The organism is Streptomyces phaeoluteigriseus, assembly GCF_001896135.2.
GTDB classification, from domain to species: domain Bacteria; phylum Actinomycetota; class Actinomycetes; order Streptomycetales; family Streptomycetaceae; genus Streptomyces; species Streptomyces phaeoluteigriseus.
Window position 1 is genome coordinate 37,938 of sequence record NZ_MPOH02000019.1, and the last position, 57,671, is coordinate 95,608.

Sequence of the window (57,671 nt, forward strand, 5' to 3'; positions counted from 1 at the left end):
CCTGGACGCCGCCGGGCGGGGTCATGGGCGCGACGATCGTCGGCGCGGCGTGCACCGGCGGGGCCGGGGGCGGGGGCGAAGCCCTGTGCCGCGGGCTGCGGCTGCTGCGGGACGGGGGCCGGTGCCGGTGCGGCCGGGGCCCCGAAGGCGGGCGGGGCGAAGCCGGGAGCGGCACCCGACTGCGGCTGCGGCGCCGCGGCGGGGGCTTCCTCCTCGGCGACCTCGCCGCCGAAGTTCCTCAGCAGCGCGTCCAGACCGCCGTCGAAGCCCTGTCCGACGGCCGCGAAGCGCCACACGTCCTTGAAGTAGAAGTCGCCCAGCATCACGGCACGCTCGGTGGAGAACTCCGAGCCGTCGAAGGAGTAGCGGGCCACCTCCTCGCCACCCGCGACGATGCGCAGGTAGCCGGGGGCGATCTGCGACATCTGGCCCGCGCCGTCGAGGGTCGCGGTGAAGGACAGTCTCCGGATCTGCGACGGGATCCGGTCGAGGGTGACGCGGAAGGACTCCGTGTCACCCGCCTGGGCACCCAGGAGCTGGACCGACTCCTCGGGGGTCTTCGGCTGGTTGAAGAAGACGAAGTAACGGTCGTCCGAGAGCCGTTCGTCGGCGTCGAGGCCGAAGCAGCTGATGTCGAAGGTCAGGCCGGGGCCGGAGATCTGCACGCCTACGTACAGATCCGTGCCCGTGGTGAGGTCACTGATCCTGGTCTTGTGGCCGCGTTGGAATTCCCTGGGCATGCGTAACGACCGTCCCCCATCCCGATTGCGAGTGCGTCGCGTCAGGCTAACGGCAAACTCGGACACCGGACGATGTCGGTACAGACCCGGTACACAACCCGCGCGGGACGCCGCCGGACGACCCGCGCGCGGGTCACTCCCCGGGGTCGCCGGGCAGGTGGGGCAGCCGCTCGGCCGCGACCACCCCTTCGAGGTAGCCACGGGCCCGCTCGGTGCGCGGATACGCCTCCAGCAGCCGCCAGAAGTCGGGACCGTGGCCGGGCACGAGCAGGTGCGCCAGCTCGTGGAGGAGTACGTAGTCGATGACGTACTCCGGCATGCCCTTGAGACGGTGCGACAGACGGATGCTGCCCTCGGCGGGGGTGCACGAGCCCCAGCGGGTGTTCTGGTTGGTGACCCAGCGGACCGTCCTGGGCCGGCCGGCCGTCGAAGTACTGCGCCGACAGCCGCTCGGCGTGTGCGGCCAGCTCCGCGTCGCCTGGGACGCGTCGACGGCTCTCCTGCGCTGCGAGCTTGTCGAGCATCACGCTCACCCAGCGTTGCTCCTCGGCCTCGGACATCCGGGCAGGGATGAGCACGACGGTGCGATCGCCCTCGCGGTACGCGGAGACCGTCCGGCGTCGGCGGGCACTCCTGCGGACCTCGATCGCGCTCGCCCGTGAGCCGCTCGGCGGCTGGCTCGTCGTGCTGCGCTGTGGCGTTCCGGCGCGGTGCAGTGGGTCGGCGGGCACGCCCCGACGTTACCCGCTGCGCAGGCGGGAAGTCCCGACTCCGGGACGGTTCGGTTTGGATCTCTCCCCTCGTGCTTGCCTCGTACGACGGATTTGTACGATGAATCCCGGTCCCTGTGGACAACTCTCGGCGTCCTTCGACGCGGCCGGGCATGCTGGCACTCGTCGGCGGAACGCGGCCGCTTCCATGGCCCCACTCCGCCGGCGTACGGGGAGATTCCAGGCTGACGGGGGCCTTCGATGCATCCGATGGTGAAGCCCGCGCTGCGGCGCGGATGGCGTGATCTGAACACCGTGCAGTTCGGGCTCGCCCCGGCGCACGCGCTGACGCTCGGCCCGGTGGACACCGCGACGGGCAGTTTCCTGGACCTGCTGGACGGCACCCGCGGGCTCCCTCTCCTGCGGGAGGAGGGGCGCCGGATGGACCTGCCGGACGGACATGTCGATCAGCTGGTGCGGCGGCTGGCGCGAGCAGGCCTGGTCGACGACGCGCGCGGGGGCGGGCCGGACGGGGCCGCCCTGCGGGAGAAGAAGGACGTCATGGACCGGCTGCGGCCGGACCTCGCGTCGCTGTCGCTGACCACCTCGGAACCAGGTGAGGCGCTCGCGCACCTGGCTGCCAGACGCCGGCTGCGGGTCCAGGTCCGGGGTGCGGGCCGGGTGGGCGCGGTGCTGGCCTCGGTGCTGTCGGGCGCGGGGGTCGGCGAGGTGGACGTGCGGGACGGCGGCGTGGTGGAGGCGGGGGACGTCGCCCCGGGCGGGCTGCCTGCCGAGGCGATCGGTGAGCGCCGGGACGAGACCGCCCGTCGTGCGGTGCGCCGGGCCGCCCCGGACCGGCCACCCCGCCGGAGCACCCGCTCACCGGCCGGGACGGACGTGCCCGGCTTCTCCCTGGTGATCCTCGCCCCACGGGACGACGTGTCCGTGCACGCCCCGCCTCCCTCCGAGGCCGAGCCCTTGATCGCCTCAGGCACACCGCATCTGTACGCCGGGGTCGTGGAGGCGACCGGAGTGGTCGGCCCGCTCGTCCTGCCCGGCGAGACGGCCTGCGCGGGGTGCCTGCACCAGGCGCGCACCGACCGGGACCCGGCGTGGCCCCGGCTGGTGGCGCAGTGGCACTCCGGGACGCGGCGGGCCGTCCGTGCCTGCGATCTGACGCTGGCCACGACGGTCGCGGGGCTGGCGGCGGCCCATGCGCTCGCCTTTCTCGACGGCACGCTCCCGTCCAGCGCGGGCGCGCGCTGGGAGGTGTCCGTACCGGCCCTCCAGTGGCATCCACGACCGGTGTGGGCACACCCCGCGTGCCCGTGCGGGGCAGCCGAGAAAGGTAACGAGGAACACACCCTGGCCGAGGACAGCGCGTCGCGCGCGACAATGACGGAGCAACGGCATTCGAAGGAGTTACGCCGTACGGCAGACGCGGCGCGGCTTTCTGGGACCTGGAGGGCGCATGTCTGATCTTCCCCGGAAGGCGGTCACCCGGACCGCCAAGCTCGCCGCGCTCCCGCTCGGCATCGCCGGCCGGGCCACGTGGGGCCTGGGCAAACGGATCGTGGGCGAGTCGGCGGAGATCGTCAGCCGTGAGCTGCAACAGCGCACGGCGGAGCAGCTCTTCAAAGTCCTCGGCGAGTTGAAGGGGGGCGCGATGAAGTTCGGGCAGGCCCTGTCCGTCTTCGAGTCCGCGCTGCCCGAGGAGGTCGCCGGCCCCTACCGCGCGGCTCTCACCAAGCTCCAGGAGGCGGCGCCGCCCATGCCGACCCGCACGGTGCATTCCGTGCTCGCGGAGCGGCTCGGCGAGGACTGGGCCGAACTGTTCCTCACGTTCGACGACAAACCGGCCGCGGCCGCCTCGATCGGCCAGGTGCACCGGGCGGTGTGGCACGACGGGCGGGAGGTCGCCGTCAAGGTCCAGTACCCGGGTGCGGGCGAGGCCCTTCTGTCCGACCTCAATCAGCTCAGCCGTTTCGCCAGGCTCCTGGGTCCCCTCATTCCCGGCATGGACATCAAGCCGCTGATCATCGAACTCCGGGACCGTGTCTCCGAGGAGCTGGACTACGGGCTCGAGGGCCGGGCCCAGCAGGCCCACGCGGAGGAGTTCGCCGGAGATCCCGACGTCGTGGTCCCGGCGGTGGTGCACCAGTGCGACCAGGTCCTGGTCACCGAGTGGATCGACGGCGTGCCGCTCTCCGAGGTGATCTCCGGCGGCACCCCCGAGCAGCGCGACCGCGCCGGCCAGCTGCTGTCGCGTTTCCTGTTCTCGGGGCCGGCCCGCACCGGCCTGCTGCACGCCGATCCACACCCCGGCAACTTCCGCCTCGTGCCAGGCGGTCCGGACGGCGAGGTCGACTGGCGCCTGGGCGTCCTGGACTTCGGCACCGTCGACCGGCTCCCCGGCGGTCTGCCCGAGCCGATAGGTGCCTCGCTGCGCATGACCCTCGACGGCGAGGCGGACGCGGTCTACGAACTGCTGCGCGCGGAGGGCTTCGTCAAGGAGTCCATCGAGCTGGAGCCCGACGCGGTCCTCGACTACCTTCGCCCGATCATCGAACCGGCACTGGTCGACGAGTTCACGTTCACCCGCGACTGGATGCGCAGCCAGGCGGCCCGGATCGCCGACCCGCGCTCGCCCGCCTACCAGTTGGGCAGGCGGCTCAACCTTCCCCCGGCCTACCTGCTGATACACCGGGTGACGCTGAGCACGATCGGCGTGCTGTGCCAGCTCGGTGCGACGGTCCGGCTGCGGGAGGAACTGGAGGGGTGGCTCCCGGGGTTCGTCCTCGACGAGGGCTTGGAAGAGGAGCGCCTGGAAGACGAAGGCCTGGAAGTGGAGGATTCGGTCGCGGAGGCGTGACCGTCGCCAGGGGCGGCCGGCCATCTGGCCGAGTCCGGCCGGCCCTCGGTCACGTCGCGCCTCGCTCTCCGGTGGCGACAACGCCACCGGCGGTCGGGCCGGTCCGGTTCGGTCGGAGGCCCACGCGGGGAAGGTTTCGCCTCCCTGTCAGGAGGCCACCGCTTCTGGTGGAAGGGGTTACTGCATCACGGCCATGGCGAGCGCCCGGCGGGCACGCAGCGAGGCGCGCTCGGCCCGGCGCTGCATCCGGCGAGCGGTCACCAGGCGCATGGCCCGGCGTTCCCGCTCGGCCTCCTGCAGCCGGTCGTGCATATGCGCACGAGCCAGGGCTTCTGGGATGAGTTGCATCTCGCGGGTCCTGTTCTGACGCGAGTCGTTCGCGCCGGTGGTGGTGACGTCTTGGGTCGCGGAGCCTGCGGGCTCGCTGGTGGACGGCTTCATCGGGGCCTGCTTCTTGGGGTCGTGCGTGACGGGACGGTCGATCGTTCCTGCGATGGTGTTCATGCCGTGACCGGGTTCTTGCGCGGGCGGCCACGCGGCCGCTTCCGGGCGACGACGACACCCTGGACGAACAGCTCGCCACCCCAGACGCCCCAGGGCTCACGCCGCTCCTTGGCACCGGCGAGGCATGCCTCGACCAGCGGGCAGGTACGGCAGAGGGACTTGGCGTACTCCACGTCCGCGGGCGACTCGGCGAAGAAGACCTCCGGGTCGTAGGAGCGGCACGGGACGGGTACGCCGAGGTTCTCGATGGCGTCGTCGAGCGCGGTGAGCGCCGTGAGCGGGGTCAAGGTGGAGTCCTCCGTGAGGCCGGGCGGGGGGATCGTTTCGGAAGGCGGTACGGACGGGGCGTGCGCTTCGAGTTGCACGGGTCGTCTTCCTCGTCTGGTCGTTCCGGCCCTGTTGGGCCGGGTGGCGGCTTGGTACCGGGTCTTTTCTTGTCCCGAGGCCCCTTCGCTCTGTCGTCCCGGGTCGGGACAAACAGAAGGGCCGCGGATCCCGGGTGGGGTTCCGCGGCCCTGAAGGCGCCGGCCTGATCGACGATCAGGCTGGATCACTCCAGGGTTCTGGCCCACGGAAGGCCCACATCAGGTGGTGCTGCGTCGTCTGCTTCCGGGCTCCGGCACCGGTCGCCGTAAAGGCATAGGCCTTCGCCTGTGCCGCTACTGCTGCTTCCAGTGCCTTGGTCGGTCGCTCGCTGCGCTCGCGGACGACAAGACCCGCGGGGGCAACGGAGAGGGACGCCGGCCGATCGGCACGAATGCCGGACAGACCGGTGCCCAGGTTCGAGGCGGCGAGAGTGCACACGGAGACGGTCGAGCGATCGGTCAGTTTGGCGGTGCTGACGGAGTTGTTGTTGATGCTGATCACTGGAATCGCCTCCTCTCGGCGTCTCGAGGGACCGGGAACGAACCCGGTCCGGTGGATGTGCAAGTACAGCACGGAACCTCGGCCCCCGAGAAGGCCTCTGTTCTCGTGCCTAAGAACCTATGGGGATTGCTGGGGCATGCGCAAACTATTTTTCCGACGAGTTCGGATCAGTCGCCCTCGTCCTCGGCTCCCAGGTCCTGGCCTGCGCAGATGGCCAGGACATCGGTTCCGTAGCGGTTCAGCTTGCGCGTGCCGACGCCCGGGATCCGCGCGAGTTCGCCCGGTTCCCCGGGGGCGGCCTCGGCGATCGCGATCAGGGTCTTGTCGGTGAAGACGCAGAACGCGGGCTGCCCGGTCCGCCGTGCCTGGACCGCGCGCCAGGACCGCAGCCGCTCGTACAACCCCTCGTCCATGTCGGAGGGGCAGTCCTCGCAACGCATCAGCTTCATCTCACCCCCGTCGGTCAGGGTGCGCCCGCAGACCCGGCAGCGGGCCGGGCTGCGCTGGGTCCGGCGCGGCGCGGCTGCCACCACGCCCGCCGCCGCGCTCGGGAAACCGCGCTCGACGCCTCCGGCACCGCCGCCGGCACCGCGCCCGGCCGCGTCGCCCGAGCCCGGACGCAGTCCGGCGAGGAACCGGCTGGGGCGGCGGTTCGGCCGCCCGCCCGGTGAACGGCAGAGCGCCCAGGAGACGTGAAGGCGCTCGCGGGCCCGGGTGACGCCGACGTAGAGCAGGCGGCGCTCCTCCTCGATCTGCTCGTCGGTGCGGGCGTAGGAGATCGGCATCATTCCCTCGGCGACGCCGACCAGGAAGACGACGTCCCACTCCAGGCCCTTGGCCGAGTGCAGGGAGGCGAGAGTGACGCCCTGCACCGTCGGGGCGTGCTGGGCACCCGCACGCTCGTCGAGTTCGGCGACCAGGTCGGCGAGCGTGGCACTCGCTCGGGCGGCGGTGAAGTCCTGCGCCAGGTTCACCAGCGCCGCCAGCGACTCCCAGCGCTCCCGGACGGCTCCGGAGCCGGCCGGCGGCTGAGGCGTCCAGTTCTCGCCGGAGAGGACCGCGCGCACCTGGGAGGGCAGGTCGACGGCGTCCGCGAGGAGAGCGTCGTTGCCGCCGAAGCGGGCGGCGGCACGCAGGGCGTTGATCGCCTTGCGCACCTCGGGGCGGTCGAAGAACCGCTCGGCGCCGCGCAGCTGGTAGGGGATGCCGGCGTCGGCGAGGGCCTGTTCGTAGGTCTCGGACTGGGCGTTGGTGCGGAACAGGACGGCGATCTCGGCGGGCTGGACACCGGCGTCGACCAGTTCGCGGATGCGACGGGCCGCGCCCTCGGCCTCGGCGGGCTCGTCGGCGTACTCGGTGTAGACGGGTTCGGGTCCCGGCGCGCGCTGGGAGATCAGCTCCAGGCGGTGGTCGGCGGCCCGGCCGCGGGCCTGGGCCAGCAGACCGTTGGCCAGATGGACGACCTGGGGGGTGGAGCGGTAGTCACGGACCAGCTTGACGACGGTGGCCCCGGGGTGGCGGGTACGGAAGTCGAGGAGGTGGTCGGGGGTGGCTCCGGTGAAGGAGTAGATCGTCTGGCTGGCGTCACCGACCACGCACAGGGTGTCCCGGTCGCCGAGCCACAGCTCCAGCAGACGCTGCTGGAGAGGGCTGACGTCCTGGTACTCGTCGACCACGAAGTGCTGGTACTGGGCGCGCACCTGCTCGGCGATGTCCTGCCGGTCCTGGAGGACGGCGACGGTCAGCAGGAGCACGTCCTCGAAGTCGATGACGCCGCGCTCCCGCTTGAGGTCCTCGTAGGCGGCGTACAGCTGCGCGATCTCGGCGGGCGCGCGGGGGGTCTCGCGGCCGGCCTTGGCGGCGGCCGCCTGGTAGTCGGCGGGGACGGTCTGGGTGACCTTGCACCACTCGATCTCCGCGGTGGTGTCCCGAAGCTCGCCCCGGTCGAGGCGGATGCGGCAGGCGGCTGCCGCGTCGGCGACGAGCTGGACCTTGCGGTCGACGAGCCGGGGCAGGGAGCCACCGATCGCTTTCGGCCAGAAATACTGCAGCTGGCGCAGGGCCGCGGAGTGGAAGGTGCGGGCCTGGACGCCCTGGGCACCGAGCATCCGCAGCCGCCCGCGCATCTCTCCGGCGGCGCGGTTGGTGAAGGTGACGGCGAGGACGCTGGAGGGTTGCAGGATGCCGGCGCGCACGCCGTAGGCGATGCGGTGGGTGATCGCCCGGGTCTTGCCGGTACCGGCTCCGGCCAGCACGCACACCGGTCCGTGCAGGGCGGTGGCCACCTCGCGCTGCTCGGGGTCGAGCCCTTCGAGCACCGCGTCGGCCGAGTCCGGTACCTGCGGGAAAAGGGTGGAGTGCGTTGCTGCTGTCACACAGCCATGCTGCCAGGTCGCCGGAGACAGGTGAGCCGGTTGTCCCCAGGGAGGCACCGGCAGTCGTACTAATGCGGCAGGCGTCACAGCCACCCGCGGGAGGCGTCGCAGCTCCTGGCGGCAGGCGTCGCAGCCACCAGCGGCAGGCGTCACAGGCCATCGCGCCGGGTGCCTGGGCGGTCCGGGGCCGTTCGCGGGAATGGCGGTGCCTCCTCGTGCGTTCCCACTCCGCGACCCCACATCCCCCGAGTCGCCGAAGGAGCGCGAGAGACATGCCGGGCACTGTGACGATGTACAGCACCACGTGGTGCGGCTACTGCCGCAGGTTGAAGAGCCAGATGGACCGCGAGGGCATCACGTACAACGAGATCAACATCGAGCAGGACCCGGAGTCCGCGGCGTTCGTGGAGAAGGCGAATGGCGGAAACCAGACGGTACCGACCGTGCTGTTCCCGGACGGCTCCACGCTGACGAACCCCTCGCTGGCCCAGGTCAAGCAGAAGATCGGCGCGTAACTCGCCGGATGACGCGGCGGTATGACGAAGAGAGGGCGCCCTGGATCCAGGGGCCGCCCTCTCTTCGTGTCATGTCTCAGGTGAAGGTGCGGACGGGCAGTGGCTTGCCGTACCAGAGTTCGATCAGGCGGGCCGCGATGGAGATGCCGTAGGGGGGAAGCACCTCGCCGGACTGGAAGGCCGCACCGAGTTCGTCGCGGGAGAACCAGCGGGCCTCGTGGATCTCGTCGCCGTCGACGTCTATGACGGTGGAGGTGGCACGGGCCATGAATCCGAGCATGAGGCTGGACGGGAAGGGCCACGGCTGGCTGGCGACGTACTCGACCTGGCCGACGGTGATGCCGGCCTCCTCGAAGACCTCCCGGCGCACCGTCTGCTCGATGGACTCGCCGGGCTCGACGAAGCCGGCCAGCGTCGAGAAGCGGCCCTCGGGCCAGTGGACCTGGCGGCCGAGCAGGATGCGGTCCTCGTCGTCCGTGACCGCCATGATCACCGCGGGGTCGGTGCGCGGGTAGTGCTCGGCGCCGCAGGCGGGGCAGCGGCGGATGTGGCCGGCGGCGGCGATGACCGTGCGCTCGCCGCAGCGCGAGCAGAAGCGATGGGTGCGCTGCCAGTTCTCCAGGCCGACCGCGTGCACCATGAGGCCCGTGTCGCGGGGAGACAGCAGCAGTCCGGCCTCACGCAGGCCCGCGGGGCGGGCGGACTGGTCCATACGACCGGGCAGCGCGTCCTTCTGGAGGGCGAAGTAGCTGACGCCGTCGTCGTCGGTGCCCAGGAAGTAGCGGTGGGCCTCGGTGAGGGGGGCCTCGAAGGAGGGCGTCATCACGAGTTCGGTCCGGCCGTCGGACGTCTCGTCGATGAGGACCTGGCCGCCGGAGACGACGAAGCAGCGTGTCGTGGGGTGGCTCCATGCCGCGGCGAGCCAGGCCTCGTCGAGCCGGTGGTGGGCGGCGCGGTCGATGCCGCTCGGGGCGGTGAGCGAGATGGGTCGGTCGGCGTTCTGGTCGGTCCAGGTGGTCACGGGTGCTTCCAACTCCCCCGGTGGAACGGTTGTTTCGGCGGGCGGTTCAGCGGGACGTACGGCAGGGGGCGACCGGGTCCGGTGCGGTGTGGCTGTGCGGGGCGGCCTGTCCACTGTGCCCCGCGCGCTGTGTCGCTCCGGACCGGTCCAGGTCGTCAGGGCGCATGGCGCCAGGTCTCGGCGAGGTCGCCCCAGAGGTACGCGGTGGTCTCGACGCCCTTGAGGAGGAGGTCGAGCTCGACCTTCTCGTTCGGGGCGTGCCATCCGTCGGAAGGGACGGAGATGCCCAGGAAGAGGACCGGGGCGTCGAGGACTTCCTGGAGGTCGGCGGCGGGTCCCGAGCCTCCCTCACGGGTGAAACGGACGGGGCCTTCGAACGCGCGGCCCATGGCGCGTACGACGGATCGCAGGGCGGGGTGGTCCAGCGGGGTCAGACACGGGCGCGTGGCCGGACTGAACGTGATCTCGTGACGGATGCCGGCGGGCACCCGCTCCTCGGCCCAGGCGCGGACCGCCTTCTCCACATGGTCGGGGTCCTGTCCCGCGACCAGCCGGAAGGACAGCTTCACGAAGGCGGAGGACGGCACGATCGTCTTGCTGCCGGGGCCCTGGTAGCCGCCGCCGATGCCGTTGACCTCGGCGGTGGGGCGGGCCCAGACGCGCTCCAGAGTGGTGTGCCCGGCCTCGCCGTGGGTGGCGTGCGACTTGGCGGTGCGCAGCCAGCTCTCCTCGTCGAAGGGCAGTTCGGCGAAGAGTTCGCGGTCGCGGTCGGTGAGTTCGACGATGCCGTCGTAGAAGCCGGGGACCGTCACGCGTGCGTGCTCGTCGTGCAGGGCGGCGACGAGGCGGGCGGCGGCGGTGGCCGGGTTGGGCACGGCCCCGCCGAAGGAGCCGGAGTGGATGTCCTGGTCGGGGCCGTACAGCCGGATCTCGCACTCGGCGAGCCCGCGCATGCCGGTGCACACCGTCGGAGTGTCCTCGGACCACATGCCGGTGTCGGAGACGATCACGGCGTCGGCGGCGAGCCGGTGGGCGTGCTCCTCGACGAGGGCGCGGAAGTTCGGGGAGCTGGACTCCTCCTCACCCTCGATCAGCAGCTTGAGGTTGACGGCCGGGGCGGTCCGGCCGGTGGCGGCGAGGTGGGCGCGCACGCCCAGGGTGTGGAAGAAGACCTGGCCCTTGTCGTCGGCCGCCCCGCGCGCGTAGAGACGCTTTCCGCGGACGACCGGCTCGAAGGGGTCGCTGTCCCAGCCGTCCTCCCGGGCGGCGGGCTGCACGTCGTGGTGGCCGTAGACCAGGACGGTGGGTGCCTGCGGGTCGCCGGACGGCCACTCGGCGAAGACGGCGGGCGCACCGGGCGTCTGCCAGACCTCGGCGGTCGGGAAGCCGGTCGCCTTGAGCTTGGCGGCGAGCCAGTCGGCGCTGCGGCGGACATCGGGCGCGTGGTCGGGCTGGGCCGAGACCGACGGGATGCGCAGCCACTCGACGAGGTCGTCGAGGAACGCCGCACGGTGGCGCTCGATGTACGTGCGGACGGCGCTGTCCGGGGTCTGGCTCATGGTCACGAGCCTATCCGGCCGCACCGACATCCCGGCCGGGTGCTTACGCAGGGTTTACTTGCGCTGCCCGCCGGCCGCCGCCGTCCTCCCGGGCCTCCTCCTGCGTCAACAGGCGCTCCAGGGCGGCCCGGTCCGGCAGATTCTCGGGTCGTACGACCTCGCCGGTGCGCACATAGACGAACGCCGCTGTGACGGATTCCACGGGCACACCCTGCTGCTCGGCCCACGCGAGCCGGTACACGGCGAGCTGGAGCGGGTCGCCGTCGCGGCCCCGGCCGGTCTTCCAGTCGACGATCTCGTACGTCGCGCTGTCACCGTCGTCGTCCTGGTAGACGGCGTCGATACGGCCCCGTACGACGCGGTCGGCGAGGGAGACCTGGACGGGGACCTCGACGCGGTAGGGGGTGCGGCGGGCGTACTCGGTGCGCTCGAAGGCGTCCTTGAGTGCCTCCAGGTCGCGTTCGTCGGCGATCTCCGCGTCCTCGCCGGGCAGTTCCTCCGGTTCCAGGAAGGGCAGGGTCAACTCCTCGAAGCGGGCCTCCACCCACGCGTGGAACCTGGTGCCCCGGCGCGCGGCCGGCTGGGGCGGGCTGGGCATGGGGCGCGCGAGTTCCTGGGCGAGGCCGTCCGGGTCGGCGGCCAGGCGCAGCAGTTGCGACGCGGTCAGCGTCACCGGGAGCGGTACGTCCGTGACGCTCTGCCGGGCGCGCAGCAGCTCCCCGGCGAGCGCGTCCAGGTCCCGGTCCCAGGAGGCGACGGCACGGGCCTCCTCCGGGGTGAGGCGGGGCCGGCGCGGCTCGGGGGGTGATGCCTGGTGCGGGACGGCGGGGCGGGCGGTGGTCCAGCCGTCCTGGTCGTGCGGGTCCTCGTCGAAGGGGTCCGGCTCGCCGTACGGATCGGCCTCGCCGTACGGGTCCGGCTCGTGGCCATCCGCCTCGAAGGGGTCCGCATCGTCGTCGTAGGGGGGCTCCGTCGGGGCGGGCTCGTCCTCGTCCGGCGGTGGAGGCCAGTCGGGATCGTCGTGGGCTCCGGGGTCGTGTGCGGCCGTGGGTGCGCCGGTCCCGGCGGCGAGGTTCTCCAGGTGGGCGAGGACGGTCGCCGCGGCGGCGCGGCGGCGGGCCAGCGAGGCGTCGTCCAGGGGCAGCGGCCAGACCTGGTCGGCGGACGCCCGGTGGAGGACGGGGTTCTCCTCGTCCTCCTCGGGTTCGTCGGCCCAGGCCTCGATCTCGCCGTATCCGGCCGCGCAGTGGTCGTGGAGGGCCTGGAGGAAGTCGGAGGGGCCGCGGGGCTTCTTCTGGGTGGGGCCCCACCAGTGGCCGGAGCCGAGGAGCAGGGAGCGGGGGCGGGTGAAGGTGACGTAGCCGAGGCGGAGTTCCTCGGTGTGCTGGTGGTCCTTCATGGCCTCGTGGAAGGCCTTCATGCCGCGGGAGTCCCAGGCCTCGAGGTCGGGGAGCGTGTCGGCGTCGCCGCGCAGTCCGTGCGGCAGCACCTTGGCCTGGGCGGTCCACTTCTCGCGACCCTGGCCGCTGGGGAAGGTGCCGGTGACCAGGCCGGGGACGGCGACCACGTCCCACTCCAGGCCCTTGGACCTGTGCGCGGTGAGGACCTTGACGGTGTTCTCCCCGCCGGGCAGGGCGTTGTCCAGTCCCTTTTCGTACTGGGCGGCGGTGCGCAGGAAGCCGAGGAAGGCGAGCAGGCTCGCCTCGCTCTCCGCGGCGGCGAAGGAGGCGGCGACGTCGAGGAAGTTCGACAGGGTCTCGCGGCGGCGGGCCGCCAGGGCGTGCGGGGAAGCCGACAGTTCGACTTCGAGGCCGGTGACGGCGAGGACGCGGTGCAGGACGTCCATCAGCGGGTCGGCCAGGGAGCGGCGCAGGTCGCGCAGTTCCGCCGCGAGCCGGGCGAAGCGCACGCGCGCGTCCGCGGAGAAGGGCAGTCCGTCGTCGTCGCCGGTGCCTTCCAGGGGCGACTCGAGGAAGGTGTCGAGCGCGTCCGCGAGCGAGATCACCTCGAAGGGGTCCACGCCCTCGACGGCCGCTGCGAGCCGCTGGTCCGGGTCGTCGCCGTCGCCCCCGCGCGCGTGGGACACGAGCAGCCGCGCGCGTCGCCCCAGGAGGGCGAGGTCACGGGGGCCGATGCGCCAGCGCGGGCCGGTGAGCAGGCGGACCAGGGAGGCATTGGCGCCGGGGTCCTGGAGGACCTCGCAGACGGCGACGAGGTCGGCGACCTCGGGCAGGTGCAGCAGCCCCGAGAGGCCCACCACCTCGACGGGTACGTCCCGGTCGACCAGGGCGCCCTGGATCTCGGCGAAGTCGGTGGCCGTGCGGCACAGCACGGCGATCTCGCCGGGGGCCTTGCCGGTGTTCACCAGGTGGGCGACGGAGTCGGCGATCCAGTCGATCTCCTCCGCGTGGGTGGTCAGGAGCGCGCAGCGGACCATTCCGTCGCGCTCGGCGCCGGGGGCGGGGCGGAGCGCCTCCACGCCCGCGTGCATCGCGCGCAGCGGTTCGGCCAGGCCGTTGGCGAGGTCGAGGAGGCGGCCGCCGCTGCGTCGGTTCTCGCTGAGCGCCTGCCGGGTCGCGGGGCGGCCGTCGGCGTGGGCGAAGTGCTCGGGGAAGTCGTCGAGGTTGGCGACGGAGGCGCCGCGCCAGCCGTAGATCGCCTGGCAGGGGTCGCCGACGGCGGTGACGGGGTGGCCGGTCCCGCCGCCGAAGAGGCCGGCCAGGAGGGTGCGCTGGGCCACGGAGGTGTCCTGGTACTCGTCCAGGAGCACCACGCGGAACTCGTCGCGCAGGACGCGGCCCACTTCGGGGATCCGGGCGAGCTGGGCGGAGAGGGCGATCTGGTCGCCGAAGTCGAGCAGATCGCGCTCGCGTTTGACGGCTCGGTAGCGCAGCACCAGCTCGGCGAGTTCGCGCCGGGCGGCGGCCGTCTCGGGCACCTTGCGCAGATCCGCGTTGCTGAGCTTGGCGCCCTCCAGGGTGCGCAACAGCTCGGCGTCCCACGCGCGCAGGTCCTCGGGGCGGACCAGGTGCTCGGACAGTTCGGAGTCGAGCGCGAGCAGATCGCCCACCAGGTCGGCGAAGGACCGGGTGAGTGCCGGGTAGGGGCCGGGCGCTCGCGCAGGACGCGCGCGGCGAGCTGGTAGCGGGTGGCGTCGGCGAGCAGCCGGGACGTCGGCTCCAGGCCGATGCGCAGGCCGTGGTCGGTCAGCAGCCGGCCCGCGAAGGAGTGGTAGGTGGAGATCACCGGCTCGCCCGGCGGGTTGTCCGGGTCGATGACATCGGGGTCGGTGACGCCGGCCCTGATCAAAGCCTTGCGGACACGCTCGGCGAGTTCGCCCGCGGCCTTGTTGGTGAAGGTCAGGCCGAGGACCTGCTCGGGAGCGACCTGGCCGGTGCCCACCAGCCACAACACGCGCGCGGCCATCACCGTCGTCTTGCCCGACCCGGCTCCGGCCACGATCACCTGCGGGGCCGGCGGCGCGGTGATGCAGGCCGTCTGCTCCGGGGTGAACGGGATCCCGAGGAGCTCCTTGAGCTGCTCGGGATCGGTGATACGGGCGGGCATGGGGAGAGGCTAGCGGCGGGCACTGACAGTCGATGACAAATCGCCTGCCGTCGTGCAGGACACGCAGGTCAGCACATGTGGTGCGGTCCGTCACACCGGCCACCCACGCGGTGCGGCACACCGGACCGCCCACGCCGTGTGCCGGACCGGACCGATCAGGTCCACCGATCAGGTCCACCGATCAGGTCCACCGATCAAGGCCTACGACAGACCGGCAGGCACGCCGGCTGCCACACCGGCAGGACCGGCAGGCAGACCGGCAGGCGCACCAGCGTGCTTACTCGACCACCTGGCGCCCCTCGGGCCGGGCGCTGCACGAGGCGCGGAAGGCGCAGTGCGTGCAGTGCTGGCCGGCGCTGGGTGTGAACCGCTCGTCGAGGACCTTGCCGGCCGCGGTGGCGAGCAGGTCGCCGACCCACTCGCCCTCCAGCGGCTCCTGCGCCTGGACCTTGGGCAGGCTCTCGCCGCCGTCCCGCTTGGCGGCGCCCTGACGCAACTGCACGAGTTCGGCACCGCCCGGCTCGGGGCGTGCGCCGTCGAAGACCTCGTCGACGGCGCCCTCGCTGACGGCGAGCTGGTAGACGGCGAGCTGCGGGTGGCGTTCCACCTCGCGCGCGGTGGGCGCCGCTTTGCCGGTCTTGAAGTCGACGACGTAGGCGCGGCCGTCGCCGTCGGTCTCGACGCGGTCCATCTGGCCGCGGATGCGGACCTCGTACTCGCCCGCTTCGAGGGTGACGTCGAAGTCGTGCTCGCTGGCGACGGGCGTGCGGCCGGTGCGGTCCATGACGTGCCACTTCAGGAACCGTTCGAGCGCCACGCGCGCGTGCTCCTTCTCCTGCGCCGACTTCCAGGGCGCGTCGAAGGCGAGCGCGTTCCACACGGAGTCGAGGCGCTCCATGAGGACGGCGAGGTCGGCCGGGGTGTGTCCGGAGGCGACCTCGTCGGCGAGGACGTGCACCACGTTGCCGAAGCCCTGGGCGACCGTGGCGGGGGCGTCGGCCTTCACCTCGCGGCCCAGGAACCACTGGAGGGCGCAGGTGTTGGCGAGCTGGTCGAGGGCGCTGCCGGAGAGCACGACGGGCCGGTCGCGGTCGCGCAGCGGCACCTTGCTCTCGGTCGGCTCGAACATGCCCCACCAGCGGTACGGGTGCGCCGACGGCACGAGGGGCCGGCCGTCCTCGTCGGCCAGGGCGGCCAGACGGGCGAGGCGGCGCGCCGCGGCTTCCCTGAGCGGTTCCGAGACCCGTGGGTCGACCGTCGTGGCGCGTAGTTCGGCCACCAGCGCGGCGACCGACAGGGGACGGCGCGGGCGGCCCGTGACGTCCTTGGGCTCGACGCCCAGTTCGGTGAGGAAGCGGGAGGGCTGGTCGCCGTCGTCCGCGGGCGCCTTGACCGCCGTGACGACGAGCCGGTCACGCGCGCGCGTGGCGGCCACGTAGAACAGGCGGCGCTCCTCCGCGAGCAGGGCACCCGGTGTGAGCGGTTCGGCGAGCCCGTCGCGGCCGATGCGGTCGGCCTCCAGCAGGGAGCCGCGGCGGCGCAGGTCCGGCCACAGCCCCTCCTGTACGCCCGCGACGACGACCAGGCTCCACTCCAGCCCCTTGGCGCGGTGCGCGGTCATCAGGCGTACGGCGTCGCGGCGCGCGGCGCGCCGGGTGAGGGTGTCGGCGGCGATGTCCTCGGCCTCGATCTCGGCCAGGAAGTTGAGGGCGCCCCGCCCGCCGGTGCGCTCCTCCGCGCGCGCGGCGGTGGCGAACAGCGCGCACACCGCGTCCAGGTCACGGTCGGCGTTGCGGCCGGCCGCGCCGCCGCGGCGGGCGGACCGCTCCAGGCGTGCGGGCCAGGGCGTGCCCTCCCACAGGTCCCAGAGGGCCTCCTCGGCCGTACCGCCGCCCGCGAGACGCTCTCGGGCCTTCCTCAGCAGCGCGCCCAGGCGCTGTGCTCCGCGCGCGTACACCGGGTCGTGCACGGCCAGGCGCTCCGGCTCGGCGAGGGCACGCGCGAGCAGTTCGTCGGACGGTGGCGGCAGGGGGTTGCCCCCGGCCCGCTCCTCGTCGCGGAGGGCCCGCCCGAGGCGGCGCAGATCGGCGGCGTCCATGCTCGCGAGGGGTGAGGCGAGCAGGGTGAGGGCGGTTTCGGTGTCGAGCCAGGACGCTTCGGCTGCCTCCGCCTCGACGGGCCCGCTTCCACTGTCACCTGGTACGTCTCCCTCGCCGAGCCGGTCGGCGCCCGCGTCGGGCCGTACCGCACCCGTGGCCGTCTCCGCGGTGGCCACCGCGCGCAGTGCCGTCAGCAGGGGCGCCACCGCCGGTTCGTGGCGCAGGGGGAGGTCGTCGCCGTCGATGTCGAGGGGGACGCCGGCGGCCGTGAGGGTGCGGCGGACCGTGGGGATCGTGCGGGATCCGGCCCGCACCAGGACGGCCATCTCGCCCCACGGCACGCCGTCCTCCAGGTGCGCCCGGCGCAGGATGTCGGCGATGTTGTCCAGCTCGGTGCCGGACGTCGGGTACGTGTAGACCTCGACCCGGCCGCCCTCACGCACGGGGGCGAGATCGCGGTGGGCGCGGACCTTCTCCGCGGGGAGGCGGGTCAGGGGCATGCGCTGGGTCACCAGCCGGGTGGCGGCCAGCACCCCGGCGCCGGAGCGGCGGGAGGTGCGCAGGACCTCCACAGGGGCCGGGCGCCCGTCGCGGCGGGGGAAGGTCTCCGGGAACTCCAGGATGCCGTTCACGTCCGCGCCCCGGAAGGCGTAGATCGACTGGTCCGGGTCGCCGAACGCGACCAGGGTGCGGCCGCCGCCCGCGAGGGCGCGCAGCAGCCGTACCTGGGCGGGGTCGGTGTCCTGGTACTCGTCGACGTAGACGGCGTCGTACTGCGTGGCGAGCCGCTGGGCGATCGCGGGGCGGTGGGCGAGCAGGACCGCGCGGTGGACGAGTTCCGCGTAGTCGATCACGCCGTGCAGGTCGAGGACGTCGAGGTACTCGGCGAGGAAGGACGCCGCGGCCCGCCAGTCGGGGCGGCCGATGCGGCCGGCGAAGGCGTCCAGGGCGTCGGGGCCGAGGCCCAGTTCACGGCTGCGGGCGAGCACCGCGCGGACCTCGTCGGCGAACCCGCGCGTGGTGAGGCAGGCGCGCAGGTCGTCCGGCCAGCGCACGTGCGCGAGGCCCTGCCGCTGGAGTTCGACCTGGCCGGCGAGCAGTTCGCGGACGGCCACGTCCTGTTCGGGGCCGGAGAGCAGCCGCAGCGGTTCGGCGAACAGGTCACTGTCCTGTTCGGCTCGGACCAAGGCGTAGCAGTACGAGTGGAAGGTGGTGGCGCGTGGCGCGTGGGCGGCACCCATGCGCAGGGCCATGCGGTCGCGCAGCTCGACGGCCGCCTTGCGGCTGAAGGTCAGCACGAGGATGCGCGCGGGGTCGCCGCCACGCGCCACGCGTGCCGCGACCGACTCGACGAGCGTGGTGGTCTTCCCGGTGCCAGGACCCGCGAGGACGAGCAGCGGGCCGGTGGTGTGGTCAACCACGGAGCGCTGTGCGGCGTCCAGACGAGGGGGATCCACCCGGGCCGGGCGGGCACGCACCAGCCGGTACGCGCCACGGCTCCCCTGCCGCCCCTGGGGGTGCGGCAGGCGCCTGGTGGAGGAAGAGGAGCTCACGTGGTTCGCCGGTCCTGGTGGGTGTGCAGATCGTCACGTCCGGCGCGGGGCGCCGTCGGGAGAGGGGCGTGGTGGGACGGGTGCCGCCCGGGGCGGGCGGTGGTCCCGGGATGAGGGCGACGCGTCCAGCCGACGGTACGCCGACGGGCAGGTCGGAAGGACGGCTTCCACTTCTTCCCTCACGGCCCGTGCGGCCCGTAGGCCACGCAGGTCCCTCGCCCCTCGAACGTACGCCATGTCACGGACGTGCCCCGCTTCCCCCGTACGGGCCACAGGCTCCCCCTGGGCGGGGTGGATGGCGGAAGCTGTCAGATGTGACCCTCCGCACGCTCACCGCCGTCCCACCTCGCCCGTCTCATGTCCAGGCGCGGCAGGTGCCCCGCAGCGGCCCGGCTCGCCTCCTTGAGCGGCGTGCCCTCGGCTCGGTAGTGGTCGAGGGCCCGCAGTTCGTGGCCCGGCAGCAGCACCCCGTCGGCGCGCACGACACGCCACCAGGGGACGGCTCCGCCGTAGAGGGCCATCACCCGGCCGACCTGCCGCGGCCCGCCCTCCTCGAGCCATTCCGCCACGTCGCCGTAGGTCATGACCCGCGCGGGCGGGATCAGTTCCGCGACCTCGAGCACGCGCTCGGCGTACACGGGCAGCGCGTCGTCGATGGGGTCCGACGGTGTGTCGCCGGTGTACTCCGGGCGGGCGGCGTCCGGAAGGCTCTGCTCGCTCATCCGCCCCATCCTGCACCACCGCACCGACAATGCGACGGGCCCGCGACCCGGCGTGACCCTCGCCCCACTGCGACGCTTCGGGCAGACTGTGCGCCCCGCGTTTGCACCCTGACGCCCCTGTGTGTCGGTGGGGCATGCCACCATCGTGCGGGCGGTGACCGGTGATACGAGATCAAGAAGAGACGATGAAGCAGCAGGGTGTGCATCCCGAGGACGCGGAGGGCACCTCTGACGCTGCGTCGCGCCCGGATGCCGCCGGCCCGGCGGAGCAGGACGAGGACCTGGTCGAGGTGACGCACATCGACGAGGTCGAGGGCGACGAACCACTGCTCCCCGCGCGCGTGCACCGCCCCTCCGACCTCATGCGGCTGCTGATCGGCGTGCTCGCCGTCGTCGTCCTGCTGGGAATCGCCGCCTTTGCGCACGGAACGACCTCGGGCCTGGAACAGGACATCAACAAGGGCACCGGACAGGCGCCCGATCTCCTCATCAAGATCGCGGGACTGGCCTCCAGCATCGCGATCCTGCTGGTGCCGGTGGCGTTCGCCATCGAGCGGCTCATCAAGCGGGACGGGCTGCGGATCGCCGACGGCGTGCTCGCGGCGGTCCTCGCGCACGGAGTGACGCTCGCCACCGACCTGTGGGTCGCCAAGGCCGCCCCGAACTCCATCCAGGAGGCTCTCACCCAGCCCTCCCCCGGTGACATCCAGGCCCTCACCGACCCCGTGCACGGCTATCTGGCGCCCGTCATCGCCTATATGACCGCCGTCGGCATGTCACGGCGACCACGGTGGCGCGCGGTGCTGTGGATCGTGCTGATGCTCGACGCGTTCTCGATGCTCGTCACCGGCTACACGACACCGTTCTCGATCATCCTGACGGTTCTGATCGGCTGGACCATCGCCTACGGCACGCTGTACGCGGTCGGCTCGCCCAACGTCCGGCCCACGGGACGGACGCTGATGGCCGGCCTGCGCCACGTCGGCTTCCGCCCGGTGAGCGCCGCGCGCGAGGAGGTCTCGGAGACCCCGGAGACCGGTGACCGCGGCCGGCGCTACTTCGTCACCCTGGAGGACGGCCCACCGCTGGACGTCACGGTGGTCGACCGCGAGCAGCAGGCGCAGGGCTTCTTCTACCGCGCGTGGCGCAATCTGACCCTGCGCGGCTTCGCCACCCGCAGCAGCCTCCAGTCGCTGCGCCAGGCCCTGGAGCAGGAGGCGCTGCTGGCCTACGCGGCGATCGCGGCCGGAGCCAACGCACCGAAGCTGATCGCGACCTCCGAGCTGGGCCCCGACGCCGTCATGCTCGTCTACGAGCACACCGGCGGACGCACCCTGGACTCGCTGGCCGACGAGGAGATCACCGACGAGTTGCTGCACGACACCTGGCAGCAGGTGCGCGCCCTCCAGTCCCGCCGCATCGCGCATCGCAGGCTGGTCGGCGACGCGATTCTGGTGGATCGTTCCGGCACGGTGATCCTCACCGACATGCGGGTCGGCGAGATCGCGGCCGGTGATCTGCTGCTGCGCATGGACACCTCGCAACTGCTCGTGACGCTCGGCCTGCGGGTGGGCGCCGAACGCGCGGTCGCCTCCGCGGTGGAGGTGCTCGGGCCCGACGCCGTCGCCGACTGTCTGCCGATGCTCCAGCCCATCGCGCTGAGCCGCTCCACGCGCGCGACGCTGCGCAGACTGGCCCGGGAGCGGGCGCAGCGCGAGCGCGACGCCGTCCTGGAGGCGTCCCGGCAGGCCAAGCAGGCCCGTCATGCGGCGGCCGGGCACGAGAGCGGACCTCCCCTCGACAAGGCCGAGAAGAAGGCCGTGCGCGCGGAGACGCGGGCCGAGAAGCGGGCCATCGACGACGCGCTGGACGAGGCCCGCGAGGAGGACCTGCTCACGCAGATCCGGCACGAGGTGCTGCTCATCCGGCCCCAGGCGCCGGTGGAGCCGGCCCGCCTGGAGCGGGTGCGGCCGCGCACGCTGATCAGCTTTATCGCCGGCGCGATCGGCGCATACTTCCTGCTGACCCAGCTCACGCACATCGAGTTCGGTCCGCTCATCGCCAACGCCGAGTGGGGCTGGGTCGCCGCGGCCGTGCTGTTCTCGGCGGTGAGCTATGTGGCGGCGGCGATGAGTCTGTTGGGGTTCGTGCCGGAGCGGGTGCCGTTCCCGCGGACGGTGGCCGCGCAGGTCGCCGGGTCGTTCGTGAAGATCGTCGCGCCCGCCGCGGTCGGCGGGGTCGCCCTCAACACGCGGTTCCTCCAGCGCGCGGGGGTGCGGCCGGGGCTCGCGGTGGCGAGCGTCGGTGCCTCGCAGTTGTTCGGGCTGGGCTGCCACATCCTGATGCTGCTGTCGTTCGGCTATCTGACCGGCACGGAGAAGACACCGTCGCTGTCGCCGTCCCGGACCGTCATCGCGGGTCTGCTGACCGTGGCGGTGCTGGTGCTCGTGGTGACCTCGGTGCCGTTCCTGCGGAAGTTCGTCGTCACGCGCGTGAGGTCGCTGTTCGCGGGGGTCGTGCCGCGCATGCTGGACGTGCTCCAGCGGCCGCAGAAGCTGGTCACCGGCATCGGCGGCATGCTGCTGCTGACGGCCTGCTTCGTGATGTGCCTGGACGCGTCCATCCGCGCGTTCGGCGACGAGACGACGTCGATCAGCCTCGCCAGCGTCGCCGTCGTCTTCCTCGCCGGCAACGCGCTCGGTTCCGCCGCCCCGACACCGGGCGGTGTCGGCGCCGTGGAGGCGACGCTGACGGTCGGCCTGATCGCCGTCGGCCTCCCCAAGGAGGTCGCCGCCCCCGCGGTGCTGCTGTACCGGCTGCTGACGCTGTGGCTGCCGGTGCTGCCGGGCTGGCTGGCCTTCACCCACCTCACCCGCAAGGGCGCCCTCTAGGACCTCCCGTCCGGGTCATGTAGGACCTCCCGTCCGGGCATGCGGCTCGCGGGCCCTCGCCACCGCACCTCGCCGCGTTGTCGTGGGTCGCCTGCCTCTGCTCCGCCTTGCGGTGCCCGCCACCGCCCGCAAGGCGTGGGAGGCCCCCCGCGACCGGACCCTGCTCCCGGCCCCGGCCCCGGTCCGAACGGCAGTCCCCCCGAGACGCAAGGTGGGCCTTGGCTGGTACGGACCGTGGCGCGCGGGGGTGGGCGCGACCGGCAGGGCGCGCTGGGGCAGGCCAGGGGCTTCCGGCTGGCGCTCGACGACTTCACCGAGGACTGCGTGTCGAAGACGGGGACTGCCCCGTCGGGGACACTCCGCAGATACCGACCTCCGGGACGGCCTGTTCATGACATCCAAAACTCACTAAACATGCAGGTCAAAGGGTTATCCACAGGCTCTGACGGGTGTGCTGTGCTCCGCCTACTATGGCCTGACAGCCGTTCGCCACCGGTGCGGACGGTCCCGCGAGGGGGGAAACGCACATGGCGCGATTCGTACGGTGGACGGCCTCGGGAGCCGTCGCCGCACTGCTGATGACGGGCTGCGGTGGCTCGTCCGACGACGGCGACGACAACAAGGGACGTACGGCCGACGCGCGCCCGTCGGTCTCCTCCTCCGGCACCGCGGAGGGGACGGCGGCACCCCTGCCCGCCTCGCTGACCGGGCAGAAACCCGACTGGGGCCGCTGCAAGGCCACCGCGGACTCCGACGCGCCCAGCGGCGAGTGGCAGTGCGCGGAGCTGAAGGTGCCGCTGGACTGGTCGAAGCCGGAGGGGGACACGATCGACCTCGCGATGATCCGCGCCAAGTCCCGCGCCACCGGCAGCGAGCGGATCGGCTCGCTGCTGTTCAACTTCGGCGGCCCGGGCGGCTCCGGAGTGTCGACGATGCCCGCGTATGGCTCCACGGTGTCCTCCTTGCGCAAGCAGTACGACCTCGTGAGCTGGGATCCGCGCGGGGTGGGCGCCAGCGAAGGCGTCCGCTGCCGTAGCGACAAGGACATCCAGGCCGCCGAGTCGGTCGACTCCACCCCGGACACCAAGGCCGAGGAACAGGCCTACCTCCGCGACGCCGTCGACTTCGGCAAGGGCTGCCAGAAGGACGTCGGAGAGCTGATGGCGCATGTCTCCACCACCGACAGCGCGCGCGACATGGATCTGATGCGCCAGGTACTCGGCGACGACAGGCTGCACTACTTCGGCATCTCCTACGGCACCGAACTCGGCGGCGTGTACGCCCACCTGTTCCCGAGGAACGTGGGCCGGGTGGTCCTCGACGCGGTCGTCGACCCGAGTGCCGACACGGTGGGGCACGCGAAGAACCAGGCGAAGGGCTTCCAACTCGCGCTCGACAACTACCTGAAGTCGACCGGTCAGGACCCCGAGCAGGGCAGCCGGAAGATCGCCGACCTGCTGAAGCGGATCGACACCGCCCCGCTGCCGACGTCCTCCGGGCGGAAGCTGACCCAGACGCTCGCGGTCACCGGCATCGTCCTGCCGCTGTACAGCAAGGAGGGCTGGCCGACGCTGACCAGCGCCCTGGAGTCGGCCCAGGAGGGCGACGGCTCCGAGCTGCTCACGCTCGCCGACGCCTACAACGAGCGGGGCACCGAGGGGAACTACGGCACGACGACCCACTCGCAGCGGGTCATATCGTGCTTGGACGACAAACAGCGGCCGACGCCGGAGGAGACGAAGAGGCTGCTGCCCGAGTTCGAGGAGATCTCGCCGGTGTTCGGCACGTTCCTCGGCTGGGACACGGCCGGCTGGTGCCACGACTGGCCGGTGGCTGGGCAGTTCGACAGCCCGGAGGTGAGCGCTGCCGGAGCCGCGCCCATCCTGCTGGTCGGCAACACCGGCGACCCGGCGACGCCCTACGAAGGCGCGCAGCGGATGGCGGACGAACTGGGCGAGCGTGTGGGCGTGCTGCTCACCTGGAAGGGCGAGGGCCACGGGGCGTACGGCAGCGGGAGCGACTGCGTCGACTCGACGGTGGACGACTACCTGCTCGACGGCACGGTGCCGAAGGACGGCAAGGTCTGCTCATGACGACGGCGGGGGTCGCGCACACCCTCGGTGCGCGCGGCCCCCGCCGGTCAGGCAGGCAGGTCGGCTCAGTAGACCGGCTTGCTCGGCTCGATCTGGTTGACCCAGCCGATCACACCGCCACCGACGTGGACGGCGTCCGCGAAGCCCGCGGACTTCAGCACCGCGAGGACTTCCGCACTGCGGACACCCGTCTTGCAGTGCAAGACGATCTTCTTGTCCTGGGGCAGGCCTTCCAGAGCGGTGCCGAGCAGGAACTCGTTCTTCGGGATCAGCTTGGCGCCGGGGATGGAGACGATCTCGTACTCGTTCGGCTCGCGGACGTCGATGATCTCGATGTTCTCGCCGTCGTCGATCCACTCCTTGAGCTGCTTCGGAGTGATCGTCGCACCGGCGGCCGCCTGCTGGGCCTCCTCGGACACGACGCCGCAGAAGGCCTCGTAGTCGATGAGTTCGGTGACGGTCGGGTTCTCGCCGCAGACCGCGCAGTCGGGGTCCTTGCGGACCTTGACCTGGCGGTACTGCATCTCCAGGGCGTCGTAGATCATCAGGCGGCCGACGAGCGGCTCGCCGATGCCCGCGAGGAGCTTGATGGCCTCGTTGACCTGGATGGAACCGATGGACGCGCACAGCACGCCCAGCACGCCGCCCTCGGCGCAGGAGGGGACCATGCCGGGGGGCGGGGGCTCCGGGTAGAGGCAGCGGTAGCAGGGACCGTGCTCGGACCAGAAGACGGACGCCTGACCGTCGAAGCGGTAGATCGAGCCCCACACGTACGGCTTGTTCAGCAGCACGGCAGCGTCGTTGACCAGGTAGCGGGTCGCGAAGTTGTCCGTGCCGTCGACGATCAGGTCGTACTGGCTGAAGATGTCCATCACGTTGTCGGCCTCGAGCCGCTCCTCGTGAAGGACCACGTTCACGTACGGGTTGATGCCGAGGACGGAGTCGCGGGCGGACACGGCCTTGGAGCGGCCGATGTCGGCCTGGCTGTGGATGATCTGGCGCTGGAGGTTCGACTCGTCGACCTCGTCGAACTCCACGATGCCGAGCGTGCCCACGCCCGCCGCGGCCAGGTACATCAGCGCCGGCGAGCCCAGGCCGCCGGCGCCCACACACAGCACCTTGGCGTTCTTCAGCCGCTTCTGCCCGTCCATCCCGACGTCGGGGATGATCAGGTGGCGGGAGTACCTGCGGACCTCGTCTACGGTGAGCTCGGCAGCCGGCTCGACCAGGGGTGGCAGCGACACGGGGACTCCGTTGGTCGGTCAATCACTACAGTTGTTCTCCGCGTAACACTGCCATGGCCTCCTTCATTCCGAGACACCTGTTCCGACACGCGAGACGATTTCGTCCCAGTAGCCGGGCATGGTCTCCCACGGGTCGAACGCGCCGTCCTGATCGTGACGGTCGGTGAACCAGATCGTCGCCGCTCCCTGCCAGCGGGCGATCCGCAGCGCCTCGTCGAGATGCCCGCGGGGCACGCCGTGCACGAAGTGGCAGAACCGCTCGGGCGGGTGGTCAGCGGTCCATTCGGGCGCCTGCGACCAGCGGTAGTCGCTCCAGGGCCCGGAGAAGGTGACGAGCTGGTCGGCGTTCTCCGCGTATCCGGGGTGCGGATGGGTGCCGTGCCCGAGGACGATGTGGGGCGTGTCACGGAGCGTGCGGAGGATACCGACCGTGCGGCGGATCTCCGGGAGCGCGTCGCGATCGGTCGGGCAGCGGTCCAGGAGGAAGCCGTCGACCTGGTACCAGTCGAGGTAGCGGCCGGCGTCGGAGATCACCTCGGCGAAGGGCCGGGCGCCGTGGACGGCGTCGAGGTGTCCGAGGACGCGGACGTTCGCGTTGCGCAGTCGGCCCGCGGCCTCCAGGCAGTGCGGGTCGGGGCGGACACCGGGGCCGCCGTCGGCGACGTTGAGGACGACCCAGTGCACGGGCCTGCCGGGGCGGGCGAGTTCGCCCCACTCGACCGGCGCGACGAGGGGGTGCGCGAAGCCGGGGACGCCGAACCCGGCGCGGACGTCGGTGCTCGCGGTGCCCAGCCGGGTTCCGGTCAGATACGGCATGCCGCCTCCATCCAGATGTCGGCGAGCGACTCCTCGAGGTTGATCCGGGGGCGCCAGCCCAGCCGGTCACGGGCGGTACGGACGTCGGCCTGCTGCCAGCTGCCGCACCCGTCGGGGTACGGGTACGCGACCGGGGCCACGTGGTCGGAGTCGGGGCGCGGGTGGCCGATGGTCGGCCTGAGGTGGCCGCCGGGAGGGCCGTCCAGTTCGTGGAGGGTGCCGCCGTATCCGGCCACACGCGCGAGGACGACGGCGGCGTCCCGGAGCCGGACGGCGCGGCCCGAGCCGATGTTGATGACGCCCTGTGCGGCGGACAGCGAGGCGGCGTGCACGGCGCGGGCGACGTCACGGACGTCGATGAAGTCGCGCTGGGCGCCGAGTCCGCCGAGTTTCAGCTCACCGTCACCCGACTGCATGGCGCGGCGCATCGCCTCGGCCAGCCGGCCCAGCGGGGAGCCGGCGGGGGTGCCGGGCCGGCCGGGGAGAACACCCGCAGCACGACCGCGTCCAGGCCGGAGCCGAGGACCAGTTCGGTGGCGGCGAGCTTGCTGACGCCGTACGGACCGCCGGGGCGTGGGACGGCATCCTCGGCGGTGGAGGAACCGGGCTGGCTGGGGCCGTACTCGGCGCCACAGCCGACATGGACGAGACGGGCGCCGCAGCCGCTGCGGCGCAGCGCCTCGCAGACGGTGGCGACGGCGACGGTGTTGTGCCGGGTGAGTTCCCGGGCTCCGCCGCGGGTGGCGCCCGCGCAGTTGACGACGACCTGGGGATGGACCGCGTCGAGGAAGCGGGTGAGGGCGCCCGGGCTGCCGCTCGCGAGGTCGAAGCGGACGTCGGCGTCGTCGCCGCGGCCGAGCGCGGTGAGCTGGACGGCCGGGTCGGCGAGCAGACGGTCGGCGACGAAGCGGCCGATGTAGCCGTTGGCTCCGGTCAGCAAAACCCTCATCGCGCGGCCCCCGGGGTGCTCGCCGCGGCTGCTCCTGTGACCGCGCGGGCTCCTGCGACCGCGGGTGCCCCGGTGACTCCGGTCGCTCCGGATCGGGAGGTGGTCATCTGGTCTCTCCTTAGGGGGATTTCATGGGTGGAGGAGCGCGTGCGTCGTGCGGTCCGTGCGACGGTGGGGGTGGCGCGGCGCGCGGTGTTCGGGTGCGGGCGGACGGCGTCGGGTCAGCACGGCTGGTCCGTTCGCGCGTGGGCCGAGGCCCTGGTGAGGGTGCGGGTCGCGTGGATCAGCAGGGTGAGGGCCGCCGCCCCGCAGGCTAGGGCGGGGACTCCGGCGGGACCCCAGGCGGCCAGGAGGGTGTCCACGGGTGCGGCCAGGAAGCCGCAGCGGGGCAGGCGGCCCGCGAGAAGCGTGGCCAGGGCGATCGCCTCGGCCGCACCCGCCGCCCTGAGGACGACGGCCGGGGCGTGGGTGAAGCCGTGGACGGTGAGCAGGCGGGAGAGGAGGAGGAGCGCGCCCAGGGTGAGCGTCCCCGCGTAGGCGGCGGGTTCACCGAGGACAGCCGCGCAGGCGCCGGTGAGGAGCACGAGGGCGCACAGGAACAGGGCGAGGATGCCGAGCAGCAGTGGCCGTACGGAGGCGACGAACTCGTCCAGGCCTCGGCTGGTGCCGAGCCTGCGCCGGGCGCTCACGGCGAGAAGGTGCGCGCACCAGGCGGCGGGTGCGCAGGCCAGCGCGAGGGTGACGAGCGGGGCGGTGGCGAGTGGCCAGGGGCCGTCGGCCGTTCCGGTGGGCAGGCCGTCGGGGCCACCGTCGGCCGCGGCGCGCAGCAGGCCGTCGCCGAGGGCGGCGTAGGTGAGGAGCCAGCAGGTCCAGCCGCCGGTACGGTGTCGGCCGGGGTGTGGGCCGCCGCGTGGGCTCGACGAGGGCCGGCCTCGGCGTCGGCTCAGCGGGCCCCGGCGGAGCGCGGCCCGCAGCGCCAGAGCCACGGCCAGGACGCCTGCGGTGACCGCGAGGAGGCGGGCCTGACCGTGGGTGAGACGCAGGCCGACGACGGTCGCGGTGGTCAGGGCGCCCGGCAGGAGGGTGAGCAGCGCCCAGTCCAGGCGGGCCCGCGGCGCCGGAGCGGACTCCGGGCGCGGGGGTGTGTCGCCGTCGCGGGGGACGCGGGCGTACATCTCCTCCGCGAGGGAGAAGACGTCCCGGTGCCGGAACCGCGCGGCCGTGCGGTCGGTCACGCCGTGGGCCTCCAGGCCCGCCGCGATCTCCAGCGGATCGACCGCCCGCTCGCACAGTTCACGGTGCCGGTGCATCAGCGCCTTCACCGGGTCCACTGCGCCGCCTCGCCGGGGCGCGACGGGGCCGGAACCCGGGCGGGGGCGTGCGTCGGAGGCCGGCAGGGGGCTCTCGGCGGGGGTGTCCACCGCCGGTCCACCGGAGTCGTGCCGCGCGTCGGTGCTGGGAGCGGTGTCCTCGCTCACCAGCCACTCGCCCGACCGTTCGTCCCGGGCACCGGGGGCTCGCCGGGGTCGCGGGGGCGGTCGAGTTCGCCCAGGCCGCTCATCGGGCCCCCTCGGTCGCGACGGCGGGAGCGGGGGGCGGCGGCGGTGGTGCGGGGGCGCCGACGAGGCAGGCGCCGCGACGGAACCGCGCGCAGCCGCCGTACCCCGCACCGGCGGTCCCGCCGTCCAGGCGGACGGGTACCGGGGGACGGCCCGTCCGCCGAGGCCGGTCCACCGGCCCGGCAGCCAGGCCTCGGCCGGGACCGCGAAGGGCCGGGGTTCGCCGGCCGCGTCGAAAACGCCCCGGCGGACCGGACTCCGGGAGACGACCTCCAGGTAAATGCCGTGAAATGCCGCGGTGTTCTGCTCGACGGTGAACAGCTCGAGGGCGCGTGCGCGGGCGGCGGCACCCAGGCGTGCACGGCGCGCGGGGTCGCGCAGCAGAGCCACGCACGCCTCCGCGAGCGCCCGCGGGTTGCGCGGCGGGACGACGAGTCCGGTACCGCCGATGACCTCGACCACCGCGCCGACGTCCGTGGAGACGGTCGCGCGCCCGCTGAACATCGCCTCGACCAGGCCGGCCGGGAACCCCTCGACGACGCTGGACAGGACGACGACGGCACCGGCCGCGTACGCCTCGGCGAGTCCGGGCACCTCCGGGCCGCCGATCTCCTCGAAGGAGACCGGGTTGTCGCCGACGGAGTGCGGTCCGGCCGCCTCGTCGGGGAAGAGTTGCGCGGCCAGCATCCGGCAGTGGCCGAGGTAGGCCTCGCCCTCCGCCCCGGCGGACGCGCCGAAGATCCGCAGCCGGGTCCCGGGCTCCTCCTTGCGGATCTCCGCGAAGGCGTGCAGCAGGGACACCAGGTCCTTCGCCGGTTCCACCCTGCCGACCCAGACCAGTGCGCGCGGGTCGGCGGCGTCCGGGGAGTCCCCGACCTCGGCGAAGCGGGAGGCGTCCATGCCCGGGTGGACCGTCCGCAGCTTGGCCCGGTCGGCACCGCAGCGTTCCTGCCAGCGGCGGGCGTGCGCGTTGCCGGACGTGACACATGCCGCCTGCCGGTACACCTCGGCGGCGAGCCGCCCGTGGAAGGCCGCGAGCAGCGACCGTACGGCCGGGGCACCCTCCGGTACCGGCACCTGCACGGGGCCCTGCGACGGGCCATGCGCCGGACCCGACGCCGCGCCCGACGGCGAAGCCGCTCCGGCAGAGACAGCCGCGCCCCCCGCCCGAGCCCGAGCCCGCCAGCCCCAGCCCCAGCCCCAGCCAGATAGTGCGCCCGCAAGCGGACCCCGTACTCCGTCACCAGCAGCGGCACCCCGAAGAAGTGACGGGCGAGCAGGCCCGGAAGCGCCGCCGCACCCCCCGACGCGGCATGGCAGAGGTCGACCGAGCCGAGCCCGTCGTCCCCGTCGTCCTCGTACCAGTCGAGCGAGAGGGGGCGCAGGGCGTGTTCGAGGTGGCCGGTGACGGCGAGGAGATCGGGTACGCGCGCCTCTCGCGCCGCACCGACCGCGCCGGGCGCACGACAGGCGCGCTCCAGAGCGCGCACGGCGCCCTCCGAACGGAGCGCGCCCACCAGGCCGCCCTCGTCGCGAGCGAGTTCCGCGAGCCCGTACAACGCGTTGCCGAAACGGTCCGCCTGGGGGCTGGCACGGTCGGTCCCCACGTCGGCGGGCGCGCCCTCGCACAGCACGGACACCAACGCGCCGTAGTGCTCGGTGAAACGCCGGCGCGCACGCCGTCCGTGCACCACCCCGTCGCCCTCGGCGGTCCACAGCGGTGCGGTACGCACGCGGGTGACGTGCGGCGGCAGCGCGACCTGGCCGGCGGCCTCCTGGCGCTCGCTGCGGCTGAGCGCGTAGACCTCGAACTCATGCTGCCCGAGCCCGCGCACGAGCCGGTCGCACCAGAGTCCCGCGTCACCGCTCACATACGGATAGCCACCCTCCGTAATCAGTCCGATGCGCACGTGTGCACCCCCGATCTCCCGTTTGGGGAGCCGCCGTTGACCCGACGGCTCGCAGCGGGACGAACGTATGCGGACAAGGCGGTGGTGCGACGGACGGTTGTCCGTCGCACCACCAAAAGGGGTGAACGGTCGTAACTTTCCCGTACGGCGGGCGTTCCGTCGCGCTAAGAGATCGGACGAGCGCGAACCGTGACACCGCGGGGGGCGTGCAGGCGCCCTCCGGGCGCCCCGCAGAGGCTCCTGGCCGTTCGTCAGCTGTTCGGGTACGGCCAGGGGTTGGGCAGACAGCGGATCCCGTCGTACTCCAGGAACTTCGTCTGCTGCTGCATGACCGGGGCGAGGTCGCCGTCCTTGTCACAGGTGACATGGCCGTAGCCGAGCCGGTGGCCCACCTCGTGGTTGATCAGCATCTGCCGGTAGGCGTACATCTGATCGCCGTAGGTCTGGGATCCCTGCGCCCACCGGTAGGCGTTGATCATCACGCGTTCGGTGGCGGCCGAGTCGCACGAGACGTTGTCCTCGGTGGTGTCCAGGCCGGACTTCGCGCACCATTCGGCGGTGGTGCCGGGGCTGGCGAGCGTGATGACGAAGTCGGGTTCGCCCGAGTGGATGCGCTCGAAGGTCCGCGCGCCGTTGTGGGCCCAGCTGCGGTCGTCGTTCAGCGTCTTCTGCACGGCCTGCGCGAACACTGCGCCGTCGAGGCCGATCCCCTGCTCGACGTCCACGCGGTAGGTGTACTTCTGGCCCTTGCCGGGCGCCTTGTCGATACCGGGTACGGCGTCGAACTTCCCCGACCCCGCGAACGTGGCCCCGAGCGGGTAGCGCACGGTCATCTTCTGGTCGTACGTCAGCTGGACCACGCTGGGGGACGCCGACGGGCTCGGCCGCTCGGCGTCGCGCGCGGTGGCGTCGCGGGCGTCCCGGGCCGCCTTGTCGGCCGTGGACTGCGACTGGAGGGAGTCGTCGTCGCGCGCGTCGGTGACCTGGCCGGCGACGACGATGGCGAGCACCGTGGTGACGGCGGCGGCCGCGATACCGGTGAAGGCCCGGCCCTTGCCGCCCCTGGCCGCCGGCTCACCGGTGGGCGGCTCGCCGTCGGCTCCGCCGGCCCCGCCGCCCGCGGGAGTCGGCCGGGGGCTCCTGTCCCAGTCGGTGACGGAGACGTAGGCGTCGGTGGGGCGCGGGGCGACGTAGGGGTCGGTGGCGAGCGCGGTGACCGCGGCGGCGGCCACGGGGACGCGGCGCGCGAAGACGTCGTCGTCCCCGGTGAAGGCGTCGAGGTAGTCCTGGCGCGGTCCCGCCGCGGAATCCGTCCGCCGCTGCCGGGACCCGGCCGCGGACTCGGGTCGCTGTCGCGGGATCAGCGGACCGGAACCGCTGGCCGTACGGCCCTTCAGCGCGCCCCAGGCTCCCCCGGCCTCACGCTGCTCGGGGTGCCCGCCGCGGACCTGCGGGGTGCCGTGCGGCGGGGTTCCCTCGGGGGTGCGGCGCCCGCCCGGCACGGGCAGGCCGCGAGCGGGGGGGCCGTCGGCAAGCCGGGGCACGCCGCGAGCCGGGGTCCCGTCGGCAAGCCGGGGCACGCCGCGAGCGGGGGTGTCGTCGGGAAGTCTCGGCATGCCGCGAGCCGGGGTCCCGTCGGGAAGCCGGGGCAGGCCGCGTGCCGGGGTGCCGTCGGGATACCCGGGCTTCGCCGAGGGTCCGGCGGCGGGCCGGTCCTCGCCCTGGGGAGGGCCGCCCCGCGCCACGCCCGGCACGGCTTCCGGGGAGGCACCGCCGGTGCCCTTCTGTGGTGCGTTCTTGGGCGCGGACCCGCGTCGACTGTGACGTCCCACGACCCCCTCAGCTCCCCGAACCCGCGGATCCACCGGCCCGCTCGGAGAACGCCCCGGAGCTCGACCCCGTTCCCGAGCCTGACTCCGGCCCCGCATCCGGCCTCGACCCGAGGTCGGCATCCGGCCGCACCCCGGTACCCGTGCCGAGCGTCGGACCGAGGTCCGTATCCGGCCGCGCGCCCGTATCGGGTCCGGCCTCCGACTCCGTGCGAGATCCTCGCTCGCCCCGCCCGATCGTCTCCTCCAGCAGCTCCCGGAAGGCGGTGGCGACCGTCTCCGGGTACTCCATCATCGCCACGTGCCCCGCGTTCGGCAGGGTGAGCATGCGGGAGTCGCGGAAGGTGCGGGCCGCCCGCTGGGCCATGCGGAAGCCGACGAGCTGGTCGCGGCCGCCGTAGACGAGGAGGGTCGGGGCGAGGACGCGTTCGGCCTGACGCCACAGGCCGTGCTGACCGCCCAGCGTGTAGGCGTTGACCAGCCCGCGCGCTGAGCGCGTCATGGCGTCCCAGAAGTACGGCAGCCGCAGCCGCCTCTCGAGCTCCTCCACGGCGTACCCGAACGCCTCCGGGGTGACCCGCCCGGGGTCGCCGTAGCAGAGGGCCATCACACCGCGGACGCGCTGCTCGGCCGTCCACTCCCGGGTGAACCGGGTGAACAGCGCGGCCACCCCGGGCATGCCGAGCAGCCCTGTGGGCACCGCCGTGCGCTGGATACGCAGCTCCGGCAGGGCCGGCGAGACGAGGGTGAGCGTCCGGACGAGGTCGGGGCGGACCGCCGCGACCCGCGTGCACACCGCGCCGCCGAGCGAGTTGCCGAAGAGGTGGACGGGTCCACGGCCGGACGCGTCGAGGTGACGGATCACGGCACGCGCGTGTGCCGTGATGGAGTAGTTGCCGTCGTCCGGCGGCGGCGAGTCGCCGAATCCGGGCAGGTCGACGGCCTCGCTCTCGACGACGCCGTCGAGCTGCGCCATCAGCGCGGACCAGTTCTGCGAGGAACCCCCGAGGCCGTGGACGCACAACGCGGGCTGCAGTCCCGCGCGCGTGGGCGGCCTGGAGCGGACCGTCAGGGTGACGCCGGGCAGGCGGACCGACCGCAGTCTCTCGCCCTCGGCGACCCGGACCGACGCGGCCTTCGGCAGCACGCTGGTGGGCGGCACGGACGGCAGCTCTGTCGAAGACATGCCGCAATGTTACGAGACGATCACGCGGGGACCCGTGTGTTCGGCGTCACAAGAGGCCGACCGCGCGTCGCGCAGATGGCTGCTCGATTCCTGGGCACATCGCATAGCGTCCGAAAAGGGTGTCTCCTAGGCTCGTACAGAGGGCACCCGCGTGTGGCCCCTGCATTTCCAGGGACGTTCGTAGGAAGGGAGCCCGTCATGGCCATCGACCCCACCGATCCGGAGACGTTCACGGACGAGGAGGACTCCGCGGAGATCGGCGTGGAGGCGCCGGAGAACGACGCCGCCGAGCAGAAGGCCGACATCGCACCGGAGAGTGACGACTCGCTGGAGGGGGTCGACCCCAGCCGGGCCAACGAGGCCGACCTCGCCGAACAGGCGCGTGTCGTCACGCTCGACGAGGACGACTACCGCTGAGGAGACCGAGGACCACCGCCGCGAAACGATAGGGAAACGCCGGCGATCACCGTCGCGTCGAGCTGGAGCGGAGCACGATTCTGCCCACAACGCCCCGGTTCGAAACCATATCCACGGCTTTTACCATCGTCCGGTCCGTGAAATTCTGCGTTCGCACCGCGCACACCACGGTTACCGAAAAGTACGATGGCGGCGCGGCGGCACACCGCAAGAGGGACGACATTGGGAGGCGGCGTGACAGCCATCGAGCAGACCGAGGCGGCGCGCCCGCGAGGCACGCGCCTGCCGCGCCGTGCCCGACGGAACCAACTGCTGGGCGCCGCCCAGGAAGTCTTCGTCGCGCAGGGCTACCACGCGGCCGCGATGGACGACATCGCCGAACGCGCCGGCGTCAGCAAGCCGGTGCTCTACCAGCACTTCCCGGGCAAACTCGACCTCTACCTGGCACTGCTGGACCAGCACTGCGAGTCGCTCATCCAGGCCGTGCGCAGCGCGCTCGCGTCGACGACCGACAACAAGCAGCGCGTCCGCGCGACGATGGACGCGTACTTCGCGTACGTCGAGGACGACGGCGGCGCCTTCCGTCTGGTCTTCGAGTCGGACCTGACGAACGAGCCCGCCGTGCGCGAGCGCGTCGACAAGGTCACCAACGAGTGCGCCGAAGCCATCCGCGACGTCATCGCCGAGGACACCGGTCTCTCGCGTGCGGAGTCGATGCTGCTGGCCTCCGGGCTCGGCGGCCTCGCGCAGGTGGTGGCCCGTTCCTGGCTGCACAGCGACCGCAGCGTCCCGCGCGACGAGGCGGTGCAGTTGCTGGCCTCGCTGGCCTGGCGGGGCATCGCCGGATTCCCGTTGCACGGGACCGAGCAGCACTGAGCGCACCGGCCCGGCCGTTTGTTCCCGCCCGCTGTTCGCTCCTGGCGTGGACGGCCGCGCCGTGTACGTCCCCTCACCGGGCTAATGTGTGCAGCGTACGGCGCGGACGCCCGCGCACCTCGTGACCGTCGGAGGGACTTAGCCGTGGAGGTCAAGATCGGCGTGCAGCACGCGCCCCGCGAGATCGTTCTGGAGAGCGGTCAGACCCCGGAGGAGGTCGAGCGCGTGGTGGCCGACGCACTGGCCGGTAAGTCGCAGCTGCTCAGCCTCACGGACCAGCACGGCCGCAAGGTCCTGGTTCCGGCCGACCGCCTGGCCTACGTGGAGCTGGGCGAGCCGGCCCCGCGCAAGGTGGGCTTCGGCGCGCTGTAGGCGACGCTCGACGGAAGGGGCCCGGCGGCCGTTCGGCCGCCGGGCCCCTTCCGCGTCCTGCCCGGTCCTCCACGCTCCCACCGCGTCCTCCACGGATGGAGCACAAGCAAGCCACAGGGGAGGATTGCATTCCGCAGGTCACGGGTAGGACGGGCATACGACCCTGGTGCACAGCCCGACCGCCTGGAGGGACCACGGATGATGTTGGAAGCGCTCGGCTCCGCTGTGCTCGGCCTCGTGCTCGCGTGGGCGGCGATCCACCGCCTGTCCCACCGGCTCCCGGCCCGCACCCTGGTGTTCGCGACGGGCGTCGCCGGAGCCCTGTTCGGCGACTTCGTCACCCACACCGCCCTGGGCCCCGGCTCCTCGATCGGGAGTCTCCTCGGCGCGGTGATCGTCTCCACCGCTTCCCTCTCCCTGCTCCTGCGCCCGGCGACAAGACTCCGCCGACGGTCAGCGACGGCATAGCGAGGACGGCCCCCACGGCTCCGCAGCGGGGACGGCTCGCGGGGGCTCGGGATCCTGCGGCGCCCAGCGACAACCGGCCCGCAGCCGCGAGCCCTCGAGCCCCCCGCAGCACCGCAGCCCCCCGCCCCCCGAACGCCCCCCGCAAGGGCTACGCGGCCAAGCCCAGCGCAGCCATCCGCTTCGTGTGCGCCTCGGTGATCCGCGAGAACATCCGACCCACCTCCGCGAGATCGAACCCGTCCGCGACCCCGCCCACGAGCATCGTCGACAGCGCGTCGCGATCGGCCACCACCCGCTGCGACTGCGACAGGGCCTCGCCCATCAGCCGGCGCGCCCACAGCGCGAGCCGCCCGCCCACGCGCGGGTCCGCGTCGATCGCCGCGCGCACCCGGTCCACCGCGAAACCGGCGTGACCGGTGTCGTCGAGCACGGCCAGCACCAGGGCACGGGTGTCGGTGTCCAGACGGGCCGCGACCTCGCGGTAGAAGTCGCTGGCGATCGAGTCGCCCACGTAGGCCTTGACGAGGCCCTCCAGCCAGTCCGAGGGGGCGGTCTGCTTGTGGAAGCCGTCGAGCGCGGCGACGAACGGCTGCATCGCGCGCGTCGGCTCCTCGCCGATCTCCGTGAGCCGGTCGCGCAACCGCTCGAAGTGGTGGAACTCGGCCGACGCCATCTTCGCCAGCTCGGCCTTGTCCTCCAGCGTGGGCGCCAGCTTGGCGTCCTCGGCGAGCCGCTCGAACGCCGCGAGCTCGCCGTACGCCAGAGCGCCGAGCAGGTCCACGACCGCGGCCCGGTACTGGGGATCGGCGGATGCCTTCGCCCAGTCCTGGGCGGCGATACCGGTGGCGGCGTTCTCAGGCTTGTCAGAGCTCGTCATGCAGCGCACAATAGCCCGCTCGTCGTGGGACGGAAGTCCCTGGTCAATCAGTGTGACAACGACGACGCGAAGGACCGTGTCCGACGGTGTGACAACCACAACGTGACCGAATCGGCCATCGCATGTGCGCGAATCCGGGGTATGGTGGTAATGCGCCTGCCGAATATTCGACGGGCTGCACGTATGAGGATGCCCGGTCGGAGGCCCGATCGGCTCCGACCCGACAGCCCTCCCTGGCCGTACGGCACATCGCGTACGACGACCGGAGGGAACCCCTCAGCGGTACGAACGCTAGAGCGTCGGCAGAGGTCCCGCGTCTTGCCGGTTTCGCCCCAAGGGCGGCCGACGTCCCTGACACGGTCCGCCACGACCCCCGCGCTCGCCTCGCACCGCGCACACAGAAGAGGCAGCACCCTGACTACCACGTTCCGAGAGCTCGGGATTCTTGCCGAGACCGCTGAAGCCCTCGAAGCCGTCGGCATCATCACCCCCTTCCCCATCCAGGAAATGACGCTTCCGGTGGCCCTGACGGGCACGGACGTCATCGGGCAGGCCAAGACCGGCACCGGCAAGACGCTCGGCTTCGGCCTTCCGCTCCTCGAGCGCGTCACCGTCCCCGCCGACGTCGAGGCCGGCCGCGCCAAGCCGGAGGACCTGACCGACGCCCCGCAGGCGCTCGTCGTCGTCCCCACCCGCGAGCTGTGCACGCAGGTCACCAACGACCTGCTGACCGCGGGCAAGGTGCGCAATGTGCGCGTTCTCGCCATCTACGGCGGCCGGGCCTACGAGCCCCAGGTGGAGGCCCTGAAGAAGGGCGTCGACGTCGTCGTCGGCACCCCGGGCCGACTGCTGGACCTCGCGGGCCAGAAGAAGCTCGACCTCAAGCACATCCGCTCGCTCGTCCTCGACGAGGCCGACGAGATGCTCGACCTGGGCTTCCTGCCCGACGTCGAGAAGATCATCAACATGCTTCCGGTGAAGCGGCAGACCATGCTGTTCTCGGCGACCATGCCGGGTGCGGTCATCGGCCTCGCGCGCCGCTACATGTCGCAGCCGACGCACATCAACGCCACGTCGCCGGACGACGCGGGCGCGACCGTCGCGAACACCAAGCAGCACGTGTACCGCGCGCACAACATGGACAAGCCCGAGATGGTCGCGCGCGTCCTGCAGGCCGAGGGCCGCGGCCTGGTCATGGTGTTCTGCCGTACCAAGCGCACGGCGGCCGACCTGGCCGACCAGCTCCAGCAGCGCGGCTTCGCCTCCGGCGCGGTCCACGGCGACCTCGGCCAGGGCGCCCGCGAGCAGGCGCTGCGCGCCTTCCGCAACGGCAAGGTCGACGTCCTCGTCTGCACCGACGTGGCCGCCCGCGGTATCGATGTCGAGGGCGTGACCCACGTCATCAACTACCAGTCCCCCGAGGACGAGAAGACGTACCTGCACCGCATCGGCCGCACCGGCCGCGCGGGTGCGAAGGGCATCGCCGTCACGCTCGTCGACTGGGACGACATCCCGCGCTGGCAGCTCATCAACAAGGCGCTGGACCTGGGGTTCCCCGACCCGCCGGAGACGTACTCCACGTCCCCGCACTTCTTCGAGGAACTCGCCATCCCCGCGGGCACCAAGGGTGTTCTGCCGCGTTCGGAGCGCACGCGCGCCGGACTCGCCGCGGAGGAGGTGGAGGACCTCGGCGAGCCGGGCGGCCGCGGTGGACGCGGCCGGGGCGACCGCAACGACCGGGGTGACCGCCGTGGTGGCGCCCGGGACGAGACCCGCTCCGCCGAGCGCGAGCGCCCCGCCCGTACGCCGCGCCGTCGCCGCCGCACGCGCAACGGCGAGGTTCTCGACGCCTCGGCCCCCGCCGCGACCGTCGCACCCGAGCAGGCACCCGCCGCGGAGGACGCGACCTCGTCCCGTACGCCGCGACGCCGGCGCCGTGGGCGTGGCACAGGGGCGCAGGACGTCGCCACGGCGGCGTCCGCGACCTCGGTCAGCGCTCCCGAGGCCGCTGAAGCGGTCGTGGAGACCGTGGAGAGCCCGGCTCCCGACGCTGGGGAGACCGCCAAGCCGCGCCGCCGCCGCACCCGCAGGACCGCGGACGCGCCGGTGAGCGTGCCGGAGACGGCAGCCGAGGCCGCGGTGCAGATCCCGGCCCAGGCGCCCGTGGAGACTTCCCCGGCGCCCGTGGAGGCCCCCAGGGCCGAAGCCGCCGTCGACACGGCGGCGGAGGCGACCGAGACCAGGCCGCGTCGCCGCACCCGCAGGGCGACGGCCCCGGCCGAGGCCGCAGCCGAGGCCGCGGTCGACACCGCCGAGAGCGCCGCGGTGGCCACCGAGCCCGCGCCGCGTCGTACGCGCAAGAAGGCGGCCCCGGCCGCCGAGGTCGCCGTCGACACGGCCGAAGCCGTGGAGGCCAAGCCGCGCCGCACCCGCAAGGCCGCTCAGCCGGAGGTGACGGCCACCGTCGCCGACATCCCGGCCCAGGCCGCGCAGGAGCCGGAGACCAAGCCCCGCCGCACCCGCAAGGCCGCCGCCACGGTCACCGAAGCCGGTGCTGCCGACGAGGCCAAGCCGAAGACCCGGCGTCCGCGCAAGGCGACGGCCGCCGCGGAGTCCGCGGAGAGCTGATCGCCCGCCAGGGCACAGGCACAGTCCGACGCCCGGACCTCCCCCGCTGGAGGGTGCCGGCCGTCGGCGTTCCCGGCACCGGCCCCGTTCCCTCGACGGCCCCTCCGCGCGGGCCCGTCGGCCTGGCCCGGTAGCCTCGGCGTGTGACGATCCCGCCCGCCTTCACTCCGCCCCCAGGCGCTCGCGCGTACCCCTTGCGGACCGCGCGCGGTGAGTTCGCCGTCGTCGACTCGCCCGTGGCCGACGGTGTGGTGCCGCGGGGCGTGGCGATGCTGCTGCCCGGGTTCACCGGCAGCAAGGAGGACTTCCACCTGCTGCACGAGCCGCTCGCGGCGCGCGGGTACCGCACGGTCGCCGTGGACGGGCGCGGGCAGAACCAGAGCGACGGTCCCGCGTTCGACGAAGCGCCGTACGCGCGTGAGGAGTTGGCGCGGGACGTGCTCGCGCAGGCGGAGGCGCTCGGCACCCCCGTGCACCTGGCGGGGCACTCGCTGGGCGGTCAGATCGCCCGGGCCGCCGTCCTGATCGACCACTCCCCCTTCCTCTCGTTCACGCTCGTCGCGTCGGGCCCGGCGCAGATCTCCGAGTCGCAGCGGCAGCGCGTGCAGTTGCTGCACGACGCGCTCGCGCTGATGACGATGCCCGAGGTGTGGGAGGCCATCCTGGCGATGGGCCCGCCGGAGGAAGTCGGCGGTCCGGCGCGCGGGTTCGGCGAACCGGCGCTGCTGCGGCAGCGCTGGGTGAATCACAAGCCCGCCCAACTCCTGGCCACCGGACGCCAGTTGCTGACCGAGCCGAACCGTGTCGCGGAACTCGCCGCCGTGCCGTTGCCGTTCCACGTCCTGTCGGGGGCGCGCGACGACACCTGGCCGGTGGCCCTCCTGGACGACATGGCGATGGACCTGGGCGCCCACCGGACGGTCGTGGCGGGCGCCGAGCACTCCCCCAACCTGGACCAGCCCCTGCCGACGGCCCACGCGCTCGCCGACTTCTGGGACAAGATCCGCCCGGACGGGGACTGACCAGAGCCGCATACGGCCCGCCGGACACGACCTTGCCGGACACGGCCCTGCCGGACGCAGACCGGAGCCGCACACGGCCCTGCCGGACACGGATCGGCCGGACGCAGACCAGGCGCACGGGACCCAGCCGCGCGCAGGCCAGCCGCGCGCAGGCCAGCGAACAAGCCGGCGCAGGCCAGCGAACACCGATCAACCGAACCCGGACCACCCACACGTGGATCAACCGCGCGCAGGCAGCCCGACTCGGACCAGCCGGTCCGGCTAGTACTGCGTCTGCAAGTGCTCCCAGAACCCGTCCCGCAGCGCCCGTCTGAGGTCCGACTGGCCGCGCAGCGAGTACTGGAGCATGCCCTCCGCCTCCACCAGCAGGTCCTGGTCGACGGAGCCCGGCAGGTAGGGGTGGCCGGGCAGCAGTTCCACGAGGGCTTCCCGGCCGCGCGCCGCCAGCCACTTCGCCGCGATCTGCGCGCCGATGAAGCGGACGTCGTCACGGGTGGGCCGGGCCGCGCCGGCCGGTTCGTAGGTCTGGGCGGTGCGCCGGGAGACGTACGGTTTGAAGAAGTCGAGGTCGAGGGTGCGCTGGCTGTCGACCTCCCACAGCAGGGGTTCCGCCTGGTTGCGGCCTTCGGGGGCCTCGATGCCCCAGAGGTGGACGCGGGCGCCGTACCCCTGCGCGGCCTCCACGGCCGAGACCAGGTCCTCGTCGCCGCCCAGCAGCGCCGCGTCGCTGATGGCGCGGTGCCGGGCGAGGGACTCCAGGTCACTGCGGATCAGGGAGTCGACGCCCTTCTGCTGGTTGTTGGCGTTCAGGTTGCCCAGCCGGACCTTGACGTCGGGGAGTTCGGCGATGGTCTGCTGTTCGGAGGTGTGGATGCGGCGGCGGGCGCCGTCGTACCAGTAGACGCGCAGCAGCCGGCTGTCCGCGAAGATCGTGCGCGCGCGGTCGATGAGCGCGTCGATCAGGCCCTCGGCGTCGAGGTCGAAGGCCCGGCGGTCCTCGGTCCCGGTGAGCAGCCGGCCCGCCGCCGCGTAGAGGTACCCCGCGTCGACGAAGATCGCATGGGTCGAGGGTGTCTTCGCCACCTCGGCGAGCATGCGGGTGAGCAGCTCGTTCGTGCGGTCGATGCGGGCGGCGAGGGCCGCGAGGTCGTCGTTCATCGCGCCCATTGTCCCGGCGGTCACGCTGCGAACACAACCGGTCCCGTTCGGTCTCCGCAAGCTCACGCGCCGACCACGGCGGACTGCCTGTCGCCGGCCGGCATGGCGGGCTCCCTTACCGGTTAGTAGTTAGACGTTCGAAAAATTTCTTTAGCGTAGGGAATGTTTGTAACACGCATCCCGTTGACTCTTCACGTACAGCAATTCTCCTCAGGAGGATGACCAGACGAAGGGAGAAGCCCATGCGCTTCGAAATCATGCGACTCGACGACGTCGACGGCACCCCCGTGGACAGCACCGTCGTGGACGCCGCCTCCGTCAACCGGATCGTTCAGCAGGCCGCCGCCATCGGGCAGCGGCTGTGGATCCGTCCGGCCGACGCCTCGGCCTCGTAACACCACGGGTCCTCACACAGACTTCAGAGCCCCCCACGGCACGACGCCGTGAGGGGCTCTGCGCGTACCGGAAGGGCTCAGGCCGCCTGGATCACCTGCGTGACGCCGTTGATGATCTGCTGCACGGCGATGGCGGAGAGCATCATGCCCGCGAGGCGCGTCACGAGGACCACGCCGCCGTCCTTGATGACCCGGATGATGAGCAGCGAGTAGCGCATCACCACCCACAGCACGACATGGATGGCGAGGATGGCCGTCCACACCGACACCTGCGTGGCCGCGCTGTCGGCCTTCTGCACAGCCAGGATGACGGACACGATCGCACCGGGACCGGCCAGCAGGGGCATGCCGAGCGGGACCAGCGCCACGTTGACGTCCTTCGTCTGCTTGGGCTCGTCGGTCTTGCCGGTCAGCAGGTCGAGGGCGATCAGCAGGAGCAGCAGCCCGCCCGCGATCATCAGCGCGGGCACGGAGACGTGCAGGTAGTTCAGGATCTGGTGGCCGAGGAGCCCGAAGACGGTGATGACGGCGCCGGCCACGCAGACGGCCTGGAAGGCCATCCGCTTCTGCACCTTGGCGGGCGCCCCGAGGTCAGCGCGAGGAAGATCGGGGTGATCCCGGGGGGATCCATGATGACGAAGAGGGTGAGGAAGAGGGAGCCGAAGACGGCGACGTCGAACATCAGTACGGGAGCCTTGCGGAAAGTGGGTGAAGGGTGGCGGGTCGGGGGTGAGCCTCAGGCTCCGCCGGTCCCCGGCACCGGGAACGCGCCGGTCGCACGCCGGGTGATCTCCCCGTAGACCTCGGGGTCCGTCGTGTACTCGCCGAGCACGCACGTCTTGCGGCTGCCGTGATAGTCGCTCGACCCGGTCACCAGGAGCCCCAGGTCCGCGGCGAGCCCGCGCAGCCGCGCGCGGGTGTCGTCGTCGTGGTCCATGTGGTCGACCTCGATGCCGTCGAGGCCCGCGGCGGCCAGTTCGGCGATCGCGGACTCCGGCACCGTCCGGCCCCGCTTGCTCGCGGCCGGGTGGGCGAAGACGGTGACCCCGCCCGCCGCCTTGACCAGCCGGATCGCTTCGAAGGGGTCGGTCTCGTGCTTCTCGACGTAGGCCCGGCCCCCGTCGGACAGCCAGTCCTGGGTGAACGCGTCGCTCACGGTCGGCACGACGCCGAGTTCGACGAGCGCGGTGGCGACGTGCGGACGCCCGACCGAGCCCTCCCCCGCGATCCGCGCGACCTGCTCCCAGGTGACGGGGACACCCAGCTCGTTGAGCCGGGCGACCATCCCGCGCGCCCGCGGCACCCGGTCGTCACGCACCAGCTCGCGCTCGGCGAGCAGGGCGGGCTCGTCGGGGTCGAAGAGGTAGGCCAGCATGTGCATGCTGATGCCGTCGACACGGCAGGACAGTTCGGCCCCGGTGACGAGTGTCAGCCCGCTCGGCAGCGCGGCGATCGCCTCGGCGTACCCACGGGTGCTGTCGTGGTCGGTCAGCGCGACGACGTCCAGTCCGGCGGCGGCGGCGTTGCGCACCAGCTCGGCCGGGGTGTCCGTACCGTCGGAAGCCGTGGAGTGGCAGTGCAGATCGATGCGCACGACGCGGGCTCCAAGCGGTGACGGGCGGACGGGGACGCTCAAGGATAACCGGATTTCCGGACCTCCCTGTCACACCCGAACCAGGGGAGCGACCCCTACACTCCGAGCGCCCCCTACACCCCGAGCGACCCCTACACCCCGGCACCCGGACGCCCAGGGCACCCCGGTACCCCAACACCCGAGCACCCTGCACCCCGATATCCCGGCACCCGCGCCCGCATCGAAGCCTCACACCGGGGACGACGCCCCTACGGCTCCAGCAACCGCGGCGACAGCGCCCCGCACGGCACCAGTTCGACCTCCGCCCCCGCGTCCCGCAGGTCGGTCAGCACCAGTTCGTCGTACATCAGCAGCCCCGACTGCTCGGGCCAGACGACCGCCCACAGCCACAGCCCCCGCGCCTCGCCCGCGAAGACCGCGCGGTCGTCGGGGGCGCCGTTGACCAGCCAGAGCGGGGTGGGGCGGCCGGCGGCGAGGACCTTGGCCTGGGGCGGCTTCTCGACGTTCATGTGCGGGCCGGGGTCGGGGCCGTCCATCCCGGCGTAGCGCGCGCCGAGTCCGACGCCCAGCTCCTCGGCCACGAGGATCAGCTCCCCCATGCCGCCGAGCGGGCCGGGGCCCGTGCACGCGACGGCGCTGGCGCGACCGCCGCCGCGGTCGTCACCGGCGTAGGTCACGCCCGTGAACAGCCAGCCGACCGGCAGCGGCCACGGCATCCACACCGGCACCTGGGTACGGTGCACGACGACGCTGAGGGCCTCGACGCTGGGCGGGATCACGGGCTGGAGCGGATACACGGCCCCATGCGCATCGCACTGCCAGGAATCGGAGAAGAGGCCGGGAGCCCTGACCCGGCCACCACACTTCGGGCAACTGGGTTCGCCCCTCATAGAGCCCCACGGTCCTACCCGATCCGGCCCACGTCAAGGACGATCACCCGTCCGGGCGGAACCCGGTGCAACGAAGCCTTATAGATGTATCCTGCACTAGTTAGCTTGGCTAACATAGTTTATGTAAAAGCCAACTACCTGTTCGGGACGGGAGCAAGCATGGACCCCTTCGATGCGGGAGCCGGTGGCCTTCTGCGGCAGCCCAGGGCCGTCTGGGTGACGGCCGGCGCGTCCGTCGTCGCCTTCATGGGCATCGGACTCGTCGACCCGATCCTGCCGTCCATCGCCCAGGGTCTGGACGCCACGGCCGGCCAGGTCTCGCTCCTCTTCACCTCGTACTTCCTGATCACCGCCTTCGCGATGCTGGTGACCGGCTTCGTCTCCAGCCGGATCGGCGGCCGCCGGACCCTGCTGCTCGGCCTCGCCCTCGTCGTCGTCTTCGCGGGCCTGGCCGGCACCTCCGACACCGTCGGACAGCTCGTCGGGTACCGGGCCGGCTGGGGCCTGGGCAACGCGCTGTTCGTCTCCACCGCCCTAGCGGTGATCGTCGGCGCGGCGGCGGGAGGGAGCGCGGCGGCGGTCCTGCTGTACGAGTCCGCCCTGGGCCTCGGCATGGCGTGCGGGCCCCTGCTCGGCGCGCTGCTCGGGGACGCCAGCTGGCGCTACCCCTTCTTCGGCACCGCGGTGCTGATGGCGATCGGCTTCCTGTGCATCACCGCGTTCCTGAAGGAGCAGCCGAAGCCGGCCCTCAGGACCTCGCTGCTGGACCCGCTCAAGGCGCTCGGCCACGGCGGTCTGGCGTCGGCGGCGGTCTCGGCGTTCTGCTACAACTACACGTTCTTCACCGTGCTAGCCTTCACGCCCTTCGTGCTGGACATGACGCCCTACAGGTCGGGCGCGGTGTTCTTCGCCTGGGGCCTGCTGCTCGCCGTCTTCTCGGTCCTGGTGGCCCCGCGGCTCCAGAGGCGGTTCGGCTCGCTGAAGGTGCTCGGCGGCTCACTGCTGCTGCTCGCCGCCGACGTCCTGGTCCTCGGCTACGGCGGCCACGCCACCGCCGTGGTGTGCACGATCCTGTCCGGCGCCTTCATCGGTGTGAACAACACCGTGTACACCGAGCTGGCCCTGGGCGTGTCGGACGCCCCGCGGCCGGTCGCGAGCGCCGGCTACAACTTCGTGCGCTGGTTCGCCGCGGCCGCCGCGCCGTTCTTCGCACCGAGGATCGAGGAGTGGACCGACATCCACGTCCCGTTCGTCGTCGCGGCGGTCACCGCGGTGCTCGGCGCGGCCGTGGTCGTCGTACGGCGCCGGGCGCTCACCCACGAAGCGGCGGAGCCGGAGCCGCGGCACGCGACCGAGGACGGGGTCACCGTGTTCGCCAACTGACCGGATCCGGCCGTCGATCGGTGAGTTCGGTCACTCCAGCGGGACGACCTGCGGGACGGATCCCGCAGGTCCGTCCCGTGCGTCAGCCAGCGCTCCTGGAGGGCCTGGGCGCCGTGCACGCGCTTCCAGGCGGCCTCGTTGGGGGTCATCGGCAGCAGCGGCAGGAAGTGGACCGGGTCGAGGGGCTCGTCCAGGTCCAGGTCCTCGATCAGACCGCCGGGTTCGGCGACCAGTACGGAGGTGAACGGGGCGCCGGGCCACAGGGGTTCACCGACGTCCAGGGAGGCGCCGGGTGCCACGACCACGCCCTCGACCTGCGGGGAAGCGGCGAGCACGGCGAGCGGCCGGAGCACCTTGTCGGTGTCGGCGAGGCCGGCGCGCACGGACAGGACCAGCTCGGCGCGCGGGCCCTTGACCGGGTCGGCGAGCATCGCGGTGGGGTCGCTCATCGGCTGCGCGGACATGCCGAGGGTCGTGTAGCGGACGATGTCGCCCTCCTGGAAGCGCAGAACCTCGATGCGGTCCGTACCCAGGAAGGTGACCGCGGCGCGGGCGTCCGGCTCGCCCAACGCGCTGCGCAACCGGGCCTCGACCAGAGGAAGAACATCTGCCATGCCGCGAGCATAGAACTCGCCAGTACCGGGCGAAGCAGCACCTTGACACTTCGGTCGGCTGATACCCTGGGCCGGTGGTTCGGGGCAGCACGCAGAAGCGTCGCGATCAAGCCCCGACGCCGAAGGTATTCCCTTACGGGGGACCGGCTGGAGGAGGTGGGGCTGTCATGGATCGAAGTCGACCGTGCAGTACCACTCGCTCTTCCCGCCGCTGATGTAGCTCTGGGGCTCCGGCCGACCGCCGCCTCTCGCGTTCGCGTTCACACTCGGAAGAGCACTTCGTTTCGTTGTACCGGATCCCCCTGACCTCTTCGGTCCGCGCGATCCGTCTGATCTGAAGCAGTAGCTGAATCAGTAGCGAAACCCGCCACCGCGACGGTGCGGTGCTCCCCGCTTTGTGGACGTGCCAAACATCCGCAGTCAGGACGTCCCCATTCCGGGTAGTTCCATCCGTCGTCGGCGCCTTTCGTTGCCTGTCGCGAAGGAGCCTGCCATGTCGATGATCCGCGACCTGCGTGCCGTGGTCCGCCCGTCCCGCCCCTCCCTGCGCAAGGAGAGCGGCGCGTACGACACCACTCGCGACCCCGCCACCCCCTCGGCCGTCGTCGACTGCGCCGTCTACCGCGACGCGCCCGCGTCGAGACGGCGACGCCGCTGACCCCGCACGAGGCGATGCGCCTGGTGCGCCGCGACGGCGGCTTCGTGTGGATCGGACTCCACGAGCCGACGGAGAGCGAGTTCGCGGGTATCGCCCGGGAGTTCGGGCTGCACCCGCTGGCCGTGGAGGACGCGGTCCAGGCCCACCAGCGCCCCAAGCTGGAGCGCTACGACGACTCCCTGTTCACCGTCTTCAAGACCATCCACTACGTCGAGCACGACCAGTTCGACGCCAACAGCGAGGTCGTGGAGACCGGCGAGGTCATGTGCTTCACCGGGAAGGACTTCTTCATCACCGTCCGGCACGGCGGCCAGGGCTCGTTGCGCGCGCTGCGCCACCGCCTCCAGGACGACCCGGAGTTGCTCGACAAGGGCCCCTCGGCGGTGCTGCACGCGATCGCCGACCATGTCGTCGACGGCTACATCGCGGTGGCCGACGCCGTGCAGGACGACATCGACGAGGTCGAGACGGAGGTGTTCTCGCCGGGCCGCAAGGGCAGCCCGCGCGGCACCGACGCCGGCCGGATCTACCAACTCAAGCGCGAGGTACTCGAGTTCAAGCGGGCCGTGTCGCCGCTGCTGCGGCCGATGCAACTGCTGAGCGAGCGGCCGATGCGGCTGATCGACCCCGACATCCAGAAGTACTTCCGCGATGTGGCCGACCACCTCGCCCGGGTCCAGGAACAGGTCATCGGCTTCGACGAACTGCTCAACTCGATCCTCCAGGCCAACCTCGCGCAGGCGTCCGTCGCGCAGAACGAGGACATGCGCAAGATCACGTCCTGGGCGGCCATCATCGCCGTACCGACGATGGTCTGCGGGGTCTACGGCATGAACTTCGACCACATGCCGGAGCTGCACTGGCGGTACGGCTACCCCGTGATGATGTCGGTGACGGTGGCGCTCTGTGTGGGCATCCACCGCACGCTGAAGCGCAACGGCTGGCTGTGAGTACCGCCTGGATAGGGTGGTCCCCATGACACGCGAGCTGCTCGATCCGGCCCTCGTCGAGGAGGCCACCAAGAAGTCCGGCCTCATCTGGGTCGAGGCGGCCGGTGAACGCACGGCGCGGGCGCTGTGGCACGTGTGGCACGAGGGCGCGGCCGCTCTGGTCGGCGACGGTCCCGGCGAGCAGCCACTGCCGGGACTGGCCGACGGTGCGACGGCCGAGGTGACCGTCCGCAGCAAGGACAAGGGCGGCCGGCTGGTCACCTGGACCGCGCGGGTCGTGCAGCTCGCCCCCGGCACCGAGGCGTGGGAGGCGGCCGTCGCCGACCTCAAGGGCAAGCGGCTGAACGCGCCCGACGGCGAGGCGATGACCGGACGCTGGGCGCGCGAGTGCCGGGTGATCCGGCTGGAGCCGACCGGCGGTACGTCGCCGCTGCCCGACGGGAACCTGGCGGCGCCGCCGGTGCCGTCCCCGGCGACCACCCGTCAGCCGGCCCCCGCGGGCCTGCCGAGGCTGCTGCTGAAGAAGAAACGGAAGAAGGGCACGCGCGCGTAGCCGGTCACGACGTCGGCAGTTCCTTGCCGTAGTCCACGGTCTCGCCCTTCGCCGGCTCCTCCAGGGTGAAGTCCTTGCCCCAGGCGGAGAAGGTCAGCGTGCCCGCCCCGCCCGCGCGCACCAGGCGCAGCGGGTAGGGCTTGCCCTCCAGGGACACGTCCAGCGTGCCGCCGGAGCCCCCGTCACCCGTGATGCGGATGGTGCGCACCCCGGCCTGCTCGTGGTGCCCGTCCTTGTCCAGCGAACCGTGCAGTGTCAGCACACTGTCGAGAAGGAGGTCCTTGTCCGTGAACCCGCTGAACTTCTTGTACGAGGGATCACCGGTCGGCACCTTCACGTACTTGTCGTCCAGTTTGCCCGCGGCAGCGGTGTCGGAGCCGGCGTCGTCGCCCTTGCCGTCCTCGTGCTTCCAGAACGCGGCGTCCGCCTTGAGGAACAGCTCCTCGTCGACCCGCAGCAGGTGGAACGCGGTGCCGTCGGCGGTGACCGATCCCGTGGCGCCGTCCGACTTCAGGCTCATGTCGAGCTTGTACGACTTCCCGCCGGCGACCACGGTCCCCGACAGCCGCACCGCGTCCACCGCCGCGGCGGCCGCCTGTGCCTTCGCCTGGATCTTGTCGGCGGTCAGTTTGCCGACCCCGTTCGTCCCCGCGTCCGGGTCCTCGCTGCCGCACCCGGTGAGCCCCAGGCCCGTCACGGCCAGCGCGCACATCGCGCTCACCAGCGCGGCCCGTCGACGGGTACGGCCCTGGGCGATCGCAGTCACAGAGGGGGCTGCCTTTCTGCGGGGGACTCCTGAACGGCGTACCGCAGCGTACCGGGGTCCCGGAGGGCGAACGGAGCCAGTCCGTCCGGACCGCTCACCAGGGCGTACCCGATCGGGACGGGCTAGCCTGAAGCCCGCACGAGCGGGCAATTGGGAAAAGAACCTCACCCGCAACACCGCGGGGAACAGGACAGCGCACACCCCGTACGAGCGCGTACGAGAAGGAGGTCCGGACATGGCAGCGGGCGCCCCCCGGATCTTCGTCTCCCACCTCGCCGGAGTCGCCGTGTTCGACCCCAACGGCGACACCGTGGGGCGGGTCCGCGACCTGGTCGTCATGCTGCGGGTCGGACGCAAGCCGCCGAGGCTGCTCGGACTGGTCGTCGAACTGACCAACCGGCGCCGCGTCTTCCTGCCCATGACCCGGGTGACCAGCATCGAGTCCGGCCAGGTCCTCAGCACCGGCGTCCTGAACGTCCGCCGCTTCGAACAGCGGCCCACCGAGCGGCTCGTCTTCGGGGAGCTGCTCGACCGGCGCGTCACGCTCGCCGAGACCGGCGAGGAGGTCACCGTCCTCGACCTGTCCGTACGGCAGTTGCCGGCCCGCCGGGACTGGGAGATCGACCGGATCTTCGTGCAGAAGGGCAGGAAGTCGGGCGCCTTCCGGCGCGGCAGGGGCGAGAAGCTGACCGTGGAGTGGTCGTCGGTGACCGGCTTCTCCCTGGAGGAGCACGGGCAGGGCGCGGAGAGCCTCCTGGCCACGTTCGAGCAGCTGCGCCCGGCCGACCTGGCGAACGTCCTGCACCACCTGTCCGCCAAGCGCCGCGCGGAGGTGGCCGCCGCCCTCGACGACGACCGGCTCGCCGACGTGCTGGAGGAACTGCCGGAGGACGACCAGATCGAGATCCTCGGCAAGCTGAAGGAGGAGCGCGCCGCGGACGTCCTGGAGGCCATGGACCCCGACGACGCGGCCGACCTGCTCTCCGAGCTGCCCGAGGAGGACAAGGAGCGGCTGCTGAGCCTGATGGAGCCCGACGACGCCGCCGACATGCGCCGCCTGATGGCGTACGAGGAGCACACGGCGGGCGGTCTGATGACGACCGAGCCGATCGTGCTGCGGCCCGACGCGACCGTCGCCGACGCCCTCGCCCGGGTCCGCAACGCCGACCTCTCCCCCGCGCTCGCCGCCCAGGTCTACGTCTGCCGGCCGCCCGACGAGACGCCGACCGGCAAGTACCTGGGCACGGTCCACTTCCAGCGGCTGCTGCGCGACCCCCCGTACACGCTGGTCAGCTCCATCCTCGACGACGACCTCCAGACCCTCTCGCCGGGCGCGACACTGCCCGTGGTCGCCGGGTTCTTCGCGACGTACGACATGGTCGCGGCGCCCGTCGTCGACGAGGCGGGCTCGCTGCTCGGCGCGGTGACCGTGGACGACGTGCTGGACCACATGCTGCCCGAGGACTGGCGGGAGACGGAGTTCCACCTGGTCGAGGGGGAGGTGCCCGATGGCTCCCGAGCGTGACCTCACCCGCTCCGAGCGGTCCCCGGCCGGCGCCACGGCGTCGGCCCGTCCCCGCGTCCGGCTGGACCAGCCGCGCCTGCCCCGGCGCCGGATCCTGCCCGAGTGGGACCCGGAGGCCTTCGGGCGGCTCTCGGAGCGCATCGCCCGGTTCCTGGGCACCGGACGGTTCATCGTCTGGATGACGATCGTCATCATCGTGTGGGTGCTGTGGAACTCCTTCGCCCCACGCGACCTGCGCTTCGACAACTACCCCTTCATCTTCCTGACGTTCATGCTGTCGCTCCAGGCCTCCTACGCGGCCCCGCTGATCCTGCTCGCGCAGAACCGGCAGGACGACCGCGACCGGGTCAACCTGGAGCAGGACCGCAAGCAGAACGAGCGGTCCATCGCGGACACCGAGTACCTGACCCGGGAGATCGCCGCCCTGCGGATCGGGCTCGGCGAGGTCGCCACCCGGGACTGGATCCGCTCCGAACTCCAGGACATGGTGAAGGAGCTGGAGGGGCTGCGGGACGGCCACGTCGTATTCCCGGCGGAACGGTCGCGGGGACGTGACGTAGACGACCGCTGACGGGCATCCCGACGCCCCCGCGAAGCGCCGTACCATCGACCTCATGGCTACGGAAGACGCGGTGCGTGAAGCACTGGCGACGGTGAACGACCCCGAGATCAACCGCCCCATCACCGAACTCGGGATGGTCAAGTCGGTGGACATCGGGGCGGACGGAGCGGTCGCGGTCGCCGTCTACCTGACGGTGTCCGGCTGCCCGATGCGCGAGACGATCACCCAGCGCGTCACCGATGCGGTCGCCGCGGTCGACGGTGTCACGCGGGTCGACGTGACCCTGGACGTGATGAGCGACGAGCAGCGCAAGGAGCTGGCGACCGCGCTGCGCGGCGGCCAGACCGAGCGCGAGGTGCCCTTCGCCAAGCCGGGCTCGCTCACGCGCGTGTACGCGGTCGCGTCCGGCAAGGGCGGCGTCGGCAAGTCGTCGGTGACGGTGAACCTGGCGGCGGCGATGGCGGCCGACGGCCTGAAGGTGGGCGTCGTCGACGCCGACATCTACGGCCACAGCGTGCCGCGCATGCTAGGCGCGGACGGCCGTCCCACCCAGGTCGAGAACATGATCATGCCGCCGTCGGCGCACGGCGTGAAGGTCATCTCGATCGGCATGTTCACCCCGGGCAACGCGCCGGTCGTATGGCGCGGCCCGATGCTCCACCGCGCGCTCCAGCAGTTCCTGGCCGACGTGTACTGGGGCGACCTGGACGTCCTGCTGCTGGACCTCCCGCCGGGCACCGGCGACATCGCGATCTCGGTGGCCCAGCTGGTCCCGAACGCGGAGATCCTGGTCGTCACCACACCCCAGCAGGCGGCGGCCGAGGTGGCCGAGCGGGCGGGCTCCATCGCCGTCCAGACCCACCAGAAGATCGTCGGTGTCGTCGAGAACATGTCCGGGCTGCCCTGCCCGCACTGCGGCGAGATGGTCGACGTGTTCGGCTCCGGCGGCGGCCAGTCCGTCGCGGACGGCCTGACCCGCACCACGGGCGCCTCGGTGCCGGTCCTCGGCTCCATCCCCATCGACGTCCGCCTCCGCGAAGGCGGCGACGAGGGCAAGCCGGTCGTCCTCACCGACCCGGACTCCCCGGCGGGTGCCGCCCTGCGCGCCATCGCGGGCAAGCTGGGCGGCCGCCAGCGCGGTCTGTCGGGCCTCTCCCTGGGCATCACCCCGAAGAACAAGTTCTGACCCGTCGTACGGCAACGGGGGCGCCGTCCGTCAGGACCGGCGCCCCCGTTGCCGTCACCGCCGCTACTCGTACTCGGCGATGTCCTTGATCACGGCGAAGCCGAGGCCGTACGCGCTCATGCCCCTCCCGTACGCCCCCACGTGCACCCCCGCCTGCGTCGAGCCGGCCAGCACCCAGCCGAACTCGGACTCGCGGTAGTGGAAGGGCGTCGGCACACCGTCGACCGGCAGGGACAGCGTGGACCAGTCCGCGCCGGACAGATCGTCGGCCAGCACCCACGCCGTCTCGGTCTGCTGCTCCAGCCAGTCGTCACGCAGGCTGTGGTCCATCTGGCCCGGCCAGGTGAAGGACAGCAGCCCCACACCCGCCAGCCAGGCCGCCGAGGACACCGAGGTGGCCTCCAGCAGGCCCGTGCCGTCCGCGCTGCGCCGTACGGGGTTCGCGGCGACGGTCACGACGACCGCGAACTTCCCGCGGTCCTCACCCGCCGTCTCGTGCCGCACGGACGGCTCGTCTCCGTGCCCGATCGAACCGTGCTCGACGGCACCGTCGGCCGCCGTGCCGACCTGCATCAGCCAGCGCGGTCCCGTGAAGGCCTCGTCGAGGCCGTACCACGGGAAGGGCGCCTCCAGGTAACCGTCGACCGTGCGCCGGGCGGAGGGGACCTGTTGTCCGCCCTCCGCGGCCGACGCCTGTACGACTGCCCGACTAGTCGTCTCCATGTCCCCGGACGCCTCCTCGTTCTCGCCGGACCGTACGGCCCGTCCCCCTTCGGGCGGCGTTGCCCTTCCGGGTACGGCCCGCACAACAACCAGGCAGCATAGCCACCCCGCTCGTGACTGCGGGGAAGCCGCCCGGCGCGTGGGGCGTGCGCCCCTCACATCGGGGGGCGCGGGAGGCTCAGGTGGCGTCCGCGTCGAAGGGCGGGCGGTCTTCCTTGCCCGGCTCCTCCGGCTTCTTCGTCATGTCGATACGGTCACCGGACGCGGCGGACGAGGAGGACTCCTGGGCGCGGCTGTGGACGGCGTCCGTGACCTCGGCCATCTCCTTCTTCAGGTCGAAGCCGTTGCGGATCTCCTTCAGCCCCAGGTCCTCGTTGTCCATCTGCTTGCGGATGAAGGTCTTGGGGTTGAGATCCTCGAACTCGAAGTCCTTGAACTCCGGGCCGAGTTCCTGCCGGATGTCCTGCTTGGCGCTCTCCGAGAACTCACGGATCTTCCGGACCGTGCGCATCACGTCCTGGATGACCTTCGGGAGCTTGTCCGGACCGAAGACGAGCACGGCCAGGACAATGATCGTCGCCAGCTCGAGCGGTCCTATGTCATTGAACACCTGAAGCTCCTTGCGATGTCCGCGGTCCGCGGTCCTCGGTGGCCCTCTGCGGCCCTCGGTCGCCAGTGCGGGTCGTCCATGGTCCGGGCCGGGTCCACGGTACCTGTCACACCTGTCCGACCGGTACCGTCCCGAGGTGTCCGGGTGGTTGCGGACGACCCGTTCTCCGCGTCGCCCGCCCGGGCGACCTGGGCATCGGCGTCCGGGATGTGAGGTTCCTGTCGATCGGCGGGCCGGTTCGGCCGCTGTCCGTCGGCGGGCCGGTTCAGCTGCTGTCCGAGGAGCCGAGCACCAGGGAGAGGGTGCGTTCCTTCCCGTCTCGTTCGACGGTCAGCTCCAGGCGGTCGCCGGGGCGGTGGGCGCGGGTCTTGACGATCAGTTCCTCACCGGAGTGGACGCGCCGGCCGTCGACCGCGGTGATGACGTCTCCCGGCCGGATGCCGGCCTTGTCGCCGGGGCCGCCCGCGGTCACCGGAGCGCTCCCGCCGCTGTCCTCGGTGCCGACTCGGGCGCCGTCGCCGGAATAGTCCATGTCGAGGATCACGCCGATGACCGGGTGGGTCGCCCTGCCCGTGTTGATCAGTTCCTCGGCGACCCGCTTGCCCTGGTTGACCGGGATGGCGAAGCCCAGGCCGATCGAACCGGCCTGGGCGCCGTCGGAGTCGGTGCCGTCCACGGCGGACCGGATGGCCGAGTTGATGCCGATGACCTGGCCCTGCGTGTCGAGGAGGGGGCCGCCGGAGTTGCCGGGGTTGATGGGCGCGTCGGTCTGCAGGGCGTCCACGTACGACACGTCGCTTCCGTCGCCGCTCTCGCCGCCGGCGGTGATGGGCCGCTCCTTGGCGCTGATGATGCCGGAGGTGACCGTGCCCGCCAGGTCGAAGGGGGCGCCGATGGCGACGACCGGGTCGCCGACCCGCACGTTGTCGGAGTTGCCGAGGGGCAGGGGCCTCATGCCCCGCACGCCGGTCACCTTCACCACCGCGAGGTCGTAGCCGCTGTCCTTGCCGACGACCTCGGCCTCGGCGGTCTGGCCGCCGTTGAAGACCACGGATATCTCGCCGTCGGACCCGGCGGGCTCGACGACGTGGCTGTTGGTGAGGATGTGCCCCCTCGTGTCGAGCACGAAGCCGGTGCCGGTGCCGGCCTCCTCGCTGCCGCTGACGTGCAGCGTGACGACGCTGGGCAGGGCACGGGCGGCGATCCCGGCGACGCTGTCCGCGTCCCGCCCGCCCGGCTCGGCGGGGGCCTGCGGCAGCTCCACCGCCCCCACCCCGCCGTTCCGCTCCAGATGGACCCCGACGCCGCCACCGACGCCCCCGGAGACCAGAGCCAGCAACAGGGCCCCACCGACCAGCCCACGACGCCCGCGCCTACGCCGCTGCTCCACGCTGAGGACAGCGCCCCCGGTGTGCTGAAGCGGCCCGGCCCCGAGCGGAACGGCCGCCCAGGGGTCGTAGCGGCCCCAGGGGTCGGAAGCGGCTTCGGGGGCCGCCGGGGGCGCGTGGGAGACGGGCGCGGCAGGAACGGGAACGCCGGTTGCGAACGGGGGCTTCTCGGGACCCACCACTGCGGGCCCACCTGGCACGCCTGACTCCGGGACGGCAACAGCACCCGGCACGGGCGAGAACGCCTCGAGGGCCGCCGCGCCGGGGGCGGCGAGGGCGGGCGTACCGGAGGCGGCCGGGGGCGCGTCGAAAGCGGGCGGGCCAGCGACGCCGGGAGCGAGCGACGGCATTTCGGGAGCCGCCACGGCGGGGGCACCCGAGGACGCCTCGAAAACCGGCACACCGGGGCCGACGGGAGCGGGCATGCCAGAGGCGCCCGGGACCGCGTCGAACACGGACGCACCACGGACGCCGGGAGCGAGGGAGGAACGAGCGGAGGCACCTCGGGAGCCGCCACGGCGGGGGGCACCCAGGGCGCGTCGAAGGCCGGCACACCGGGGCCGACGGGAGCGGGCATGCCAGAGGCGCCCGGGACCGCGTCGAACGCGGACGCACCAAGGACGCCGGGAGCGAGGGAGGGCATCTCGGGAGCGCCCGGACCTCGTACGTCGGCGACGCCGGGTGTCGGCGCCGTCGCCCCGGAGGCGGCTGTGGCGGAGGGCGGTGGCGCTGCCGGGTGCTGGACGGGCGGTGCGGGCGCCCAGGGGCCGGGCTCGCCGTAGGGCGGGGTGCTGTAGCGGTCGGGGTCGTGCAGGGGCTTGGGCCGGTCGGTGACGGCAGAGGGCTGGGACACGGGGTCGCCGACTGCGGTGACCCGGCCTGGTCCCCAGTGGGAGGCCGGAGCGCGCCATCGGCCGACTCGGCCGCCTCCCCCGAAGCCGACTGCGCGGGATCGGCCTCGGTGACGACCGGACCGACGCCCCCTTCGGGACGGGCCGGACCGTCAGCCCTTTCGGGACGGGCCAGATCGGCGGCGCCTTCGGGACGGGCCAGTTCGAAGTCGCCCTCGGGGACCGCGCCCCGCGCCGGCGGGCCCGGCTGCTCGGCGCCTGCCAGCCCGGCAGGACCACTTCCCTCAGGGACCGCGTCCTGCACACGCTCGCCCGGCCGCTCTTCGTCCACCCGCCCGACAGAGCTGCCCTCGGGAAACGCGTCCAGCCCAGGCATGCTCGACCGCTCATCGGCCGCCCGCCCGACAGAACTCCCCTCGGGCAAGACGTCCCACCCAGGACCGTCCGGCCGCTCATCGGCCGCCCGCCCGATCGAGCCGCCCTCGGGAATGGTTTCCCGTGCGGGCGTGCCTGTCTCGTCCCCGTTCGCCCGCCCGGCAGGGCTTTCTGTGGGCTTGCCCTCGTTCATGCTCTCCCCGCGCTCAGGCTCGCACTCCGCCCCGCGCCGCATGGGCGCGGTTCACCCTGATTCAACCAGGTTCGCGGTTCAGCGGGCCTGGTACGGGGACGGGGTGGGGGCGGAGGTGACGTCGGGGACGGGTGCGGCGAGCAGGCCGGGGCCGGTGATCTCCGGGTTGGTGGTCCAGGAGGTCAGCGAGACCGGTGGGGTGGTGCCGAGCGGGCGTATCAGAGGGGACATGGCGGCCGCGCCGGCCATCACGGGTGTGGTCAGCCGGTGCAGGGCATGCTCGGGGTGGCCGGCCGGCGGGGCCGGTACTCCGGGCAGCAGCGGGGCCGAGACCTGGGTCGGGGCGACCGGGGTCTCGCCGAGCATCTGCCCGCCCTGCGCGATCAGGGGGCCGACGCCACGGCGGCGCTGGCTCTCGGGGTTCGTCGCGGCGCCGCCGCCGGGCGTGCGGGCCGGTGTCACATTGCTGCCCGTGCCGGAGCCGCCACGGGCCTCCGTGTCCGCCGGCACGCCGGTGTTCATGCCGCCCAGGGCGATCGCGGCCAGCGACACCGCGCCGGCGGCGACGAAGGCGAACCGCAGCCCGCGCGAGCGCTCGGCGTCGGACCGGCCGACGGGGTGGATGCGGAAGCCGCGCTCGGCGGCGGGCGAGAGCACGGAGCCGTGGTCACGCGCGGGGACGTAACCGAACTCGAACGGCTCGTCCCGCTTCCCTCCGAAGACTCCGGACGCTCCGGGGCGAGCCCCGAATCTGTCGCCGAAACCTCCGCCGAGCGGCGGCAGGCCGTCGTCGTCGGGGGCACCTCCGCCGGGCAGCCCCTGAAGGCGCGCCAGGAAGCTTTCGGAGGGGGCGGGCGGGGCCACTTCAGCGAAGACGTTCTTCAGTCGGCGCTGTGCGTCGACCTCCGCCTTGCATTTGGAGCAGGTCGCCAGGTGCGCCAGCACGCGCTCGCGGGTGTCATGACCCAGCTCGCCGTCCACGAGGGCGGAGAGCCGGTCGCCGAGGTGCTGCTCGGCCGGGGTGGGACGAGTTGCACTCACGCGGTCGCGCCCCCT

General features: G+C 72.5%; 40 protein-coding genes and 8 pseudogenes (1 of these 48 only partly in view). 18 read left to right on the forward strand and 30 right to left on the reverse strand.

Going from position 1 to position 57,671, the window contains the following annotated elements; translation table 11 throughout:
• Together BM536_RS29770 and BM536_RS29775 are read right to left on the reverse strand one after the other, a co-directional pair.
• Nucleotides 1–740: pseudogene (locus BM536_RS29770) on the reverse strand (TerD family protein); the annotation flags it as partial.
• Between the two features lie 133 nt (nt 741–873).
• Nucleotides 874–1,471 (reverse strand): annotated as a pseudogene (locus tag BM536_RS29775) (M48 metallopeptidase family protein).
• A 240-nt stretch (nt 1,472–1,711) separates the two neighbouring features.
• On the opposite strand from BM536_RS29775, the gene BM536_RS29780 reads away from it, so the two are divergent.
• Nucleotides 1,712–2,929 carry a TOMM precursor leader peptide-binding protein gene (locus BM536_RS29780; protein WP_094103728.1) on the forward strand — a complete coding sequence of 406 codons (1,218 nt, stop codon included), beginning with the start codon at nt 1,712–1,714 and terminating at the stop codon, nt 2,927–2,929.
• Nucleotides 2,922–4,322: an ABC1 kinase family protein gene (locus BM536_RS29785; RefSeq protein ID WP_073498832.1), complete on the forward strand. Its 1,401-nt coding sequence runs from the start codon at nt 2,922–2,924 to the stop codon at nt 4,320–4,322. Before BM536_RS29780 ends, BM536_RS29785 begins: the two co-directional genes overlap by 8 nt.
• A 177-nt stretch (nt 4,323–4,499) precedes the next feature.
• On the opposite strand, the gene BM536_RS29790 is transcribed toward BM536_RS29785, so the two are convergent.
• The 4 genes from BM536_RS29790 to BM536_RS29805 form a co-directional block, all read right to left on the reverse strand.
• Nucleotides 4,500–4,826 (reverse strand): hypothetical protein, encoded by a 327-nt coding sequence (locus BM536_RS29790; protein ID WP_073498831.1) that lies wholly within the window; start codon nt 4,824–4,826, stop codon nt 4,500–4,502.
• Complete coding sequence (locus BM536_RS29795; protein ID WP_030038270.1) at nt 4,823–5,191, reverse strand: WhiB family transcriptional regulator; 369 nt, start codon at nt 5,189–5,191, stop codon at nt 4,823–4,825. Before BM536_RS29795 ends, BM536_RS29790 begins: the two co-directional genes overlap by 4 nt.
• A 175-nt stretch (nt 5,192–5,366) precedes the next feature.
• On the reverse strand, nt 5,367–5,693 hold the full coding sequence (locus BM536_RS29800; protein WP_073498829.1) for a hypothetical protein: 327 nt from the start codon (nt 5,691–5,693) through the stop codon (nt 5,367–5,369).
• 167 nt (nt 5,694–5,860) lie between these two features.
• The gene (locus BM536_RS29805; RefSeq protein ID WP_425444698.1) at nt 5,861–8,125 is read right to left on the reverse strand and encodes an ATP-dependent DNA helicase UvrD2; all 2,265 of its coding nucleotides are present in this window, start codon (nt 8,123–8,125) and stop codon (nt 5,861–5,863) included.
• Between the two features lie 215 nt (nt 8,126–8,340).
• Between BM536_RS29805 and BM536_RS29810 the strand changes: the two genes are divergently transcribed.
• On the forward strand, nt 8,341–8,583 hold the full coding sequence (locus tag BM536_RS29810; RefSeq protein ID WP_045559070.1) for a mycoredoxin: 243 nt from the start codon (nt 8,341–8,343) through the stop codon (nt 8,581–8,583).
• A 76-nt stretch (nt 8,584–8,659) separates the two neighbouring features.
• Here the strand turns inward: BM536_RS29810 and nudC are convergent, their stop codons facing one another.
• The 6 genes and pseudogenes from nudC to BM536_RS29835 form a co-directional block, all read right to left on the reverse strand.
• A complete protein-coding gene (gene nudC, locus BM536_RS29815) occupies nt 8,660–9,604 on the reverse strand; it encodes an NAD(+) diphosphatase (protein WP_073498827.1) in 945 nt (314 codons plus the stop codon).
• Between the two features lie 155 nt (nt 9,605–9,759).
• A complete protein-coding gene (locus BM536_RS29820) occupies nt 9,760–11,163 on the reverse strand; it encodes a dipeptidase (RefSeq protein WP_094103905.1) in 1,404 nt (467 codons plus the stop codon).
• Nucleotides 11,164–11,206: 43 nt separating this feature from the next.
• The gene (locus BM536_RS29825; RefSeq protein ID WP_425444699.1) at nt 11,207–14,233 is read right to left on the reverse strand and encodes an ATP-dependent helicase; all 3,027 of its coding nucleotides are present in this window, start codon (nt 14,231–14,233) and stop codon (nt 11,207–11,209) included.
• 110 nt (nt 14,234–14,343) lie between these two features.
• Nucleotides 14,344–14,730: pseudogene (locus tag BM536_RS45030) on the reverse strand (UvrD-helicase domain-containing protein); the annotation flags it as partial.
• Between the two features lie 277 nt (nt 14,731–15,007).
• Nucleotides 15,008–18,382, reverse strand: coding sequence for an ATP-dependent helicase (locus tag BM536_RS29830; protein ID WP_094103730.1), 3,375 nt, complete (start codon nt 18,380–18,382; stop codon nt 15,008–15,010).
• A 308-nt stretch (nt 18,383–18,690) separates the two neighbouring features.
• The gene (locus tag BM536_RS29835) at nt 18,691–19,104 is read right to left on the reverse strand and encodes an MGMT family protein (RefSeq protein ID WP_281258603.1); all 414 of its coding nucleotides are present in this window, start codon (nt 19,102–19,104) and stop codon (nt 18,691–18,693) included.
• Between the two features lie 185 nt (nt 19,105–19,289).
• Here BM536_RS29835 and BM536_RS29840 point away from each other — a divergent pair, with 185 nt between their 5' ends.
• Nucleotides 19,290–21,995, forward strand: coding sequence for a lysylphosphatidylglycerol synthase transmembrane domain-containing protein (locus tag BM536_RS29840; protein WP_073497298.1), 2,706 nt, complete (start codon nt 19,290–19,292; stop codon nt 21,993–21,995).
• A gap of 527 nt (nt 21,996–22,522) precedes the next feature.
• Complete coding sequence (locus BM536_RS29845; protein WP_073497296.1) at nt 22,523–24,088, forward strand: alpha/beta hydrolase; 1,566 nt, start codon at nt 22,523–22,525, stop codon at nt 24,086–24,088.
• A 65-nt stretch (nt 24,089–24,153) separates the two neighbouring features.
• Here BM536_RS29845 and moeZ read toward each other — a convergent pair whose 3' ends face one another.
• The 6 genes and pseudogenes from moeZ to BM536_RS29885 form a co-directional block, all read right to left on the reverse strand.
• Nucleotides 24,154–25,332, reverse strand: coding sequence for an adenylyltransferase/sulfurtransferase MoeZ (moeZ, locus tag BM536_RS29850; RefSeq protein ID WP_073497294.1), 1,179 nt, complete (start codon nt 25,330–25,332; stop codon nt 24,154–24,156).
• A 63-nt stretch (nt 25,333–25,395) separates the two neighbouring features.
• Nucleotides 25,396–26,148, reverse strand: a complete 753-nt coding sequence (locus BM536_RS29855; protein ID WP_073497292.1) for a spherulation-specific family 4 protein — start codon at nt 26,146–26,148, stop codon at nt 25,396–25,398.
• Nucleotides 26,136–27,097 (reverse strand): annotated as a pseudogene (locus tag BM536_RS29860) (NAD-dependent epimerase/dehydratase family protein). Before BM536_RS29860 ends, BM536_RS29855 begins: the two are co-directional and overlap by 13 nt.
• 1,655 nt (nt 27,098–28,752) lie before the next feature.
• Nucleotides 28,753–30,527: pseudogene (locus BM536_RS43335) on the reverse strand (DUF3492 domain-containing protein); the annotation flags it as partial.
• A gap of 290 nt (nt 30,528–30,817) precedes the next feature.
• On the reverse strand, nt 30,818–32,398 hold the full coding sequence (locus tag BM536_RS29880) for a DUF3152 domain-containing protein (RefSeq protein WP_245873873.1): 1,581 nt from the start codon (nt 32,396–32,398) through the stop codon (nt 30,818–30,820).
• A 7-nt stretch (nt 32,399–32,405) separates the two neighbouring features.
• Nucleotides 32,406–33,581 (reverse strand): alpha/beta fold hydrolase, encoded by a 1,176-nt coding sequence (locus BM536_RS29885; RefSeq protein ID WP_073493069.1) that lies wholly within the window; start codon nt 33,579–33,581, stop codon nt 32,406–32,408.
• 198 nt (nt 33,582–33,779) lie between these two features.
• Between BM536_RS29885 and BM536_RS29890 the strand changes: the two genes are divergently transcribed.
• From BM536_RS29890 to BM536_RS29905, 4 genes are all read left to right on the forward strand, one after another.
• Complete coding sequence (locus BM536_RS29890) at nt 33,780–33,998, forward strand: hypothetical protein (RefSeq protein ID WP_073493071.1); 219 nt, start codon at nt 33,780–33,782, stop codon at nt 33,996–33,998.
• A gap of 234 nt (nt 33,999–34,232) precedes the next feature.
• Complete coding sequence (locus tag BM536_RS29895) at nt 34,233–34,874, forward strand: TetR/AcrR family transcriptional regulator (protein ID WP_073493073.1); 642 nt, start codon at nt 34,233–34,235, stop codon at nt 34,872–34,874.
• A 144-nt stretch (nt 34,875–35,018) separates the two neighbouring features.
• A complete protein-coding gene (locus tag BM536_RS29900) occupies nt 35,019–35,246 on the forward strand; it encodes a DUF3107 domain-containing protein (protein ID WP_073493074.1) in 228 nt (75 codons plus the stop codon).
• Between the two features lie 198 nt (nt 35,247–35,444).
• Nucleotides 35,445–35,714 (forward strand): hypothetical protein, encoded by a 270-nt coding sequence (locus BM536_RS29905; RefSeq protein WP_073493076.1) that lies wholly within the window; start codon nt 35,445–35,447, stop codon nt 35,712–35,714.
• A 148-nt stretch (nt 35,715–35,862) separates the two neighbouring features.
• On the opposite strand, the gene BM536_RS29910 is transcribed toward BM536_RS29905, so the two are convergent.
• Nucleotides 35,863–36,591 (reverse strand): ferritin-like fold-containing protein, encoded by a 729-nt coding sequence (locus tag BM536_RS29910; protein WP_211362974.1) that lies wholly within the window; start codon nt 36,589–36,591, stop codon nt 35,863–35,865.
• A gap of 507 nt (nt 36,592–37,098) precedes the next feature.
• On the opposite strand from BM536_RS29910, the gene BM536_RS29915 reads away from it, so the two are divergent.
• Entirely contained in the window at nt 37,099–39,219 is a 2,121-nt protein-coding gene (locus BM536_RS29915) for a DEAD/DEAH box helicase (RefSeq protein ID WP_245873874.1), read from the forward strand.
• A gap of 143 nt (nt 39,220–39,362) precedes the next feature.
• A complete protein-coding gene (locus BM536_RS29920; RefSeq protein WP_094103734.1) occupies nt 39,363–40,241 on the forward strand; it encodes an alpha/beta fold hydrolase in 879 nt (292 codons plus the stop codon).
• Between the two features lie 261 nt (nt 40,242–40,502).
• Here the strand turns inward: BM536_RS29920 and BM536_RS29925 are convergent, their stop codons facing one another.
• Nucleotides 40,503–41,399, reverse strand: a complete 897-nt coding sequence (locus BM536_RS29925) for an NYN domain-containing protein (RefSeq protein WP_073493123.1) — start codon at nt 41,397–41,399, stop codon at nt 40,503–40,505.
• A gap of 242 nt (nt 41,400–41,641) precedes the next feature.
• On the opposite strand from BM536_RS29925, the gene BM536_RS29930 reads away from it, so the two are divergent.
• Nucleotides 41,642–41,794, forward strand: coding sequence for a hypothetical protein (locus BM536_RS29930; protein ID WP_094103735.1), 153 nt, complete (start codon nt 41,642–41,644; stop codon nt 41,792–41,794).
• A 77-nt stretch (nt 41,795–41,871) separates the two neighbouring features.
• Here BM536_RS29930 and BM536_RS29935 read toward each other — a convergent pair.
• From BM536_RS29935 to BM536_RS29945, 3 genes and pseudogenes are all read right to left on the reverse strand, one after another.
• A pseudogene (locus tag BM536_RS29935) lies at nt 41,872–42,476 on the reverse strand (MarC family protein).
• Nucleotides 42,477–42,530: 54 nt separating this feature from the next.
• Complete coding sequence (locus tag BM536_RS29940; RefSeq protein ID WP_073493083.1) at nt 42,531–43,388, reverse strand: PHP domain-containing protein; 858 nt, start codon at nt 43,386–43,388, stop codon at nt 42,531–42,533.
• A gap of 248 nt (nt 43,389–43,636) precedes the next feature.
• Nucleotides 43,637–44,278: a DUF6758 family protein gene (locus BM536_RS29945; RefSeq protein ID WP_073493085.1), complete on the reverse strand. Its 642-nt coding sequence runs from the start codon at nt 44,276–44,278 to the stop codon at nt 43,637–43,639.
• A 159-nt stretch (nt 44,279–44,437) separates the two neighbouring features.
• On the opposite strand from BM536_RS29945, the gene BM536_RS29950 reads away from it, so the two are divergent.
• Complete coding sequence (locus BM536_RS29950; RefSeq protein ID WP_094103736.1) at nt 44,438–45,661, forward strand: MFS transporter; 1,224 nt, start codon at nt 44,438–44,440, stop codon at nt 45,659–45,661.
• A gap of 44 nt (nt 45,662–45,705) precedes the next feature.
• Here BM536_RS29950 and BM536_RS29955 read toward each other — a convergent pair.
• Nucleotides 45,706–46,275, reverse strand: a pseudogene (locus BM536_RS29955) (suppressor of fused domain protein); the annotation flags it as partial.
• A 493-nt stretch (nt 46,276–46,768) separates the two neighbouring features.
• On the opposite strand from BM536_RS29955, the pseudogene BM536_RS29960 reads away from it, so the two are divergent.
• Nucleotides 46,769–47,883, forward strand: a pseudogene (locus tag BM536_RS29960) (magnesium and cobalt transport protein CorA).
• A gap of 25 nt (nt 47,884–47,908) precedes the next feature.
• Entirely contained in the window at nt 47,909–48,436 is a 528-nt protein-coding gene (locus BM536_RS29965) for a hypothetical protein (RefSeq protein WP_073493088.1), read from the forward strand.
• Nucleotides 48,437–48,440: 4 nt separating this feature from the next.
• On the opposite strand, the gene BM536_RS29970 is transcribed toward BM536_RS29965, so the two are convergent.
• A complete protein-coding gene (locus BM536_RS29970) occupies nt 48,441–49,148 on the reverse strand; it encodes a hypothetical protein (protein ID WP_211362998.1) in 708 nt (235 codons plus the stop codon).
• A gap of 289 nt (nt 49,149–49,437) precedes the next feature.
• Here BM536_RS29970 and BM536_RS29975 point away from each other — a divergent pair, with 289 nt between their 5' ends.
• The 3 genes from BM536_RS29975 to BM536_RS29985 are packed head-to-tail and all read left to right on the forward strand — an operon-like array spanning nt 49,438 to nt 52,475.
• Nucleotides 49,438–50,727: a magnesium transporter MgtE N-terminal domain-containing protein gene (locus BM536_RS29975; protein WP_073493092.1), complete on the forward strand. Its 1,290-nt coding sequence runs from the start codon at nt 49,438–49,440 to the stop codon at nt 50,725–50,727.
• Nucleotides 50,711–51,298, forward strand: a complete 588-nt coding sequence (locus BM536_RS29980) for a DUF1003 domain-containing protein (RefSeq protein ID WP_073493094.1) — start codon at nt 50,711–50,713, stop codon at nt 51,296–51,298. The genes BM536_RS29975 and BM536_RS29980 overlap by 17 nt, the downstream gene beginning before the upstream one ends.
• A 43-nt stretch (nt 51,299–51,341) precedes the next feature.
• A complete protein-coding gene (locus tag BM536_RS29985; protein WP_073493096.1) occupies nt 51,342–52,475 on the forward strand; it encodes an Mrp/NBP35 family ATP-binding protein in 1,134 nt (377 codons plus the stop codon).
• A gap of 63 nt (nt 52,476–52,538) precedes the next feature.
• On the opposite strand, the gene BM536_RS29990 is transcribed toward BM536_RS29985, so the two are convergent.
• The 5 genes from BM536_RS29990 to sigE all read right to left on the reverse strand — a co-directional run.
• Complete coding sequence (locus BM536_RS29990; protein ID WP_211362975.1) at nt 52,539–53,198, reverse strand: hypothetical protein; 660 nt, start codon at nt 53,196–53,198, stop codon at nt 52,539–52,541.
• A gap of 178 nt (nt 53,199–53,376) precedes the next feature.
• Nucleotides 53,377–53,808 carry a sec-independent translocase gene (locus BM536_RS29995; RefSeq protein WP_073493100.1) on the reverse strand — a complete coding sequence of 144 codons (432 nt, stop codon included), beginning with the start codon at nt 53,806–53,808 and terminating at the stop codon, nt 53,377–53,379.
• Between the two features lie 265 nt (nt 53,809–54,073).
• The gene (locus tag BM536_RS30000) at nt 54,074–55,621 is read right to left on the reverse strand and encodes a S1C family serine protease (protein WP_245873919.1); all 1,548 of its coding nucleotides are present in this window, start codon (nt 55,619–55,621) and stop codon (nt 54,074–54,076) included.
• 1,072 nt (nt 55,622–56,693) lie between these two features.
• Entirely contained in the window at nt 56,694–57,656 is a 963-nt protein-coding gene (locus tag BM536_RS30005; protein ID WP_073493102.1) for an anti-sigma factor family protein, read from the reverse strand.
• On the reverse strand, nt 57,653–57,671 hold the final stretch of the coding sequence (sigE, locus tag BM536_RS30010; protein ID WP_211362976.1) for an RNA polymerase sigma factor SigE. It continues 764 nt past the right edge of the window; the window shows 19 of its 783 coding nt (coding positions 765–783); its start codon lies beyond the right edge, outside the window; it ends in the stop codon at nt 57,653–57,655. The genes BM536_RS30005 and sigE overlap by 4 nt, the downstream gene beginning before the upstream one ends.

Bases quoted from the DNA above. Each gene is read 5' to 3' on its own strand.
- BM536_RS29780 (WP_094103728.1), top strand. From the start codon at position 1,712: ATGCATCCGATGGTGAAGCCCGCGCTGCGGCGCGGATGGCGTGATCTG.
- BM536_RS29785 (WP_073498832.1), top strand. From the start codon at position 2,922: ATGTCTGATCTTCCCCGGAAGGCGGTCACCCGGACCGCCAAGCTCGCC.
- BM536_RS29790 (WP_073498831.1), bottom strand. From the start codon at position 4,826: ATGAACACCATCGCAGGAACGATCGACCGTCCCGTCACGCACGACCCC.
- BM536_RS29810 (WP_045559070.1), top strand. From the start codon at position 8,341: ATGCCGGGCACTGTGACGATGTACAGCACCACGTGGTGCGGCTACTGC.
- BM536_RS29820 (WP_094103905.1), bottom strand. From the start codon at position 11,163: ATGAGCCAGACCCCGGACAGCGCCGTCCGCACGTACATCGAGCGCCAC.
- BM536_RS29835 (WP_281258603.1), bottom strand. From the start codon at position 19,104: ATGAGCGAGCAGAGCCTTCCGGACGCCGCCCGCCCGGAGTACACCGGC.
- BM536_RS29840 (WP_073497298.1), top strand. From the start codon at position 19,290: ATGAAGCAGCAGGGTGTGCATCCCGAGGACGCGGAGGGCACCTCTGAC.
- BM536_RS29845 (WP_073497296.1), top strand. From the start codon at position 22,523: ATGGCGCGATTCGTACGGTGGACGGCCTCGGGAGCCGTCGCCGCACTG.
- BM536_RS29855 (WP_073497292.1), bottom strand. From the start codon at position 26,148: ATGCCGTATCTGACCGGAACCCGGCTGGGCACCGCGAGCACCGACGTC.
- BM536_RS29885 (WP_073493069.1), bottom strand. From the start codon at position 33,581: ATGTCTTCGACAGAGCTGCCGTCCGTGCCGCCCACCAGCGTGCTGCCG.
- BM536_RS29890 (WP_073493071.1), top strand. From the start codon at position 33,780: ATGGCCATCGACCCCACCGATCCGGAGACGTTCACGGACGAGGAGGAC.
- BM536_RS29905 (WP_073493076.1), top strand. From the start codon at position 35,445: ATGATGTTGGAAGCGCTCGGCTCCGCTGTGCTCGGCCTCGTGCTCGCG.
- BM536_RS29910 (WP_211362974.1), bottom strand. From the start codon at position 36,591: ATGACGAGCTCTGACAAGCCTGAGAACGCCGCCACCGGTATCGCCGCC.
- BM536_RS29915 (WP_245873874.1), top strand. From the start codon at position 37,099: ATGACGCTTCCGGTGGCCCTGACGGGCACGGACGTCATCGGGCAGGCC.
- BM536_RS29925 (WP_073493123.1), bottom strand. From the start codon at position 41,399: ATGAACGACGACCTCGCGGCCCTCGCCGCCCGCATCGACCGCACGAAC.
- BM536_RS29930 (WP_094103735.1), top strand. From the start codon at position 41,642: ATGCGCTTCGAAATCATGCGACTCGACGACGTCGACGGCACCCCCGTG.
- BM536_RS29945 (WP_073493085.1), bottom strand. From the start codon at position 44,278: ATGAGGGGCGAACCCAGTTGCCCGAAGTGTGGTGGCCGGGTCAGGGCT.
- BM536_RS29950 (WP_094103736.1), top strand. From the start codon at position 44,438: ATGGACCCCTTCGATGCGGGAGCCGGTGGCCTTCTGCGGCAGCCCAGG.
- BM536_RS29965 (WP_073493088.1), top strand. From the start codon at position 47,909: ATGACACGCGAGCTGCTCGATCCGGCCCTCGTCGAGGAGGCCACCAAG.
- BM536_RS29970 (WP_211362998.1), bottom strand. From the start codon at position 49,148: ATGTGCGCGCTGGCCGTGACGGGCCTGGGGCTCACCGGGTGCGGCAGC.
- BM536_RS29975 (WP_073493092.1), top strand. From the start codon at position 49,438: ATGGCAGCGGGCGCCCCCCGGATCTTCGTCTCCCACCTCGCCGGAGTC.
- BM536_RS29980 (WP_073493094.1), top strand. From the start codon at position 50,711: ATGGCTCCCGAGCGTGACCTCACCCGCTCCGAGCGGTCCCCGGCCGGC.
- BM536_RS29985 (WP_073493096.1), top strand. From the start codon at position 51,342: ATGGCTACGGAAGACGCGGTGCGTGAAGCACTGGCGACGGTGAACGAC.
- BM536_RS29990 (WP_211362975.1), bottom strand. From the start codon at position 53,198: ATGGAGACGACTAGTCGGGCAGTCGTACAGGCGTCGGCCGCGGAGGGC.
- BM536_RS30000 (WP_245873919.1), bottom strand. From the start codon at position 55,621: ATGCCCGCTCCCGTCGGCCCCGGTGTGCCGGTTTTCGAGGCGTCCTCG.